Origin of the sequence: Flavonifractor sp. An92, from assembly GCF_002159175.1 — a bacterium.
Taxonomy (GTDB): Bacteria; Bacillota; Clostridia; order Oscillospirales; family Oscillospiraceae; genus Pseudoflavonifractor_A.
Map to the genome: position 1 here is coordinate 1 of NZ_NFGZ01000020.1, position 54,949 is coordinate 54,949.

The following is a 54,949-nucleotide window of genomic DNA, read 5'->3' on the forward strand; positions in this document are numbered from 1 at the left end:
CCCCCGGGGGGGGGGGGGCCGCCCCCTGATTTTTTCACGAGAGGATGAGTGCCATGTCCGCCAAACCATCCAAGTCCTCTGTGCCCGATGTCCCCACCCTCCGGGACGCACTGACGCCCCGCCGCCTGCTGGGTCTGGTGGTGGGTGCGGTGCTGCTGCTTTTGCTGGTGGCGGGGGCGATGCTCCTCCGCCCGGCGGAGCGGGAGCTCACCGCCGCCCAGAAGCGGCAGTTTGCCACGGCAAAGGTCACCGACGTGCTCTATGACGACGCCGTCAGCGCCGACTGGAGCGAGGGCCTGCGCCTGGGCACCCAGCTTCTGGAGGTGGAGGTCCTCAGCGGCCCCTGGAAGGGGTCGGTGCTGGAGACCTACAACTACCTCACCGCCTACGCCAATGTGGACTGCTCGGTGGGCACCCGGATCATCGTGCGCCTGGAGGAGGGGGACAACGGCGAACCCTACGTGGTGTCGGTGCCCAACTACGACCGTGGCACCATCCTCTTCGGGATGCTGGCGGTATTCGCCCTGATCCTGGTGGCCATCGGCGGAAAAAAGGGCCTGATGGCCCTGTTGGGACTAGTTTACACCCTGGCGGGCGTCTGGTTCCTCCTCATCCCCATGATCTTGAAGGGGCTCCCCTCCATCCCCTCCGCCATTGCCGTGGCGGCCCTCACCGCCGTGGCCTCGCTGCTGATGCTCACCGGCTTCTCCCGCAAAACCCTGTGCGCCGCCCTGGGCTGTGTGTGCGGCGTGGCGGCGGCGGGGCTCTTCGCCTGGGCAGTGGGGCAGATCACCCCCATCAGCGGCTTCAATATGAGCGAGGCAGAGGAGCTGGTGCTGCGGGCCTACGACTCTGACCTGGAGATCCGGGGCCTGCTGGTCAGCGGCATCCTCATCGCCGCCCTGGGCGCAGTGATGGACGTGGCCATGTCCATCTCCTCGGCCTGCTGGGAGCTGCGGGAGGTGGACCCCACTCTCTCCGCCGGGCGGCTCTTCCGCTCGGGGCTGAACATCGGCCGGGACGCCATGGGCACCATGGCCAACACCCTGATCCTGGCCTTTGCCGGTGCGTCGCTGAACATGCTCATCCTCTTCCAGGTCTACGGCTACCCCCTCATCCAGATCCTCAACAGCGACGGCATGGCGGTGGAGCTCATCCAGAGCGTGGCCGGTTCGGTGGGCATCCTGCTCACGGTGCCTCTGGTGGCCCTCTTCTGCGCCCGGCTGATGCCCCCGCGCCGGAGCTGACGGCCACTTGTTCCCGGGCTGCCGCGGGTGTATCATAGCCTTATCAAGCCCCTCGGGGCCTTACAAGAAGGAGGACGGCGCGATGAACTTCACTTTGGATTCCATACAGCAATTCATCCTTCAGGAGCTCTTATCCCCCGACAACACCCTGGAGGTCCTGGACGCCCCGGCCTTTGCCGCCGACCCCCTGGTGGGCTGCGCCGCCGGAGACGATCCCCTCTTTGCCCAGTTCCGCTCCGACATCACCCCGGAGTATCTCCTGCCCCAGGACTGGATGGCCAAGGCCGGAGTGGAGGCCGCGCCCGGCGAGCTCCGCGTGGTGAGCTGGGTCCTCCCCCAGACCGCCGAGACCAAGGCCGCCCAGCGGGAGCAGAGCCGTTACCCCGCCAAGCCCTGGTCGGCCAACCGAGCCTTCGGACAGGCCTTTCAGAACCGGATGGCGGGGCGGCTGGTGGAGTGGCTCAATCAGCAGGGCATCCCCGCCGTGTGCCCCGCCATCCATCCGGATTTCCGTCAGGTGACCTCTCCCCGGTTCGGTTTCGCCTCCAACTGGAGCGAGCGCCACACCGCCTACACCTGCGGCCTGGGCACCTTTGGCCTGTGCGACGGGCTCATCACTGCCCGGGGCAAGGCAGTGCGCCTGGGCTCGGTCATCGTGAAGGCCTCCCTGACCCCCACCCCCCGGCCCTATGACCACTACCGGGCCTACTGCCTCTATGACCAGGGTTGCCGGGCCTGCATCCAGCGCTGCCCCGCCGGGGCCATCACCGCCGAGGGCCACGACAAGCCCAAGTGCAGCGCCTACTGCAAGCAGATCTTTCAGGACAAGCGGGGCGAATTCGGTTTTGACGGGGTGTACGGCTGCGGCCTGTGCCAGAGCCGGGTGCCCTGCGCCGACGGTATCCCCCGCCGCGCCGCGGATGTCTCCGGAGGTGCCGTATGAGCCGCTCCCGCCTGATTGGGACCCTGCTGGGCCTGGCTGTGGTGCTGGCGGTGGCGGCTGCGGCTGTCTGGGCCGTGAGCCGGGCCGCCTCCACCCTCTTTCCCGTCGCATCCACCCCCGCCCCGTCTGCCCCCATCACGCTGGTAGAGCCCACGCCCGAGCCCACTGCGGATGACGCGGACCAGCTGCGGGCCCGGGCGGAGGAGATCCTGTCCGGCATGACTCTCCATGAAAAGGTGTGCCAGCTCTTCATCGTCTACCCCGAGGCCATCACCGGCGTGTCCCGGGTGACCGCCGCCGGGGAGACCACCCGGAAGGCCCTGGATGAGTACCCGGTGGGCGGCTTCCTCTACGACCGGAAGAACATGGTCAGCAAAGAGCAGCTCACCGACATGCTCACCACGGTCCAGACCTATTCCGAGATTCCCCTCATCCTCACCTGCGACGAGGAAGGCGGGCGGGTCAACCGCCTCATGTCCACCGTGGGCACCACCTGGGTGGGGCCCATGCTGGACTACAAGGACCAGGGAACTGACGTGGCCTTTGAAAACGCCCGCACCATCGCCGCTGACCTGGTGTCCTGCGGCTTCAACACCGATCTGGCCCCGGTGGCCGACGTGTGGTCCAACCCGGAAAACACCGTCATCGGCGACCGGGCGTACAGCGACGACTTCCAGCAGGCCGCCGAGCTGGTGGCCGCCGCGGTGGACGGCTTCCATGACGGCGGCGTGGCCACCGCGATCAAGCACTTCCCCGGCCACGGCGACACCTCCGCCGACTCCCACGAGGGGGCAGTGTATGTGGAACGCACTTTGGAAGAGCTGCGGCAGGAGGAGCTGGTCCCCTTCCAGGCCGGCATCGACGCGGGGACCGATATGGTGATGGTGGGTCACCTCATCGTTTCCGACGTGGACGACCAGCCCGCCCCCTTCTCCTATGCCATCGTGACGGAGCTGCTGCGGGAAGAGATGGGCTTTGACGGGGTGGTCATCACCGACGGGCTCCAGATGAAGGCCATGACCGACGCCTACTCCAGCGCCGAGATCGCCCTCAAGGCGGTAAAGGCGGGGGTAGACCTGCTCCTGTGCCCGGAGGATTTACACAGCGCCGTGGCCGCCCTAGAAGGGGCGGTGGAGGACGGGACCCTCCCGGCAGAGCGCCTGGACGAAAGTGTGCTGCGTATCCTGACCTTAAAGCTGGAGCGAGGCCTTTTTGACTGAGCTTTGTATTCTTCTTGCTGCCGCGATTTGCCCGGATTGTTATAAATTGCGGGTATGAGCCCCGTTTCAGCCCATTTTATCATCAGTTTTACGGAAGAATCTGGCTTGCAGGCCGTACCTATCCGCATTATAATGAGCATGTGGCCGGTGGAGAGACATCTGGCCGCACCCACATCAAATGCAGTCGGCCGGTCCATGCGGCCGTGAAGGAGGTTTCTCTCATGTTTTTTGGCAAGAAGAAGAACGTGGCTCCCGTGGAGCCCCAGCTGGTTGCCCCGATGACCGGCGAATATATCAACATCGCTCAGGTGCCCGATCCTGTGTTCTCCAAGAAGGTGCTGGGTGACGGTGTGGCCGTCATGCCCACCGAGGGTCTGGTGGTGGCTCCCATCAGCGGCAAGATCATCAGCATTGCCGACACCAAGCACGCCTTCGGCCTCCAGGCCGACGGCCTGGACATCCTCATCCACATCGGCCTGAACACCGTGGAGCTGGCCGGTGACGGCTTCGAGCCCCTGGTGAAGGTGGGCCAGACCGTGAGCGTGGGCGACCCCATCTGCCGGGTGGATCTGAACCTGATCCGCAGCCAGGGCTACGCTCTGTACACCCCCGTGGTCATCACCAACATCGACGCGGTAAAGGAGCTGACCACCCACACCGGCAGCGGCACTGCCGGCCAGACCGTGGTGCTGGAGTACACGAAGTAATCCTTCCACAAGCAACCAAAAAACCGGGCGCTGCATATGCAGCGCCCGGTTTTTTCGGGTTAGCCCAGCACTTTCTGGAAGGGGACCTGCTCCTCCAGCGCCTGAGTCAGGCGGGCCATTTCGGAGAGATCCCCCAGAAGAATGACGCCGCACAGGCGATTATTGAGGAAATAATACTTTTTGTATTGCTTTTTGCCGGCATCCTGGAACTCCACCGACTTGTAGAGCAGGTTGGGGTTCTTGCCGTTGTCGCCGGCGGAGAAGAGGGCGGTGTTCATGCCGTGGAAGGTGAGGGCGGCGGACACGCCGGCGTAGGTCACCTCGTCCCCGGCGGCACAGGCGCCGGCCACGCGGCCCTCCTCAGCGGCCTGGGGCCAGATGGCGTAGTTGACACCCTTGAACTGGGCGCAGTCGCCGCAGGCATACACGCCGGGCAGGTTGGTCTCCATCTTCTCGTTGACCACCACGGCCCGGTCCACCTCCAGGCCCATCTCCTTGGCCAGGGCCACGTTGGCGCGCACGCCGGCGGAGATGATGACCAGCTCGGCGGGGAACACGGTGCCGTCGGCCAGGCGCACGCCGGTGACGGCGTCCTCGCCCTCGATGGCGGCGATCTGGGCGGCGGTGTGGATGGCGATGCCCTGCTCCTCGCTGACGCGGCGGAGGAGGGCGGCGGCGTTCTCATCCAGCTGGCGGCCCATGAGGACGGGGGCGGCCTCCAGCACGGTGACCTCCAGTCCGCCCTTCTTCAGCTCCCAGGCAGCCTCCAGTCCCAGGACGCCGCCGCCGATGACCACGGCGTGCTTGGCCGTCTCCATGAGGGCCATCACCTTGTGGGCGTCGCTCAGGCGGCGGATGGCCACCACCTGCTCCTTGTCGCTGCCCGGGATGGGGGGCACGAAGCACTCGCTGCCCAGGGCGTAGATGAGGCGGGTGAAGTGGAGCTTGGTGCCGTCGTCCAGCACGGCCTCCTTGGCGGCCGCATCCACCGACACGACCTTGTGGCCCAGCACCTCGCAGATGTTCTGCTCCTGGTACCAGCTGGCGGGCTCGATGGCGATCTGCTCGGCGGTGAGGCCGGCCAGGATGGACTTGGTGAGCATGGGACGGTTGTAGGCGCTCACCGGCTCGTCAGAGACGATGGTAATGGCGCCGGTCTTATCCCGCTCGCGAATGGCCTTGGCGGCGTTGAAGCCCGCCGCGCCGTTACCCAGGATCAGGTAGAACTCCTTGCTGTCGTTGCGGTAGCCGGTGTCCTCCACCTCCACGGGGACGAAGTTCTCCTTGCCCACGCCGCACACGGGGCAGATCTCCAGGGAGGAGTCGAAGATCTCGCCGCACACCAGGCACTTGACCAGAGAGCGGGTGCCGGGGGCCTTGGGCTTCACCGGCTCCTTGTTCTGCACCAGGCAGCCGAACTGATAGCCCCACTCATAGGCCCCCACCAGGTCGGCCTCGCTGGGCTTGAAGCGGACCCGGTAGCCGTCCACCACCTTCATGCGCAGCTGCTTGAGGCGCTGGGTGATGTTGGGCACGCCCTCGCCGCTCCAGCCGTAGCTGCCGAAGGCGCCGGCGTGTTTGCCGCCGTGGGTACCGGCGAACATGGAGGTAGTCAGGTCCCAGATGGGCTTCAGGGCCTCGCCCACGATGGTGGGGGTGCCCAGCAGGATGCCGTCGGCAAAGAGGACCTCCTCATTGACCTTGGCCGGGTCGGCGGTGACCAGGTCGTAGGAGCGCACATCCACCTCGCCGCTGTCGGCCACGCCCTGGGCGATCTTCTCGGCCAGCATGCCGGTGTAGCCGTAGGCGCTCACATAGGGGATGATGACCGTCTTGCGGGGGTTGGGGTTGACGACGGTGGACCACTTCTCATAGGTGTCCAGCATCCAGGGGATGTCCTGATCCAGCACGGGGCCGTGGCCGGGGCAGATCATAGTGAGATCCAGGGCCCGCACCTTGGGCAGAGCCTTGAGCATGAAGGGCTTGAAGGGCCCAATGATGCAGTCGAAGTAGTAGCGCAGGGCCTTCTCATAGTCGGCCCGGTTCTCCACCTTGCTCAGCAGCACCCCCTCGTGGGCGTAGTGGGAGCCGAAGGAGTCACAGGTCACCAGGATCTGCTCCTCCTCAATAAAGGTGTACATAGTGTCGGGCCAGTGCAGGTTGGGCACCACCAGGAAGCGCAGGGTCTTGTCCCCGATGGTCATGCGCTGGCCGTCCTTGATGGGCATGCTGACAAAGTCCCGGTTGACGATCTCCTTCAGGAAACCGGCGGCACAGCCGGTGGAGAGTATCTTCATCCGTGGGCTCAGGTCCAGCAGCTTCTCGATGCTGCCGGCGTGGTCGGGCTCGGTGTGGCTGACCACCAGATAGTCGATGGCGGTGACGTCCACCAGCTCTTTGAGCTTGTCCAGGTAGTCGTCAAAAAACTTGGCCTTGGCCGTCTCGAACAGGACGGTCTTGTCCCCGGCCCGGAGCACATAGGAATTGTAGGTGGTGCCGAACTCGGTCTCCATGATGATATCAAAGACCCGCAGGTCGTAATCCTGGATGCCGGTCCAGTAGAATCCCTCACGCAATTTCAAGGTTTTCACGGTTGGCATTGCCTCCTTTTAAATCAAATGAAATCCACACATCCTTCCGCCCCCGGTGGGGCCGCGGGGACGTGATAGGTTATTATACCACGTCTCATGGGCCTGTGTCACGGTCTGCTGGAGCCGTCAAAAAACTTGGTCAATTTTTGTGCAATTATTCCTGCATTTGCAGTTGAAACTTTCATTTGCAAGTGCTATGATAGGCACCGTGACAGAGAACTTGCATTTTAACGCCGGCGCGGCGGTCCCGCTCCGAGCTTTATGGAGTTTATGGAGGTAAGCATCATGAGCGATCCCACGGTCCTGAACCAGAAGAGCGGCGAGTTCCGCTCGGAGCACGATTCCATCGGCGAGCGTGCCATTCCCAAGGACGCCTACTACGGCGTTCAGTCCCTGCGCGCGGCGGAAAACTTTCACATCACCGGCCTGACCATGCACCCGGAGATCATCAACTCCATCGCGGAGATCAAGAAGGCCTCCGCCATCACCAACCACGAGATCGGCCTGCTGGACAAGAAGGTGGCCGACGCCATCGTGAAGGCCTGTGACGAGATCGTGGAGGGCAAGCTCCACGACGCCTTCATCGTGGACCCCATCCAGGGCGGCGCCGGCACCAGCCTGAACATGAACGCCAACGAGGTCATTGCCAACCGCGCCATTGAGCTGCTGGGCGGCCAGAAGGGCGACTACTCCCTGGTGAACCCCAACGACCACGTCAACTGCGGCCAGTCCACCAACGACGTGTTCCCCTCCGCCGGCAAGATGGCCGTGCTGAAGCTCCTCATCAAGGCCCAGATCCAGCTGGAGCGCCTGTACAAGGAGCTGGTCAAGAAGGCCGAGGAGTTTGACGACGTGCTGAAGATGGGCCGCACCCAGCTGCAGGACGCGGTGCCCATCCGCCTGGGCCAGGAGTTCCGGGCCTATAGCGAGGCCATCCGCCGGGATGTGGCCCGCATCGAGCACGCTCAGGACGAGATGCGCTGCCTGAACATGGGCGGCACCGCCGTGGGCACCGGCATCAACGCCGACGAGATGTACCTCCACCGCATCGTGCCCAACCTGTCCAAGGTGTCCGGCCTGCGGCTGATCCAGGCCTTTGACCTCATCGACGCCACCCAGAACCTGGACGGCTTCGTGGCCGTGTCCGGCGCGGTCAAGACCTGCGCGGTGAACCTGTCCAAGATGTGCAACGACCTGCGCCTCATGTCCTCCGGTCCCCGCTGCGGCTTCGGCGAGATCAACCTGCCCGCCCGCCAGAATGGCTCCTCCATCATGCCCGGCAAGGTCAACCCCGTCATCCCCGAGGTGGTCAACCAGGTGGCCTTCAACATCATGGGCAACGACCTGACCGTCACCATGGCCGCCGAGGCCGGCCAGCTGGAGCTCAACGCCTTTGAGCCTATCATCTTCTGGAACCTGACCCACGCCGTGGAGTTCCTGACCTACGCCGTGAACACCCTCACCGACCACTGCATCGTGGGCATCACCGCCAACCGCGAGCGCTGCAAGTCCATGGTGGAGAACAGCGTGGGCATCATCACCGCCCTGTGCCCCCATGTGGGCTACGAGACCGCGGCCAAGGTGGCCAAGCGCGCCATTGCCACCGGCGAGAGCGTGCGCAGCCTGATCCTGTCCGAGGGTCTGCTGGACGAGGAGAGCCTGAACAAGATCCTCGATCCCTACTCCATGACCGAGCCCGGCATCTCCGCCAAGGAGCTGCTGAAGTAATTCCCCCCAAGATCAAAAAAACCCGGCCCCCGGAGCAGTGCTCCGGGGGCCGGGTTTTACTGTTGTTTAGTCCTGGCAGAGAACGCTCTTGCCGCGCTTGAGGTAGCGGCCGTCGCCCTTCTTGCCCACGAACTGGTTGTCCTTGACCACAACCTGGCCGTGGGAGAGGACCATGTCAATGGCGCCCTGGAGCTCCAGGCCCTCGTAGCAGGTGTAGTCCACCGCGCCGTGCATGTCGGCGTGGGTGAGCACGTGCTTGCGGTCGGGGTCCAGAATGACCACATCGGCGTCGGCGCCGGGCTGCAGGTTACCCTTGCGGGGGTAGAGGCCGTACATGCGGCTGGGCTCGGCGCACAGCAGGCGCACCAGGTCGCAGATGGACAGACGGCCCTTGGCCACGCCCTCGGAGTACATCACCGGCAGGCGCTCCTCCACACCGGGGGCGCCGTTGGGGCAGGCGGTGAAATCGCCCACGCCGAACTGCTTCTCCTTCTTGAAGTTGAACGGGCAGTGGTCGGTGGCCACGGTGTCGATGACGCCGTCCTGCAGGCCTTTCCACAGGGCCTCGCAGTCCTTCTCGGTGCGCAGCGGGGGGGACATAATGGCCTTCAGGCCCTCCTGGGGGTCCTTGTAGGCGTCCTCGGTGAGGACCAGGTACTGTGTGCAGGTCTCCACGCCCACGTTCTTCTGTCCGTGCTTCTTGGCGCGGCGGATCTCATCCAGGCCGGCGGCGGTGGACAGGTGAACGATATAGAGGGGGGCGTCTCCAGCCATGGCGGCGATCTGGAGCATACGGCCCACAGCCTCGGCCTCGCAGCGGGCGGGGCGGCTCTTGGCGTGGTAGATGGGGTCGGTGCAGCCCTGGGACTTGTAGTAAGCCCGCAGGTAGTTGACCACACCGTCGTTCTCACAGTGGATGGGGATGACGACGCCGTCCTTTTTGGCCTGCTGGAAGAGCTGGAACATGTCGGCGTCGGAGAGCTTGAAGTCGTAGGTCAGGTAGGCCTTGAAGCTGGTGATGCCCTCCTTCTCGGCGATCTCCCCCATCTCCTTCAGGATCTTCTCGTCCACATGCTGCAGCACGCCGTGGAAGCCGTAGTCGATGACGGCCTTGCCGTCGGCCAGGCGGTGATACTCCTCCACCTGATGCCACAGGCTGCACCCCTTGGGGCCGAAGGCCATGTGGTCCACAATGGTGGTGGTGCCGCCGCAGGCCGCGGCCACGGTGCCGGTGTAGAAGTCGTCTACCGCCCGGTGGGCGCCGGCCTGGAGATCCATATGGGTGTGTACATCCACCGCGCCGGGCAGGACATACTTGCCCGCGGCGTCGATGACCTCCGCGCCGTCGGCGCACAGATCGGCGCCCAGGGCCTTGATGACGCCGTCCTCGATGAGCAGGTCGCCGCGGAAGGTCTCAGACTCGGTGACGATGGTACCGTTTTTGATGATGGTGCGCATAGGGAACCTCCTTTTCCAATGTGTGGAACAGTCTGGTATTCAATTTGGTCTTAGCGGCCCTGGCGCTTGCACAGGGCGCTGTAGATCACGAAGGCAAAGATGCAGCCCAGCAGGTAGGAGCTATCGTAGATCCAGCTGAGCACGGGGATGAACTGGCAGACGAAGATGAACACGAACAGGGCGAACATGGTCACCAGAGCCAGCACGTTCCAGCCGCCCTGGTAGTAGTAGGCGCCGCCGTCCTGGTAGTAGAGGTCGGCCAGCTGCAGGCGGTTGCGGTACTGGCTCCACAGGGCAGCCAGGCACACGCCGGTGATGGGGCCGAGGAACACAGCCAGAGTGCCGTTGAGGGTGTAGACATAGCTCTCGGGGTTCTCAACCAGCTTCCAGGGCAGGAAGCAGATGGACAGCACGGTGGCCACGACCACGGCCTTCTTGTAGTTGAGGACCTTGCCGAACAGGGAGGAGAACACCACGGAGGCGGCGGCCAGGTTGCAGGCCACGTTGGTGGTCAGGGTAGCCAGGATGATGAACAGGGAGAACAGGATCACGACGAAGGGGCTGTCGAAGTGGGAGACCAGGATGCTGGGGTCCCAGAAAGCCTCGCCGAAGGCCAGCTCGGAGCCGGAGGTGCCGCAGATGCCCACAAAGACGATGAAGGCGGTCATGATGGGCGCGCCGATCAGCTGGCCCTTGACCTGGGCGCTCTCGCTGGTGGCGTGGCGGGTGTAGTCGGAGAAGTTGAGAGCGATGGTGGCGTCAAAGGCAATCATGGAGGTCAGGGAGGGGAAGAACTGAGACCAGAAGCTCTCGCCGTTGCCGCCGGCCACCTGGGTGGTGAAGAGGTTGCCCACGCCGCCCTTGGAGATGGCCAGCCAGAAGCCCCAGGCGATGACCACGCCGCTGAGGATGATGAGCACGGGAGCCGCAAAGTCCTCCAGGAAGCGGATGGCGCGGCTGCCGTGGTAGCCGATGTAGAAGTTGATAAGGACGAACAGGCCGAAGCTGATGAAGCTGTGGAAGGACAGGGCGGTGTAGCCGGGGATGATCACCGCGATGATGGCGTCCAGGGCGGTGCCGCCGATCCAGTTCTGGATACCGAACCACAGGCAGCCCATGAAGGCACGGATGATGGTGGGTATGGCTGTGCCCTTGGGTCCAAAGACCATCTTGGACAGCACGGGGAAGCTGGCGCCGTAGCGGGAGCCGAACTTACCCAGCAGGATGGAGGGGATGAGGACCAGGGTGTGGCCCAGCACGCAGATGAACAGGGCCTGATACCAGGTCAGACCGGCGGAGAGCAGAGCGCTGGCCATCATGTACACGGGGATGGACACCAGGATGCCGGTCCAGAGGGTGATGAAGTTCTTGGTGGACCACTCACGCCCGGACAGGGGGATGGGCGCGGTGTCCTCGGTGTAGATGTTCTTGTGCCGTTGGATTTCCTGAACGCCCTCCGGGGTCAATTCGACCACGAAGGAGTTCTCGCGCTGGAGTTGTGCCATAGGTATGCCTCTCTTTCAACCCAAAATAAAAATAATTATCGCTAATTATTTTTCTTACATTATACTCCTCATATCTCTTTCTTCAAGTGTATAAAATGCTGAAATCAGAAGGCAGTATTTGTGCGCTTCGGAGAAATTTGGCACCATTTTTCCCCAGCTCTGTCTATAAGATACCACAATGCACCGCGTAAAACAAGCGTTTCTATTTCGTGAGTACGAAATTTTGACCCACATTTTACGCTCTTTTGGTGGCATAGGTTCGCCGGGGCGGACTATACTGGTTCCAGTTCTGTACCGCGTCATTGGAAGGAGTGGTCCCCCATGTTGCCCTGTCAATCCGACTGTCCCTCCCACTTCCCCGGCTGCCACAAAACCTGTGCTCACTGGCGGGAATTCCAGGCCCGGCAGCGGGAACAGCGCCAGGCCAAAAAGGACTACCTCACCCATTATAATGAGGTGTGCTCCTGCATGACCCGGCAGCTGCGGGCCATCAGCGTCCCCTTCCGCTGCTACCGCTGAGCCCCGGACGAAACCGTGTGTGACTGTGTGTTTTTTCAGTTTTCTTCCTGATTTTGCAGCCGCCGCGCGTTCCCTCTTGCAGAACGCGTTCTACCTTCCTCTGCTCCTTTTTACCACCGCCTTGCCGCCTTTCCTCCCTGATTTTCGGGTATTTCGACCTTTTCCCGAAAAATACCGGTTTATTCCTGTCTCTCCCGGAGGGCCGTTTGAACGCCCTCCGGGGCTTTTCCATGCAAATTTACACTTGAAAAATGTCTCATAGTACGTTAGAATTATGCAATAAATTGAAGTTTCCCGGGCGCACTCCCCGTGGATTCTTTTTTTCATCCCGTGTTCGATACTTTAAACCGAAACCGTGTTAAAGTGCCCGACCGGGAGCGTTGGAGGTTTTTTTGTGAGCCAGCTTCTGGAAATCGAACATCTGAATATCCGCTTTGTCAATGGCGGAAAGGAAACAGAGGTGGTCTCGGACCTGTCCCTCAGCCTGGACCGGCGGGAGACGCTGGGCATCGTGGGTGAGTCGGGCAGCGGCAAGAGCGTCACCTCTCTTTCCATCATGCGTCTCCACCCCGACGAGACCACCCGCATCAAGGGTGCCATCCGCTTCGAGGACAAGGACCTGCTCGCCCTGAGTGAGCGGGAGATGCAGGACATCCGGGGCAACAAGATCGCCATGATCTTCCAGGAGCCCATGACCAGCCTGAACCCCATCCACACCGTGGGCAAGCAGATCGCCGAGAGCGTGCTGCTCCACAGCAAGGCCACCAAGAAGGAGGCCATGGCCCGGGCCCGGCAGCTGCTGGAGCTGTGCGGCATCCCCGACCCCGACCAGCGGATGAAGGAGTATCCCCACCAGCTCTCCGGCGGCATGCGCCAGCGGGTGATGATCGCCATCGCTCTGGCCTGCGACCCGGAGCTGCTCATCGCCGACGAGCCCACCACCGCCCTGGACGTGACCATCCAGGCCCAGATCCTGGAGCTCATGAAGGCCATCAAGAAGGACCGGGACATGAGCATCATCATGATCACCCACGACCTGGGGATCGTGTACGACTTCTGCGACCGGGTGGTGGTGATGTACACCGGCGAGGTGGTGGAGTCCGCCCCGGTGAAGGAGCTCTTCGCCGCGCCGCTCCATCCCTACACCGAGGGGCTCATCGGGGCTCTTCCCCGGCTGGGCCAGCCCACCGAGCGGCTCTCTGCCATTGAGGGCATGGTGCCCGACGCCGGCGACATGCCCCAGGGCTGCCACTTCCACCCCCGCTGTCCCTACGCCACCGAGCGCTGCCGGGCGGAGCATCCGCCCCTGACCACCCTGCCCGACGGGCGGCAGGTGAGATGTTTCCGCGGAAAGGGGGAGCAGTGATGGAGGACTCCAACGTGCTGGTACGCCTGGAGGGCGTGAAGCAGCATTTTACCATTAAAAAGGACCGCGGCCGCAAGGCCACCCTCTACGCCGTGGACGGCGTGGACCTGACCATCCACCGGGGCGAGACCCTGGGTCTGGTGGGCGAGTCGGGCTGCGGCAAGTCCACTCTGGGCAAGACCCTGCTGCGGCTCTACCCGCTCACCGCGGGCAAGATCACCTTTGACGGGCAGGACATCTCCCACCTGAAGGGCAAGGAGCTGCGGGACTTCCGCTGCAAGGCCCAGATGATCTTCCAGGACCCCTCCTCCTGCCTGAACCCCCGGCGGAAGATCCTGGACATCCTGATGGAGCCCTATGTGATCCACAAGCTGTATACCCCCGAGGAGCGGAAGCAGAAGGCTCTGGAGCTGTGCGACATGGTGGGCCTGTCCCACACCTATCTGGACCGCTATCCCCACGAGATGTCCGGCGGCCAGAAGCAGCGGGTGGGCGTCGCCCGGGCTCTGGCCCTCAACCCCAAGCTCATCGTCTGCGACGAGCCGGTGTCCGCTCTGGATGTGTCCATCCAGGCCCAGGTCATCAACCTGCTGGAGGACCTGCAGAAGCAGCTGGACCTGGCCTATCTCTTCATCTCCCACAACCTGAGCGTGGTGGAGCACTGCTGCCAGCGCATCGGGGTGATGTATCTGGGCAAGATCGTGGAGCTTGCCCCGGCGGAGGAGCTGTACCGCAGGGCCCTGCACCCCTACACCCAGGCCCTCATCTCGGCCATCCCCACCATCGGAGAGGAGGAGCGGCAGCGCACGGTGCTCACCGGCGACCTGCCCAGCCCCACCGCGCCGCCCCCCGGCTGTGCCTTCCACACCCGCTGCCCCTACGCCACGGAGGAGTGCCGCAAGACCTGTCCCGCCCTTCAGGAGGTGGAGCCGGGACACTTCGTGGCCTGCCACAACTGGGGCCATCTGACGAGGAGTTAAGGGCCCGCGCCCTTAGCCATTACCCACGCAACAGAAGGAGGAATTGAAATGAAACGCACGCTTTCCCTGCTCCTGACCGCGGCCATGCTCCTGGCGCTTCTGGCCGGCTGCGGCGGCGGCACCAAGGGCAACGTCCAGGGCAATGTCCAGGGCAACGCCGGCGACGGCGAGACCGCCAAGACCATCGTCATCGGCGGCCAGTCCGACCTCATCACCCTGGACCCCGGCCACATGTACGAGCCCTATGCCAACATGATCGCCTACGCCGCCTATGACATGCTCTACCGGGTCAAGAGCGGCACCCTGGGCACCCCCGAGCCCTCCGTGGCCACCGAGTACACCGTGGACGAGACCGGCACCGTCTACACCTTCAAGCTGCGGGAGGACGTGGTCTTTGCCAGCGGCAACCCCCTCACCGCCAAGGACGTGGTGTGGAGCGTCAACCGTGTCCTGAACATGAAGGAGTCCAACGCCTACACCAACATCAAGATCGTGGCGAAGGTGGAGGCCCCCGATGACTACACCGTGGTCTTTACCCTGACCCAGCCCGACGCCTCCTTCCTGGTGAAGCTGACCTCCAACGCCTACTGCATCCTGGACAGCGAGCTGGTCAAGCAGCACGGCGGCTCCGACGCCGGCGGCGACACCGCCCAGGAGTGGCTGGACACCACCTCTGCCGGCTCCGGCCCCTACATCATCGACAGCTGGACGCCCCAGGAGCAGCTCGTGCTGAAGAAAAACCCCAACTACTGGGGCGAGAGCAGCAACATCGACACCATCATCTTCCGTGAGATGACCAGCGTGGACGCCCAGATCACCGCCCTCCAGAACGGCGATGTGGACATCATCCTGGGCCTGAACAGCGAGACCGCCAAGCAGGTGGAGGGCATGGAGAACGTGACCTTCACCACCGGTGAGACCGCCATGATGACCTTCCTGGTCATGAGCCGGGACGCTTCCCTGTCCCCCGAGATGTCCAATCCCCTGGTGCAGAAGGCCGTGCGCCTGGCCCTGGACTATGAGGGCTATCTGACCCTGGGCGGCGAGGGCTGCCTGGTGCCCCTCAACTTTGTCCAGGACGGCTTCTCCGGCGGCATGGAGCGGGATCTCTCCACCCAGGGCCGCGACCTGGAGCAGGCCAAGGCCCTGATGGCCGAGGCCGGCTATCCCGATGGCTTCACCGTCACCCTCACCTGCGCCAACAACAACTCCGAGGGCCTGCAGTGGACCACCATCGCCCAGAAGGTGGCCCAGGACCTGGCCGAGATCGGCATCACCGTGAACATCGAGACGCTGGAGACCACCATGGTCTATGAGAAGATGCGCCAGGGTACCATGCCCTTCTACGTCATGTTCTGGAGCCCCGACTACTACGACATCAACAACCAGATCGACGCCTTCCTCCCCGGCACCGGCGACACCGGCACCGCCTACGGCAACCGGACCAAGTGGGAGCGCACCGCCGACAACGAGGAGCTGTGGACCCTGGGCGACCAGGTGAAGGTGGAGACCGACGAGACCAAGCGCGCCGAGCTCTCCCAGCAGCTCCAGGAGCTCTTTGAGGAGGATAACCCCTTCGCCTTCCTGCTCCAGCACCCCAAGACCTACGCCTACCGCACCGACCGTCTGGAGGACGTGACCTACAACGACCTCTGTAAGATCGAGCTGTGCGAGCTGGTGGCCAAGTAAGCATCCCAATCCCCTTGCCGGGGGCTGGTTCCAGCCCCCGGCAGGGAATATTCTCGTTTGATCGCGCAAAGAAAGCTCTGTCTCCGGCAGCGCTTTCTTTACGCGATCAGAGGAAAGGACGTGCCTGTTTTGCTGCGATACATCCTCCGACGCCTGGGCCTGATGGTGGTCTTGCTCTTCGGCGTCTCGGTCCTGGTATTCATGATCTCCCACTTCGTCCCCAGCTCCCCCGAAGCGGCCAACCTGAGCCAGTCCGCCCTGAACGATCCGGAGATCGTGGCGGCCTACCGGGCCAAGTGGGGCCTGGATAAGCCGGTGTGGGAACAGTACCTCATCTACATGAAGAACATCCTGGTCAACCACGACCTGGGCACCTCCATCCGCACCGGCCGCCCGGTGCTGGAGGAGCTGCAGCAGTACTTCCCCGCCACCCTGGAGCTGTCGGTGTTCGCCATGCTCATCGCCATCGTGTTCGGCGTGGCCTTCGGCATCATCTCGGCCATTTTCCAGAACAAGCCCATCGACCAGATCCTGCGGGCCATCTCGGTCAGTGGCGTGTCCCTGCCCAGCTTCTGGTTCTCGCTGCTCATCATGAACCTGTTCTGCAAGGTCTTTGCCATCTTCCCCAGCGGCAACCGGTATGACCCCCGGCTTTACGACCCCACCGGCGGCACCGGGCTCTACGTCCTGGACGCCATCTCCTGGGGGAACTTCTCCCTGCTGGGCGACGTGCTGGCCCACCTCTTCCTGCCGGCGCTGGTGCTGGGCTTCTTCACCATGGGCCTCATCACCCGTCAGACCCGCTCGAACCTGCTGGAGGTCATGTCCTCCGACTACATCCGCACCGCCCGCTCCAAGGGCATGAGTCAGCGCCGGGTGGTCATCCACCACGCCCTGGGCAACGCCCTGGTGCCGGTCATCACGGTCAGCGGCATGGGCTTCTGCAACCTCCTGGGCGGCATGGTCTTTGTGGAGAAGATCTTCTCCTGGCCGGGCATCGGACAGTACGCCTACCTGGCCGCCGTCAATCTGGATTTCCCCGCCATCTGCGGCGTGTCCCTGCTCATCGCCGTGGTCTACGTGGTGGTCAACCTGGTCATCGACATCCTCTATGGTGTCATTGACCCCCGCATCCGGTATCAGTAAGGGGGGAGGATGTCATGAAAACACTGAGAGATCTGCTGCGGCAGAAAAACTTCATGTTCAAGCTGGGCATCGTGATCTGCCTGGCCTGGATCGTGGTGGCCATCCTGGCCCCCGTGCTGGCCCCTCACGACCCCAATCTGGGCGACGTGACCCGCAAATTCCTCGCCCCCAGCGCCGAGCACTGGTTCGGTACCGACGAGCTGGGCCGTGACGTGTTCAGCCGCGTGCTCTACGGCAGCCGCGTGTCCATCACCTGCGGCCTCATCACGGTGCTCATCTCCTTCGCCGTGGGCGTGTTCTTCGGCGGTCTGGCCGGCTATGTGGGCGGCGTAGTGGACGACATCATGATGCGCTTTTCCGAGATGATCCAGTCCTTCCCGCCCCTGATCCTCGCCATGGTCATCGCGGCGGCCCTGGGCCCCAACATCTCCAACTCCGTGCTGGCTATGGCCATCATCTGGTGGCCCAACTACGCGCGCCTGACGCGGAGCATCGTCATCTCCATCAAGCAGAACGACTATGTCACCGCCAGCCGGGTGCTGGGCGCTACCCACACCCGCATCCTCGGCAAGGAGCTGCTGCCCAACAGCGTGGGCTCCATGGTGGTCATGTGTACCCTGGACCTGGGCAACGCCATCCTCATGTTCTCCGGCCTCTCCTTCCTGGGCCTGGGCATCCAGCCCCCCACGGCGGAGTGGGGCGCCATGGTGAGCGCCGGCGTGGAGAACTCCAACTACTGGTGGGTGTCCACCTTCCCGGGTCTGGCCATCTTCAGCGTGGCCATCGGGGCCAACTTCATCGGCGACGGCCTGCGGGACTACCTGGACCCCAAGATGCGCCGCAGCAATTCCTGAACCCCCGGCAGCAAGACGCGGCCGCCTCATCCGGGGCGGCCGCGTTTCAATTTGGAAAGGAGTGTTTTTCAATATGGATCAGACGCGGTTGGAGCGGGTGCGGGCCCTTATGAAGGCCCAGGGCCTCTCCCAGATCGTGGTGGCCGCCACGGCGTCGGTGTACTACCTCACCGGCTACTGGGTGGAGCCCCATGAGCGGATGCTGGCCCTCTACCTGGACACGGAGGGCCGGGCGGTGCTCTACGGCAACGAGCTCTTCGGCCTCACCTCCACGCCGGAGCTCCCCCTGGTGGTCCACACCGACAGCGACGACCCGGTGGCGCAGCTGGCCCAGGCGGTCCGGCCCGGCGAGCTGGGCGTGGACAAGTTCTGGTACAGCAAGTTCCTCATGGGCCTCATGGCCCACCGGCCCGATGTGAAGCCGGTCCCCGGCTCCGATCCGGTGGACCTGGCCCGCAAGAGCAAGGACGAGGCCGAGCGGCAGGCCATGCGCCACAGCTCGGCCATGAACGACCAGGTCATGGCCCAGGCCATCGCCGCCATTGCCGACGGCGTGCGGGAGAACGAGCTGGCCAGCCTCATCAACCGGGAGTATCTGGCCCGGGGAGCCGACTGCGAGGGCCCCCAGCTGGTGTGCTTCGGCCCCAACGGCGCCGACCCCCACCACGCCCCCGACGGCACGGTGCTCAAGCCCGGCGACAGCATCACCTTCGACATCTTCACCCCCATCTCCCGCTACTGGTGCGACATGACCCGCACCGTCTTTTACAAGACCGTCAGTGAGGAGCAGCGGACCGTCTATGAGCTGGTCCGCCGGGCCAATGAGGCCGCCGAGGCCTTCATCCGCCCGGGCGTGCTCCTCTCCGAGGTGGACAAGGTGGCCCGGGACATCATCACCGACGGCGGCTACGGACCCTATTTCACCCACCGGCTGGGCCACGGCTGCGGCCTGGAGTGCCACGAGCCCCCCGATGTGAGCAGCGCCTCCCACACCCCGCTGGAGCCGGGCATGGTGTTCTCGGTGGAGCCGGGCATCTACCTGCCGGGCAAATTCGGCGTGCGCATCGAGGACCTGGTGCTGGTCACCGAGACCGGCTGCGAGGTGCTCAACCACCACCCCAAGGACCTGCTGGTGGTGGGCTGATCCCGACAAAAACGAACTCCCTCCCCAGTTCGGGGAGGGAGTTTTTGCATGGGTTCAGAGGAGGGAGCCGAACCGCCCCAGGGGCAGCAGCACCGCCACCGCCCGGCCCAGGATGTACTGCTCGTCCACCGTGCCCAGCCGGGTGTCCCGGCTGTCGTCGGAGTTGTTGCGGTTGTCACCCATGACGAACACGCTGCCCTCCGGCACGGTCACCGAGGTGATGGTCTCATAGGTCCCGGCCGGGGGCTCCGCCATGGCCTCCTTGATGTAGGGCTCATCCAGGGGCACGCCGTCCACCGAGACGGTGCCCGCCTCGTAGTCGATCTCCACGTGCTGGCCTCCCACGGCGATGACCCGCTTGACGATGGCGCCGTCCACATGGCCAAATGGCTTGGTCAGCACCACGATGTCCCCCTGCTTGGGGGTGTAGGCGATGCTCTGGAGAAGGAGCAGGTCCCCGTCCTGGAGGGAGGGCTCCATGGAGGAGCCCTCCACCCCCACCACCCGGCCCACGAAGGTGAACAGCAGGATGAGGGTCACCAGCGCCAGGGTCATGGTCTGGAGCCAGAGGTACAGGTCCTGCTTCAGAGCGTCGGCGCTGGAGAGGGACTCCTCACGCTCCGGCATGGGCGGCCTCCTTTCCGTACAGGGAGACCCGGCGCACGCCGGGGACGTCCTTCAGGCAGGCGCCCTCCCGGCTGTGGCAGGTGAAGAGGAGGATCTGCCGCTCGCTGGCCAGCTCTCGCAGGACGTCCAGGGCCAGGGCCATGCGCTTGTCGTCGAAGTTGGCCAGGGCGTCGTCCAGCACCAGGGGCGCGGGGTCCTCCTCGGGGAGGGCCAGCTCGCACACCGCCAGGCGCACGGCCAGATAGAGCTGGTCCATGGCGCCCCGGGACAGGGTGAGGGCCCGGTGGGGCAGGACCTCGTCCTCCCGCCCGGCCATGGCGTCGAACTCCCGGGTGAGGGCCACGGTCTGGTAGGCCCCGCCGGTGAGCCGCTCCAGCAGCTCCCCGGCCTTCCGGTTCAGGGCGGGGGCAAAGCGGCCCTGGAGGGACTGGTTGGCGGTGGCCAGACTCTCCAGCGCCTGGGTGATGGCCTGGTACTCCGCCCGGCGGTTCTCCAGCTCTTCCCGGGCGCTCTCCCGCCGGGCCTGGGCCAGGGCGGGGTCGCCCAGGGTGTTCAGCTCGCCCCGGGCGGTGTTCAGCACCCCGGAGAGGCGCTGGATCTCCCCCTCCACGGCGCTGAGGCGGGCTCCGGTGTAGGCGGCGTCATACCGGGGCTCCAGGTCCTCCGGCACGGCTCCGTCCCCCTGGGGGGCGGGCAGGCGCTGGGCCAGCTTCTCCAGGTCCTGGCGGCGCTGGGCGGCCTGCTCCAGCTTCTCCTGGAGGAAGAGGGCCTTGGAGATGGCGGCAGAGAGGGTGAAGGCGTCCTTCACCCCGGGGGCGAAGGACTGGACCAGGGTCATGATGCGGCTGCGCAGCACGTCCCGCTCCTGCATCCGGTCCAGCTGCTCCTGCTCGGCGGCCTCGCAGTCCCGGGAGGCCTGGCGGCAGCGCTCCCAGCCCTCGCGATAGGTCCGGGCCCGCTCCAGGATGTCGGAGGTGTCCTCGGCATCATACTGCTCCAGCAGCTCCGCCCGGCGGTCCAGGACCTCGTCAGCGGCGCGCCGGGCCTTCATGCCCAGCACCAGCAGGGCCACGCCGCCGGCCAGCAGCACCGCCGCCGCCGCAAAGAGCAGCGGGGTCACCAGGGCGGCCACCGCACCGGCCGCCGCGCCCAGCAGCAGCGCGATGCCGATCGTCAGCTTGACGCCTGCGGCGGGGGGCTCCTCGTCCGCCTCCTTGGCGTCCTCGGTGGCCTGCTCCCAGGCCTGGTCCGGCGTCATACCGCGGAACAGCTCGTCCCGGCAGGCCTTCCGGGCGTCGTCCACCACCTGGATGGCCTCCTCATAGCGGGCCTTGGCCTGCTTCACGCTCTGCTCCACGGTGCGCAGGGCGGAGAGCTCCTCCTGGGTGCGGCGGAGCACCTCCCGGTCGGGGGTGGGGCCGTCCTTGGTCAGCTCCTGCCGGAGCTTCTCCTCCTCCGCCCGGGCCTCGGCCAGCTCGCTCTGGGCCTGGTCCCAGGCGGTGCGGCGCTCCGCCTCCACCCGGGCCTTGAGGACCGCCTTCTCCCGCAGCAGCAGGGCCTGCTCCTCCCGGAGCTCGGCCAGGGTCTGGCTGGACTCCTGGGCCGCCCGGTGGGCCCGGCTCTGCCGCTCCAGCTGGAGGTCCAGCCCGGTCAGCTCCTCCTCCAGACGGGGGATGAGGCCGGTCTTGTTGTGCTTGCGGCGGTTGAGCCAGTCCTTGAGCTGCCGCTCCACCTGGGAGTAGGACACGTCTTCCTCGCCGGAGGAGATGAGGGCGGCGATACGCTTTTCCAGAGCCGGGGCGCTGTCCACCGCCGTGGCCCCCTGGCCCACGAAGGCGGAGCGCTCGAACACCTCCCGGGACACGCCCAGGAGCATCTCCCCCACGTTGTCGGCGGTGAAGCCGGGCAGCACCTCGCCGCTGGCGGTGTCCAACACCTCGCAGCGGCCGAAGGGGGTGTTTTTCAGCTGACCCCGGCGGATGGTCAGGGAGCGGCCGCGCCACTCCACCTCCATCTCGCCCTCCATCACCGCGCCGCTCCAGGGCTGGTAGCGGTTCTTCTCGGCGATGAAGCCCTGCTTGTCCCGCTCCTTGGTGGGGATGCCGTAGAGCATGGCCCGCAGAAAGGCCGACCAGGTGGATTTGCCCCCCTCGTTGGGGGCCTCGATGAGATTGAGCCCCTCCCCCAGCTCCAGGGTCTCGTTCTGGAGCCGGCCGAAGGTGGCTTTCATACGTTTTACGATCATAGCGGGTCCTCCCGATGTTCCAGGGCCGCCAGGGCAAAGCGGGCGGCCAGTTCCAGGGAGGCCCGGTCCTCGTCGGAGGGGGCCTCCTCCATGCGCCGTTTCAGGTCCCGCAGGACCAGCCCGGTGAGGGTGTCCTCCTCGGCGCGCTTCCACAGGTCCCGGCGCAGGCGGGTGTGGTCCCGCACCGAGACGCTGTAATACCAGGGCGCGGCCAGGGCGCTGAGGGCCTTCAGATCGGGCTCAGAGCTCCGCTCTCCGGTGAGGATAATCCGACACAGGTCCTTGCTCTTCTCGGTCGGCAGCGCGGTGCGGAGGGCCTCCTCCGGCTCTTTGCCGGTGACGTCCACCTCCTGGATGAGGTAGCGGCGGGTACACAGGGAGGCGAAGGCCAGCTCGGCCCCGCCGGAGCCCACCACGCCGCACAGCACACCCTTCTCCCCCGTCTCGTCAAAGCCCCGTCCCTCGGGGCAGCCGGGATAGGCCCAGCTGGTCTTGCCCAGGCGCTGGACGCCGGAGCAGGTGTGGACGTGGCCCAGGGCCACATAGTCCAGTCGGCTCTCCTCCAGGTCCTCCCGGGTGATGGGGGCATAGCGGCTGTCCGGGTTCACATCGCCATGGAGGACCATGATGTGGATCTTGCCGTCGTCAGGGGCCTGGAACCCCTTCAGCGGCCGGTCCTCCCGGTAGGGGCCAGTGAAGGCGGTGCCGTAGACGGTGCAATTGAGCTCCGGCAGGTCCACGTGCTCGATGGCGGGCTCGGTGAAAATATGGATGTGCTCCGGCCACTTGCGGGCGTAGGCCGAGTGGGTGGTCCAGAAGTCGTGGTTGCCCGGGGCGATGAACACCTGGGCCTGGATGGAGCTCAGGGCCTCCACCAGGGCGTCCAGGGTCTCGCCATAGATCTCGCCCCCGTCGAAGAGGTCGCCGGACAGGAGCACCAGGTCGGCCTGGGCCCGGTTGGACAGCAGCGCCAGGCGGCGCAGCAGCTCCCGCTGCTCCCCCCGGCGCTGGGCGGCCTTCTCCGGCGGGAGGGCCGAAAACGGGGCGTCCAGGTGGAAATCCGCCCCGTGGATCACGCGCAGCGATTGTTTCATTCCTTACATTCCTCCAATTCCTCCAGAGGGGGCATCCGGCGGTGCTCCACCGGGCCCCACTCCGGCAGGGGCAGGCGCTGCATGGCCCCAAAGACCCGGCTTTTCAGGTTGGGGTAGCGCTTGCCCAGCTCGTAGATCAGCTCCTTGACCTCCTGGCGCTTGGTGGAGCCGTCGGCGGGGCAGGGGTTAAAGACCACCGGCAGGTGCTCCCGCTCGGCCACGTGGCGGATGTGTCCCTCATTACAATAGAGGAGGGGGCGGATCTGGGTGATGCCGGTGCGGTCCAGCCAGGTCACCGGCTGGAAGCAGGAGATGCGCCCCTCGTAGAAGAGGGAGAGGAAGAAGGTCTCCACTGCGTCGTCGAAGTGGTGGCCCAGGGCGATCTTGTTGATGCCCAGGTCGGCCAGGGCGTTGTGGAGGGCCCCCCGGCGCATCTTGGCGCACATGGAGCAGGGGTTTTTCTCCTTCCGCAGGTCGAAGATGACGTGGTGGATCTCCGAGTGAATGAGGGTGAAGGGCACGCCGATCTCCTCACAGTAGCGCGCCACGCCGGAGAAGTCCATCCCCTCCCGGCCGTCGGCCGCGCCCATATCCAGGGTGACGGCCTCCACGGTAAAGGGCTTGGGGTAAAACTCCCGCAGGCGGGCCAGGGCGGCCAGCAGCACCAGGGAATCCTTCCCCCCCGACACCCCCACGGCGATCCGGTCTCCGGACTGGATCATATCGTAATCCTCCACACAGCGGCGGACATAGGACAGTATCTGGTTCATTCCATTCCTCCCAAGGGCCGTACGGGAACACTTTTTCCCGAAAACAATTTAAAAATTGAACATGAGCTTTCGCGAGTATTCAGGAGTATGAGCGCGATTGAGAGAGATTTTCTATTTCTAAATAAAATTGTTCAAAAATCGCCTTGACACCGGGCAAACCCTGTAATATAATGCATCATGCTCCGCTCGTAGGTTCTATTCTACACGCGGGGCATGTGTTCTGTAAAGCCATATTTCACATAGACTTAGAGCAAATTGGAGGTTTCACCATGTCCACTTTTATGGCCAACAAGGGAAACATCGTCCGCAAGTGGTACGTCCTCGACGCGGCCGGTAAGCCCCTGGGTAAGACCGCTGCCGCCGCCGCCACCCTGCTGCGGGGCAAGCACAAGCCCGAGTACACCCCCCACGCTGACTGCGGTGATTTCGTGGTCATCATCAACGCCGAGCAGGCCATCCTGACCGGCAAGAAGCTGGAGCAGAAGTTCTACCGCACCCACTCCGGCTATCCCGGCGGCCTGAAGGAGACCAAGTACCGCCTGCTGATGCAGGACAAGCCCGAGCTGGCCATGAAGCTGGCCATCCGCGGCATGATGCCCCGCAACATCGTGACCAAGGACAGCCTGACCCGCCTGCACATCTACCGCGGCGCGGAGCACCAGCAGACCGCTCAGAAGCCCGAGCCCTGGGCTTTCAACTAAGCAGGAGGTAAACGAACATGTATAAGAGCAAGAAGCCTTACCTGTATGGCACCGGCCGCCGCAAGTCCTCCGTGGCCCGCGTGCATCTGTTCCCCAACGGCACCGGCTCCATCACCATCAACGGCCGTGACATCGACGATTACTTCGGCCTGGAGACCCTGAAGCTGCTGGTCCGTCAGCCCCTCGCCACCACCGACACCCTGGGCAAGGTGGACATCGTGGCCACCGTCACCGGCGGCGGCGTGACCGGCCAGGCCGGCGCCATCCGTCACGGCGTGTCCCGCGCCCTGCTGGAGATGAACCCCGAGTTCCGCGCCGCTCTGAAGTCCGCTGGCTTCCTGACCCGCGATCCTCGTATGAAGGAGCGTAAGAAGTACGGCCTGAAGGCTGCCCGCCGCGCTCCCCAGTTCAGCAAGCGCTGATTCGTATTTCCAACTGGTTGTACGATACTCAAACGCCCCGAAAAACTGCGGTTTTTCGGGGCGTTTTTCTGTGCTGCGGCTTTCACAGGCCTCTTGTATTTCAGGAGAAAAGATGCTAAGATACTGGGACAAAGGCTGGTGCGGTCGCAAAGCCGTATCGGACCATCATACGGAATTACTCTGCCACCGGGTAGAAAGATGATCACAGCATCTTGTTTTTACGGCGTTAGGTCCTAGAAGTCGTAAAAATGAGGTGCTGTCTTTTTGGAGGGAAGCAAGTGAAAAAACAGCTGGCAAGGTACATCGCACCGAATATTTTAGCCATGGCGGGAACCTCCTGCTATGTATTGGCCGACACATTTTTTATCTCGATCGCAGAGGGCGCGAACGGGATCACCGCCCTGAACCTGGTCCTGCCCGTGTATGGCTTGATCTACGCGCTCGGTTCCATGATCGGAGTTGGTTCCGCCACTCGATACTCCCTGAGCAAAGCCACCGGGCGGGAGACCGCAAACGAGTTCTTCTCCAATTCGATCTGGTGGACGCTCCTGTGCAGCAGCATTTTCGTGCTGATCGGGATCTGCTTCCCCGGTGAGTTCCTCACGCTTCTGGGGGCCGACGGAGAGATTTTAACGGTCGGATTTTCGTACATCCGAATCGTGCTCTGTTTTGCCCCGTTCTTTATGCTGAATTACACCTGTACCGCCTTTGTCCGCAACGATAACGCCCCCAAGCTGGCCATGCTGGCCACCTTGCTCAGCGGCCTGTTCAATATCCTGTTCGACTACCTTCTGATGTTCCCGCTGGGGATGGGGATGGTTGGTGCGGCTTTGGCGACCGGATTCTCTCCCATCGTCAGCATGAGCATCTGCATGATCCACTTCCGCTCGAAACGCAGCACCCTCGTGTTTGTCAAAAAGCTTCCCTCCCTGAAAAAGCTGCTCGCTTCCTGCAATCTGGGGGTGGCGGCCTTTGTGGGTGAGCTGTCCAGCGGCATTACGACTCTGGTCTTTAACTTCATTCTCCTCAGCATCTCCGGGAATATCGCGGTGGCTGCCTACGGGGTCATTGCGAATATTGCCTTGGTGGGAACCTCCTTGCTCAACGGCGTCTCTCTGGGGCTTCAGCCGGTGGCCAGCTCTATGCACGGGCGGGCCAACACGGGAGACGAAAAGAGCGTATATCAGTACGCGCTCCGAATCGGCGAAGGGATTGCGGTGGCCTCGGTCATCCTCGTGATGCTGTTTGGCGATGGGCTCGTCGCAATCTTCAACAGCGAGAACTCCACCGAGCTGGCCTCCTATGCGGAAATCGGCATCCGGGTCTATTTTGTCGGTTTTCTGCTGGCGGCGGTCAACATCATCAAGTCCGGGTTTTACAGCGCGGTGGGGAAAGGGAGCGAGGCTTCGGTCATCGCCCTGTCCCGCGGGGTCGTCACCATCTCCATCCTGGCGTTTGTGCTGGCAAAGTTCTTCGGCGTGATGGGGGTATGGATGGCGTTTCCCACCTCCGAACTGGTCACCTGGTTGATTTCCCTTGTCATCAGCCGGGTTGTAAAAGCCAGAACTTGTGTCGAGGTGACCAGCGTTTAACTGCTCCTCCAGATGAGCACAGAGGGTCCGGCAGGTCCTTCCCAAATTTGTTGGGAATTGAATCCTTGACAGAATTCGGGAGGCTCTTATATAATTCGTATAAGAAGTATCAATCTTCCAGCAGAATGCCCCGCTGCCCCGAAAAAAGAAGAAAAGGAGCGATTTCTGATGAGACGGCGCATGTTCTCCATCCTGCTGACCCTGGCCCTTACGCTCACCCTCACTCCTGCGGCCTCTGCAAAAGGCTTTGGCAATTTCCAGCGTGGCAACCCCTATAAATCCGGCCAATTTACCGATGTGGCCTCCGGCGCCTGGTACGCGCAAAGCGTACAGACGGCCTACGAAATGGGTCTCTTCCAGGGGACCGGCCCCAACACCTTCCACCCCAACGGAAACATCAGCATTGCCGAGACCATCGCCCTGGCCTGCCGGCTCCACAGCATATACTACACCGGCAGCGCAGACCTGGGCGTCAGCAATCCCTGGTATCAGGTCTACGTGGACTATGCCATTGACAACGGCATCATCTCCTCCGGCCAGTACCACAGCTACAACGCAGCCGCTACCCGCGCCCAGTTCGCCTCCATTCTGGCCAACTCTCTGGATCGGGAGGCCCTGAGCGCCATCAACTCCGTGTCAAAGGGTTTCATTCCCGACGTACCTGCCACGGCCGACTATGCCGATGCCGTCTACCTCCTCTATAATGCCGGTGTCCTCGCCGGTCGGGATGCCCAGGGCAGCTTCGCGCCCCAGGCCCATATCCAGCGCTGTGAGGCGGCCACCATCGCCGGGCGCATGGCCGACCCCAGCCTCCGCACCACCTTTACCCTCGGCGGCAGTTCCTCCGGCCGGGTGCTGCTGGCCCAGCCGCTGGCCGAGGACCCGCTGGACTATACCGTCACGGCGGACAGTGTCCTGATGCAGGATCTGGTGGAGTTCTGTGACGGCGGCCTCACCTATGACAGCATCAGCCAGAGCGGCGTGTACCAGGTCCGGAAGTTCAAAGGCTCCCCGGAGGACAAGGCCATTGTGGACGAATATGTGGCCGTTTTCACCGGCGGCGGGTACAACCTCAAGCTGGTGGAAGAATACGAAGAGAACTATTCCTCCACCTTCTTCAGCTGGGGCCTGGACTACACCGGCACTGGAAACGTCACCGCCAAGACTGATGTGGTCTACACCGATACTCAAGCCACCATCTGCATCTACGGCACCATCAAACGCAGCAAGCTGGAAGTGACCGTCTGGGTCCCCCAGCGTATGGAGCTGGTGGATCTGGGCCTGCGGTACGGCAGCGCCTCCGCCTCCACGGGGATCGCCGGTCCCTCTGCCATGGCGGGCCTCTACCGGAACGCGGACGGCAGCTTTGAGACCTCCGACGGGCGGCTGAAAACGCAGCTGGGCCGGGCTACGGTCCTGCGGGACGGTGTGTCCTGTTCGGCGGCGGCCACCTTCCAGACCAACGAGAGCCTGAGCCGGGACGAGCTCTGGGTGGACAGCTTCTACCGCAATGAAGCCCTCTTCTTCTGCTCCCCCATGGACGTGCTGATGACCGGCGACGTGTACACCCAAAAGGACCTGACTCAGGAGGCCTCCTGGGTCAACAGCAAGGAATTCACCTCCCTCAGCCAGTTCGCTGATTACCGCTGGACGCTCTTCTTCGGCCTGGGACATGACGGTGACTTCATCACCCCCCTGCTGGGTGAGCGCAACGAATTCCAGGACCTGACCGTCCGGGTCATGTACTACAAGCCCGGTGTGGAGGCCGTCTACTATGTCTACGCCGGCCTGGACTCCGCCCCCCGCACCGTGGAGGCCCTCATTGCCGTGGACCTGGACGTGGAGCTCATGGAGACCGCGGACGGCACCTACAGCCTCTCGGCCGGCGGAAGCGCCGCCATCACCTGTCCCACCGAATTCGGCACCAACTATGACACCTTCTCCTGGGAGATCCTCAGCGGCTCTAGTGTGGTCAGCCTGTCCGGCGCCACCTCCCGGACCTGTACCGTCCAGGCGCTCCGGACCGGCACCGCCCGGGTCCGGGTGACCTACCACTACGGCGTGGACGAGCCGGATGTGCTCACAGGGATTCCGCGGAACGCGGACAAGACCAAGACCTATGAGTACCTGATCCAGGTCTAGTAACCGCAGCCGATGGCAGAAAAAGCCGCGTCCGGCGCTCCCCGAGGGGAGCGCCGGACGCGGCTTTGTTTGGAGGTTTGGTGTTGGTAAACTCAGATGGCGTCGGGGTCCAGATGTCCGCCGAAGGCCTCCACGGCCCTGGCGTCGGCCTCCCGCTTCTCCTCGATGGCTTCCTTGAGGAGCATATCCTTCACCTTCATCAGGCGGATGGTGGAGGAGCGCTCGTTCTCGTCCAGCTTCATGGAGATATACTTGATGGCCTCTTCCATCTGGGGGATTTTGACGTACTCCAGGGCGTTGACGCGGCGGCGGGTCTTTTCAATCTCCTCGGCCAGCAGCTGGGAGGTCTTTTCGATCTCAGCCAGGCGCAGCATATCCTGGAACACGCCGGACAGGGCGTCCACGGCGTCGTCCAGCTCGCCGGAGGTGGTGGCGAAGCCGTAGGGATAGATCTCGCCGGTCTCCTCGCTCTTGGTCTTGAAGTGGTAGATAGGCACGTTGACCGACATGATGTTCTGGAAGGTCATATCCAGCTCCACGGACTGCTTGGGATACAGCAGGGACTGCTCCAGCATCTCCGAGGACATGACGGCGCTGGCCACGGTGAACGAACCATGGGCCCGCATCAGGGCCTCCTCCACCTTCTGCCGCAGAGCGCGGTTCTCCCGGACCACGTCCATGAACTGCTTCATCAGCTCATCCCGCTTGTCCTTGAGGAGCTTGTGGCCCCGGATGGAGGTGCGCAGGCGGGTCTTGAGCCTGGTCAGCTCCTGCCGGGTGGGGTTCACGTTGATTGCCGGCATATCTTACCCCTCCTTTTTCGGGAGGTATTTCTCGATATACTCCGGCTTGATGCGCTTGAGCTCGGCCTTGGGCAGCAGGCTCAGCAGCTCCCAGCCCAGATCCAGGGTCTCGATAATGGAGCGGTTCTCGTCGCTGCCCTGGGAGACATAGCGCTTTTCAAACTCATCGGCGAATTTGGCGTACTGCAGATCGGTGGGAGACAGAGCGGCCTCGCCCAGGATGGACATGAGCTCCTTGTTCTCCTTACCGGTGGAGTAAGCGGCGAAGAGCTGGTTCATGGTGCCGGCGTGATCCTCCCGGGTCTTGCCGGGGCCAACGCCCTTATCCTTCAGACGGGACAGGGAGGGCAGCACGTCCACGGGGGGATTGATGCCCTTGCGGTACAGCTCGCGGGACAGGATGATCTGACCCTCGGTGATATAGCCGGTCAGGTCGGGGATGGGGTGGGTCTTGTCATCCTCGGGCATGGTGAGGATGGGGATCATGGTGATGGAACCGGGCTTGCCCAGCTGACGGCCGGCGCGCTCGTACATGGTGGCCAGGTCGGTGTACAGGTAGCCGGGGTAGCCGCGGCGGCCGGGGACTTCCTTCTTGGCCGCGGACACCTCACGGAGGGCCTCGGCGTAGTTGGTGATGTCGGTCAGGATGACCAGCACGTGCATGCCCTTCTCGAAGGCCAGGTACTCGGCGGCGGTCAGCGCCATACGGGGGGTGGCGATACGCTCGACGGCGGGGTCGTTGGCCAGGTTGGTGAACAGCACGGTACGGTCGATGGCGCCGGTGCGGCGGAACTCCTGCACGAAGAAGTCGGACTCTTCGAAGGTGATACCGATGGCGGCGAACACGACGGCGAAGTTGGCGGCGTCGTCACCCAGCACCTTGGCCTGACGGGCGATCTGGGCAGCCAGAGCGGCGTGCGGCAGACCGGAGCCGGAGAAGATGGGCAGCTTCTGACCACGGACCAGGGTGTTCAGGCCGTCGATGGTGGAGATACCGGTCTGAATGAACTCGTTGGGGTAGTCGCGGGCGGCCGGGTTCATGGGCAGGCCGTTGATGTCCCGGTGCTCCTCGGCCAGGATCTCGGGGCCGCCGTCGATGGGACGGCCCATGCCGTTAAAGACGCGGCCCAGCATATCGCCGGACACGGCCAGCTCCAGGGGGTGACCCAGGAAGCGGATCTTGGAGTCCTTCAGGTTGATGCCGGCGGAGGCCTCGAAGAGCTGGACCACGGCGTTGTCGCCGTTGACCTCCAGCACCTTACAGCGCCGGGTGGTGCCGTCGGGCAGTTCGATCTCGGCCAGCTCGTCGTAAGTGACGTCCTGGACCTTGCGGACCACCATCAGAGGACCGTTGATCTCCTGAATGGTACGGTATTCACGAATCATTCCTCAGCACCTCCCTTGGCCACGATCTCCTCGATCTGCTCCTCCATCTCCCGCGCCATGTCGGCGTAGACGGCCTTGAACTGATCGTCGGGCACGCTCTTGGCGCGGCCCATCTTCTCCCGGAACGGGATGGCGAAGAGATCGGCCACCGGCGCGCCCTTCTCGATGGCGGCACGGCAGAGCTTGTCATAGTCCAGGATCATCTGGATCATCTTGTCCTGGCGCTCATAGCTGGAGTACCAGTCCACTTCCATAAAGCCGTTCTGCTGCAGGAAGTCCTCGCGGAGCATCTTGGCAGTCTCGAGGGTCAGCTGGTCGCCGGCGGACAGGGAGTCCTTACCGACCAGCTGCACGATCTCGTTGAGGCTGGCCTCCTCCTGGAGGATGGACATGGACTTATCGCGGTTGACCATGAACTGGGTGCCCAGGTTCTCATCGTACCAGGGCTTCAGGGAGTCCAGGTACAGGGAGTAGGAGTTCAGCCAGTTGATGGCGGGGAAGTGACGCTTGTAGGCCAGAGAGGCGTCCAGGGCCCAGAACACCTTGACGATACGCATGGTGGCCTGGGAGACGGGCTCGGACAGGTCGCCGCCCGGAGGGGAAACGGCGCCCACGGCGGTCAGAGAGCCGCGGCGGTCCTCATCGGAGCCGATGCACTCCACCATGCCGGCGCGCTCGTAGAACTGCGCCAGGCGGGAGGACAGGTAAGCGGGGTAACCTTCTTCGCCGGGCATCTCTTCCAGACGGCCGGACATCTCACGCAGAGCCTCGGCCCAGCGGGAGGTGGAGTCGGCGATGACGGCCACGTCGTAGCCCATGTCGCGGAAGTACTCGGCGATGGTGATACCGGTGTAGATGGAGGCCTCACGGGCGGCCACGGGCATATCGGAGGTGTTGGCGATCAGGACGGTCCGCTTCATCAGGGACTCGCCGGTACGGGGGTCCACCAGTTCGGGGAACTCCCGCAGAACGTCGGTCATCTCGTTGCCGCGCTCGCCGCAGCCGATGTAGATGACGATATCCACGTCGGACCACTTGGCCAGCTGGTGCTGCATGACGGTCTTACCGGAGCCGAAGGGGCCGGGGATGGCGGCGGTACCGCCCTTGGCCACGGGGAACATGGCGTCGACGATACGCTGACCGGACAGCAGCGGCTTGCGGGGGGGATACTTGTGCTTGTAGGGGCGGCCCACACGGACGGGCCACTTCTGCACCATGGTGAGCTCATGCTTCTCACCGTTGTCGTCCACCAGGACAGCCACGGTGTCCAGCACAGTGAAGGTGCCGGACTTGATGGACTCGATGGTGCCGCTCATCTTGGGGGGGATCATGATCTTGTGGAGCACGACGCTGGTCTCCTGGACGGTGCCGATGACGTCGCCGCCGATGACCTTGTCGCCCTTCTTGGCAACGGCCTTGAATTCCCACTTCTTCTCCCGGTCCAGGGCGGGGACTTCCACGCCGCGGGGCAGGTTGTTGCCCCCGGTCTTCTTCATGATCTCCTCCAGCGGGCGCTGGATACCGTCGTAGATGTTCTCAATGATGCCGGGGCCCAGCTCCACGGAGAGGGGGGCGCCGGTGGTCTCGACCACAGCGCCGGGGCCCAGGCCGGAGGTCTCCTCGTAGACCTGGATGGAGGCGGAGTCGCCATTCATGGTGAGGATCTCACCGATGAGGCGCTGCTCGCCCACGCGGACCACGTCGGCCATGTTGGCGTCAGCCAGGCCCGTGGCCACAACCAGCGGTCCGGAGACTTTGACGATTTTACCGCTCAACTTGACTCAACCTTCTTTCAGGTTTGAATTTGGAATGGGAGCGGGATGCGCGGCCGCCGATGCCGGCGGCCCTGCATGCCGCGACGCGCCGATGCCGGCGCTTACAGAATGTCCGCGCCCACGGCGCGCTCCACGGCGCTCTTCACATTGGCCATGCCGATGCCCAGGGAGCCGTCCTTGCCGGGGATGAGGATGATGGCAGGGGTGAGCTCGTCCTTGTAACGGTCCACCTCGGCCTGCATATTGGCGGCGTACTGCTCCGTGAGGTAGATCACGGCGTAATTCTCCTTCGCCAGCTCGTGGAGCACCCGCTTGGCCTCGTCCACGGTCTCGGCGGGGAACACATCCAGGCCCAGGGCCTTGAAGCCCAGGACGCTGTCCTTGTCGCCCAGGACCGCGATCTTGTAACTAGACATAAGCTTCACGCAGCCTTTCCCGGATGGTATCCGCGTCCAGGCCGGCCATGCGGCCGGTGAGGATGATACGCACGGCGGTGAACTCGTTCTCCTTGGCGGCCAGGTAGCCGATGACCGGCGCCTCGCCGAAGGCCACGTATTTGGCCCCCGCCAGGTAGTGGTTCACACCGTCGTCGCACAGCTTCTCAAAGCGGGTCAGCCCGCCGCCGTTGAGGGCGGCGGCTCCGGCCGCGGCGGCCTCCTTCAGGTCAGAGGCGGCGTACAGCTCCTCCATGGAGCCGCCGGAGGCGGCCAGCACCCGGGAGGTGTGGATGTTGCCGCCCTCGAAGAGGACGGAGCGCAGGAACTCCGGTCCCTTGCCCATGCGGAGCACCCGCACCAGGCTGCGCAGGTTGGCCGCGTCGATGCTGATGCGCACATACCCCTCCAGGAAGCTGCTGCCGGTGGCCTTGGCCAGCTCGAACATCTCGGCGAAATAGGCCCGGTCGAGGATGAAGTCGGCCAGCTGGGGATCGCCGGTGGTGCTGAGCACGTCCCGGGCGTCGCTCACCGCCTTGCGCAGGATGTAGCTCACACCCCGCAGCTCGGCATTGCGCAGCCCGTCGGCCAGGACGTCCGCCTTGACCCGTCCGGCGTCCACCAGGAGCCGGTCGGCGCTGACGCCCATGGCGTCGGCCTTGAGGAGCACTTTCACATTGTGGTAGTCGTATTTGATCTTAAATACGTCGATGAGACGGGGGTCGGGAGCCACGGAAGAGAGATCCTCCATGGTCTTGTGCCGCTGCTGGGCGATGACCTGGTCCAGCTCCTCCTGGCTCACCCGCGCCATCTCGGCGTATCCGCATTCCTGCAGCACCTTGGCCGCGTCCTCGACGGTGCGGGCCTCCAGCATGCGCTCCATGCGCTCGCGGGAGAGGAGGCTGCACTCGAGGCACTTGACCCGGGTGGACAGGAACAGATAGTCGGTTTCTTTGATCTTCGCCAAATCCGATTCCTCCTTTAAATTGGGAGGCGGACTGCCCGGTCCGCTCAGCCGAACAGCACCTTGGCCACCTCGCGCTCCAGCGTGCCCCGCTGCAGGCGCACCAGCGTCTCGAAGGTACAGTTGACCTCCACGTCGCCGTCGGCCAGGATGAGTCCGCCCTTGATGTTCCGGGTCTGCTCGGACAGGGTCAGATGGCCGTCCTTCAGGCGCTCATTGGCCTGGGTGACCACCTGCTTGCCGTAGCGGGTGCGGTCCTTCTTGGAGAGGATGACCGCCTCCCGCCCGTTGGAAGAGGCCTTGACGGCCAGATTGGCCAGCAGGGAGACGTACTCCCCCTCCGGCAGGTTGCACAGCTCCTCCAGCGCCTGGTCAAAGGCCCGGTCCAGCATCTCCTGCTTGGCGGCCAGCTCCATTTTGCGGGCCTCCAGCTGGGCCACGCTGGCCAGGCGCTGCTCCCGCTCGTCGGCGTTGCGACGGCCCCGGTCCACGATCTCCCGGGCCTCCCGCTCGGCCTGCGCCTGACAGCTCTGCGTGATCTCGGCCGCCTGGGCCTGGGCGGCGCTCAGGATCTCGTCGATCTCCCGCTGCGCATCGTCCTCCATGCGCTGGGTAATCCGTTCAATTCCGTTCATGGCCGTTCACTCCTCAGGCGGTGAAGAAGAAGATCATCAGGAAGGAAGCCAGCAGGCACAGGATGGCGTAGAACTCCACCATCAGGGCCATCAAGATGCCCTTGGAAGCCTGGTCGGGGCGCTTGGCGACGATGCCGATGCCGGCGGCGGCGCAGCGGCCCTGGGCGACGGCGGTGACATAGCCGCCGATGGCCATGGGCAGGCAGGCGCCGAACACGGCGATACCGGCGCCGGTATCCAGGGTGGGCACGCCGCTGAGCAGGCCCATGTTGAACACGGCCCAGAACCAGATGACCAGGCCGTACAGGCCCTGGGTACCGGGCAGCAGCTGCAGGATCAGGGTCTTGGCGAACTTGCTGGGATCCTCGGAGACCACACCGGCGGCGGCCTCACCGGCGATGCCCACGCCCCGGCCGGATCCGGCACAGGACATACCCACCGCCAGACACGCGCCGATAAAGGCGATGCCGGTACCAATCAGGTTTTGCAGTTCCATAACTTATTCCTCCTCGATGATATCCACATATTTGGTGTTGTAGGTCAGGGGCTGGAAGGCCTGGCCGCCCTCCTCGTAGAATTTTCCAAAGAACTCCAGGTACTGGAGACGGGCCGCGTGGACGTAGGTGCCGATGATGTTGACGCCCACGTTGAACACATGGCCGATGATGAACACGAGAATAAAGAGGATCATACCCCCGGCGGTGAGCCCGCCCAGGGTGCCCAGGGTGTTCATCACGCTGGCGATGACCGAGGTGGCCAGCATCAGCGCCATCAGGCGGGAGTAGGACAGCACGTCGGACAGCCAGCTGGTCACGTCGTACAGGCTGGCCACGCCGCCCAGGAGCTTGCCGAAAAAGCCCCGCTTGGTGTGGCCCTGGGTGGCGATGAGGAGCAGGCAGCCCACGCCGATCCACCAGCCCGGCTGTCCCGCGGCCACCAGGCCGATGGAGCCGAAGAAGAGCCACCAGGGCACCACGTCCAGCAGGCCGTCCAGGGGCTTGCCGTCCCGGAAGCCCATATAGATGTGGATGCACTGACCGAAGACCAGCTGCACCACGCCGATGACGATGGCCAGCACCAGAGTGGTCATGGGGTCCTCAATGGGGTTGACGATCAGGCCGTTGCTGAACTTCTGCACCCAGACGGGCAGCCCCTCCAGGGGAATCCCCAGCATCTGCTCGGCGAACTTGGGCACCAGGTCGCCAAAAAAGCCGCCGGTGAAAATGCCGCAGATAAAGGTGGAAATGCCCATATACTGGCCCAGACGGAACATGTAGCCCATGGTCCCCTTGGGGTGGTATTTTTTCCAGATGGCGAAGCTGACCGCCCAGATGATGATCCCGTACGCCACGTCGGCGAACATGAAGCCGAAGAAGAACAGGAAAAATCCGAAGATCAGCGGGTTGGGGTCGATGCCCCGGTAGGCGGGCATGGAGTACATCTCGGTAACCATGTTGATGGGCTCCATGAACTTGGGGTTCTTCAGCAGGACGGGGGGCTCCTCATCCTCCTGGGGCTCCGCGGTCTCCCAGGCGCAGGCGAAAGCCTCCAGGGCCTTCTCCACGGCGGACAGGCCGGGCTCGGCCACCCACCCCTCCAGGAAAATGACGGTGCCGTTGGTCAGGAGCTTCTCCCGGGCCTCCGCCTTGCACAGCTCCTGCTCCAGGCGGTCGGTGCACACCTGCAGCTCCTGCCGGCGGGGGGCAAAGGCGGCGATCTCCGCGGCCAGGCGCTCCTTGTCGGCGGCGCTCTGCCGGAGCTCGGCGTCGATGCGGTCGATATTCTCCGCGGCGGTGCCGGTGAACTCCTTGAAGTTGGCGGCCGAGAAGCCGTAGCGCTTGAGCACTTCGGCTGCGGCCTCGCTCTCAGTCTTGTGGCAGCAGAAGAGGAGGTAGCGCAGCTCCTTGTCGCTGCCGACCTCCATCAGCTCGGAGTTGGGCGCGATGCCGGAGAGCTCTCCGGTCAGCTCGGACAGCGTTACCGCCGCCGGGCAGGCGCCCAGGGTGATCTTGACGTGCTGGGTGGATCTGGTATCCAGCGGCAGATCCAGGCTCTTCCAGGGCAGCAGGGCCACCCGCTGGGTGTTGAGCCGGTTCTCCTGGGAGGTGAGCTGGGCGATGCGCTGGGTGCGTCGGTTGATCTCCTCGGCACACTCCAGGGAAGCTTCCAGCTTCCGGTCGTCCATGAAGTCCTTCTCCCGCATGTCGTGGCGCAGGATGAACAGTCCGCCCTTGGCCGGCGCATACTTGCGCAGTGCCTCCAGCGCCGCCGAGACGGCGTTGGAGCGGCTCTTCACGTCGCTGAGGACGGAACTCTCCCTCCGCAGCAGCGCGGTCCATTCGGGGTCCGCCAGCTTGTCACTGGGTTCGGTGACCTCCACGCACCCCACATGGAGCAGCTGCTGGAGCAGAGCGTCCCGCTCTTCTTCCAGACCGATCACCCGCAGCCGCTTCATTTTGACGATGGACATCAGACATTCACAACCCTTCTGACAATGAGTGCCGACGCCTCTGCCATACGGCCCCCGGCCGCTTTCCGCAGCGCGTCGCAGGAGCGCTTCGTCTCCTCCACGACGGTTTCCGCCTGTTTTGAAGCCTTTTCTTCCGCTTCCTTCATAAACTGGGCCGCTTTCGCCTCAGCCTCTCCGCGGGCCGCCGCCAGGGCCGCCTCGCCGGCGCGCCGGGCGTCCGAAACCGTCTTTTTGGCCTGGGCCTGGGCTTCCGCCTTACGCCGCTGCGTCATTTCTTCCGCTTCTGTCACCTGCTTGATACCCTCAAGAGACATTTTTTCACCGCCTTTCGCTCTGTGTTCGGAACAGGAAAGTTTCCCGATTCTATTGAAATGATACTCGAATCATAGATGAATTGCAAGTTCAAAATTTCGCATCCTGTGTATTCTGCCGTTCCCTTTTTTGCAAGTTTCTATCCTGTTTTATGCAAAAATTTGTTAAAAAAAAGACTAAACCGCCGGTTTTAAACCCTTTGAAGCAGTATTTCCTCCGCCGGCTCTCAAATGGGGAATTTTGAGCCGTCAAAATTTTGGTGATTTTGTATACCGGTTAGTTCACATGTCGTAAAGATGTGTTACCCCGGGGTTTTTGCCCGGGAAGTTTCGATTTCCTCCCTTCATTTTGGCACGATCCAGCCGGCTCTATCCGGCCTATGTATACCTTTTTTCGATAAAACAAGGTCATTATATAGCATTTTCACCTATATCACCCCGCTCCGGTCAAAAAAGGGGGCGCGGGGCAAATTGTCCCGCGCCCCCGGCGCTCGGTGTATTCCGTTCTAATCTCCGAATCGTCAGTTCAGAATGGCCCAGCTCTCGGTCGCCGCTCCGGCCTGGGTCACGATGGGAATCAGGCACTCGCCGATCATCCCCGCGCCGCTCAGCGAGGCTTTGGCCTCCTGGGGCGTCGTTTCCGTCAGAGGCGCCCAGACCCGGTCGGCGTTGGTCGTCAGGGCGTTGAAGCTCTGACCGCTGTCGCCGTCCCCGCCGTGGAACAGCTGCTCGTCGGTCACCACCGACAGCATGACATCGGGGTACTGCGCCTCCAGCGCCGCCTTCACGTCGGCGTAAAAGGCGGACACCACGGTTTTGAGCTGGCTGGGATCGTAGGCCTCCCCCACCTTGATGGTATTGAGGTAGCCGCTGGTGGGATAGCCGCTGTTGTCCAGCAGGATCTCGTCAAAGCCCAACCCGGCCAGCTCCAGACAGAGGTCGATGATATACTGCTGGGCCTTGGTGCTGGTGGCGCTCAGCCAGCGGATGTCGTCGGCGTCCCGGAAGTTGTAGTTTTTGTTGGTCTTGACCCCCAGGGACGGCTCATTGTAGGGCACGGTGTTGTCCCGGAAGCAGGACACCCGGGCCACGGTGTAGAGCTCCCCGCTGTTGAGGGCCAGGATGGACTGGTTGATGGTCTTGTCCGTAGCGGAGGCCCCGGTCTTGGTGGCCAGCTCCACGGAGGAGACATAACCCAGAGTGCCGTCGTCGGCCTTCATGTCAAAGACGGCGGCGTTCCCGCCCGCGGCCTCCACCTGGCTCTGAGCGGTGCCGTCCGTGAGGGCGCTGCGGGGCAGCTCCACGGCGCGGAGCACCTCTTCGATCTCCGGCGTGGGGCTGGGCGTGGGCTCCGGGTCCTTGGAGACCACCACCAGGGGCTCCGTCTCCTCCGGCTCCGGCGTGGGGCTGGTCCGGGCGAAGGGCAGGTCCAGATGGAAGCTGCCGTCGCTGCCGTAGACGCCGAAGCGCTCCAGCAGCACATAGCACCCCGCCACCAAAATCAGCACCACCACCAGAATGGCGATGATGACCTTTAACACCGTCCGGGAGCGGGAACGCCCCCGGTAGGCTCCGTATCCATATCCTCGATTGCGCATGAAACGTCATTTCCCCCTATTGCTGCCCTTCGTCCTCTTTGGCGACGAGGGCCGCCTCCAGCTTGCGCAGGGCTTCCGCCACCTGCGCCTTGTCCTCTGGAGTCATGGTGTCCAGAAGAGAGTTGAAATAGCCGCTCACATTGGTCTCAGCCTTCTTGCGCAGGTCATGATATTTCTCCGTGGCCGAGACGTAGATCACCCGGCGGTCATGCTCCGACCGCTCCCGCCTGGCCAGCCCCAGCTTTTCCAGCCGGTCCACGATGCCGGACACGGTGCTGTTGGCACTCCCGGTCCGCTCGGCCAGAACGCTGATGGGGATGGGTCCCTCCTCGCCCAGCACGTTGAGCACCAGGGCCTGAGGGAATGTCAGATTCAGCCGCCCGAAGTGGGCCCGGAACTGCTGGGACATATGCTGGGTCACCCGCAGGTAAGACATCAGGACGCTTGGTACCTTATCCATTCTCTTCTCCCCCCTCGATTCTCTATCATGCTATCCGCCCGGTGGGTTCGGCTCTGCTTACCAAGAGGATAGCGCCTGATCTGGTCTTTGTCAATGCGATGCTGTGTTCTCACCCCATGACCGGCGTGGTCATCCGCTCCAGCATGACCGCCAGCTCCGCACGGGTGGTGGTGGCCTTGGGGGAGAGCTTCCCCTTGCTGCCGGTGATCAGCCCCGCTCCCACGGCGTGCTCCATGGCGGTGCGGGCCCATTTGGAGATGGAGCCCTGGTCGCTGTACAGCTCCAGCACGCCGTTGGCCAGGTCATGGCCGGCGTAGCGGGCATATTGATAGAGGAAGACCGCCATCTGCTCCCGGGTCACGGCGCTGCCAGGCTGGAAGGCGCCCTTGCCGTTGCCGGAGGCGATGCCGTTCTCCTGGGCCCAGGCCACGGCCTGGGTGTACCAGGTGCCCTCCGGCACATCGGAGAAGCTGTCCGTACCTTTGGGGGCCGGGGAACCGGCCAGCCGCCACAGGGTCGTCACTGCCATGGCCCGGGTCACCGACCCGGTGGGGCTGAAGGTGGTGGCGCTGGTGCCGCTCATCAGGCCGGCGTCCACCACATTCTGGACCGACTCCTCATACCAGGAGCCCGCTTTCACATCGGTAAAACTCGCCGCGCCGGCAGGCAGGGCCAGCCCTGCGCACAGCAGCAGAGCGCACAGCACCCGGGCCGGGGCGCGCCGCTTGCGGTCAAATCTCATGGTTACTTCCACCTCTTCTGATTATATCCTGCATATACATGCCTCTGGTCTATTTGTGCGTCTATTTTATCATATGTTATACACCTCTTTCTTTAAAAAATTATGAACAGTACCGGACAGTTTTTTACTTTTGGGCAGTTTAAGGCCCCGATGGCGCTCTGTTATGGAAAATGCCGGTTGACTTCCCGGAACGGGTATGATATAGTAGCGGTGCGTTGAAAAGGGAGTAGTTCCGGGCCTTCCGGTCCGGGGATGCCGCCAACAATCACGGTTCGCTTGCGGCGGACCTGGCGGCATACGCCGAGCCCTGTTTTCGGTAACAAGACTTTTCAGCGGTTGCCACCTATGCAGCCGCTGGAGGGTCTTTTTTATTTTGATCCTCCGGCTGCCAAGCCCAAATCCCCTCAAAAATGTGGAAAAGGATGTGCAGATTCATGTCAGAGCCCTACTTCAACCGCACGCCGGACCAGGCGCTGGAAGCCCAGCATGCCTCCCGGTCCGGCCTGTCCCCCCAGGAGGCCGCCAAGCGGACGGAGACCTACGGCCCCAACAAGCTCAGCGAAGGCAAGAAGAAATCGGTGGCCATGGTGTTCGCCGAGCAGTTCAAGGACCTGCTGGTGGTGATCCTGGTCATCGCCGCCCTCATCTCCGCCGTGTCGGAGAATGTGGAGAGCACCATCGTCATCTTCGCGGTGCTGATCCTCAACGCCGTGCTGGGCACGGTGCAGTACTTGAAGGCAGAAAAATCCCTGGAAAGTCTGAAAGCCATGTCCTCCCCCACCGCCAAGGTGCTGCGGGGCGGCGTCCGGGTGGAGATCCCCTCGGCCGAGGTGGTCCCCGGCGACATCGTGCTGCTGGACGCCGGCGACATGGTGGTGGCCGACGGCCGTATCCTGGAGAACTTCTCCCTGAAAGTGAATGAGAGCTCCCTCACTGGCGAGAGTGAGGGCGTGGAAAAGACCGCCGGCACCATCAACAGCGACCAGGTGGCCCTGGGCGACCAGAAGAACATGGTCTTTTCCGGCTCCCTGGTGACCTATGGCCGGGCCACGGTGCTGGTCACTGCCACCGGCATGGACACCGAGCTGGGCAAGATCGCCGCGCTGATGAACCAGACCCAGCAGCGCAAGACCCCCCTGCAGAAGAGCCTGGACGACTTCTCCGGCAAGCTGGCCATGGTCATCATGGCCATCTGCGCTGTGGTGTTCGTCCTCTCCATCTTCCGCAGCCACATGACCATTCTGGACTCCCTGATGTTCGCCGTGGCCCTGGCCGTGGCCGCCATTCCCGAGGCCCTCTCCTCCATCGTCACCATCGTGCTGGCCATGGGCACCCAGAAGATGGCCAAGCAGAACGCCATCATGAAGGACCTGAAAGCCGTGGAGAGCCTGGGCGCCGTGTCGGTCATCTGCTCGGATAAAACCGGCACCCTGACCCAGAACCGCATGACCGTGCAGAAGATCTACGCCGACGGCAAGCTCCTGGATGGCGTGGACCTGGAGCTGGCCAACGATCCCCAGCGGCTGCTCCTCAAGATCGGCATTCTGGCCAGCGACGCCACCTTTGACCCCAGCACCGGCGCCTCCATCGGCGACCCCACCGAGGTTGCCCTGGTCCAGCTGGGCAAGCACTTCGACGTGGAAGAGGGGCTGTACCGCCAGTACCACCCCCGCCTGCGGGAGCTGGCCTTTGACTCCGACCGCAAGCTCATGAGCACCCTCCACATGCTGGACGGCGTGCCCACCCTGCTGACCAAGGGCGCCATCGACACCCTGCTGGCCCGCTCCACCCGCCTGCTCACCTCCGAAGGCACCGTTGAGATGACCGACGCGCGCCGGAAGGAGATCATGGCGGTCAACGAGCAGCTCTCCAACGAGGGTCTGCGGGTCCTGGCCTTTGCCCAGCGCACCCTGGACAGCGTCCGGGACCTGACCCTGGACGACGAGCAGGACTACACCTTCGTGGGCCTGGTGTCCATGATCGACCCGCCCCGCCCCGAGTCCATCCAGGCCGTGGCCGACGCCAAGAGCGGCGGCATCCGCACCATCATGATCACCGGCGACCACAAGGTGACCGCCTCCGCCATCGCCCGTCAGATCGGCATTTTCCGGGAGGGCGACATGGCCCTGTCCGGCGTGGAGCTGGACGCCATGAGCGATGACCAGCTGGACGAGATCCTGCCCAAGGTTTCCGTCTACGCCCGCGTGTCCCCCGAGCACAAGATCCGCATCGTCAACGCCTGGCAGCGCCGGGGCAACATCGTGTCCATGACCGGCGACGGCGTCAACGACGCCCCCGCCCTCAAGAAGGCCGACATCGGCGTGGCCATGGGCATCACCGGCACCGAGGTGTCCAAGGACGCCGCCTCCATGATCCTGGCGGACGACAACTTCGCCACCATCGTCCGGGCGGTGGTCAACGGCCGCAACGTGTACGCCAACATCAAGAACGCCATCCAGTTCCTGCTCTCCGGCAATATGGCCGCCATCCTCTGCGTGGTGTACGCCTCTCTGGCCGGACTGAGCGTGCCCTTTGCGCCGGTCCACCTGCTGTTCATCAACCTGCTCACCGACTCCCTGCCCGCCATCGCCATCGGCATGGAGCCCGCCCGCAAGGGCCTTCTGAAGCAGAAGCCCCGCGACCCCAAGGCCCCCATTCTGGACCGGTCCCTGCTGGGCCGCATCTTCGGTCAGGGCCTCCTGATCGCCATCCCCGTCATGGCCGCCTTCTACCTGGGCCTGAGCTACGGCGGCGCGGCGGCCGCCTCCACCATGGCCTTTGCCACCCTGACCCTGGCCCGTCTCTTCCACGGCTTCAACTGCCGGGGCCATGAGTCGGTGTTCCACCTGGGCTTCCAGTCCAACCCCTTCTCCCTGGCCGCCTTCGGCGGCGGCGTGCTGCTGCTGGCCGCGGTGCTCTTCGTGCCCGGGCTCAACACCCTCTTTGAGGCGGTGGCCCTGGACGGCGTCCACATCGCCCAGATCGTGGGCCTGGCGGTCATCCCCACCCTGCTGATCCAGATCTTCAAGCTGATCCGCGACGCCCGGGAGAAATAAATCGCTACCCCATCCCAAAGGAGGAACCTTCCCTTGATCAAACTCATCGCCAGTGATATCGACGGCACCCTGATGCCCTACGGGCGGACCGAGCTGGATCCCCGGCTCTTCCCCCTCATCCATCGCCTGCGGGAGCAGGGCGTGCTCTTCTGCCCCGCCTCCGGGCGGCAGTTCCACAGCCTGCGCCGCCTCTTCGCCCCCATCGCCAACGAAATCGCCTTCCTGTGTGAAAACGGCGCCATCCTCTACGGCGCGGGCACCGAGGAGGACGCCCCCGTCCTCTCCAAGACCGTCATGGAACAGGAGAAGGCCCTGGCGCTGTGCCACGACATCCTGGCGCTCCCCGAGGGGGCCCACATCGTCATCTCGGGGGCCAACACCAGCTACCTCATGACCGCCGACGCCCCCTTCCGGGAGCAGCTGGTGGCCGTCACCGGCAATGCCACCGCCCTGGTGGACCGGCCGGAGGACGTGCCGGAGGAGATCCTGAAGGTCTCCCTCTACCGCCACAGCGGCGCCGAGCCCGACGCCGACCTTCTGGGCCCCCGCTGGGCGGAGCAGTTCCGCATGACCCTGGCCGGCCCCGGCTGGCTGGACTTCATGTCCGCCGACAAGGGCGACGGCATCCGGGGCATCTGCGCCGCCCTGGGCCTCACCCCCGACGAGGTGGTGGCCTTCGGTGATCACTACAACGATGTGCCCATGCTGGAGGCCGTCGGCATCCCCTACATGATGGAGGGGAGCGACGACTACCTCAAGGGCCGCTTCCCCCGCCACTGCTCCAACGTGGAGGACACCCTGGAGGAGATCCTGGCCGGGCTGGAGAAGAAGGCATGATCTCCCTGGTGCGGGTGGCCCTGGCGGGCAGCGGGGAGATGGGCATGACCCATTTCCGGACTTATCAGCGCCTCTCTGACGTGCAGGTGGTGGGGGCGCTGGCCGCCTCCTCCCAGGGACGGGCCCGGTGGGAGGGGCTGGGCGTGCCGGTCTTTGGCTCGCTGGAGGAGCTGGTGGAGAGCGCCGCCCCCGATGTGGTGGACCTCTGCACCCCCACCGACCTCCACCCCGCCCAGGCCATCCGCGCTCTGGAGCTGGGCTGCCACGTCATCGTGGAGAAGCCCTGTGCCCTCACCGCGGATCTGGCCCGGTCCATGTTCGCCGCCGCCCGGCGGCAGAACCGGCAGCTGCTGGTGGCCCAGGTGGCCCAGTTCTCCGAGGACGGTTTCCTGCTGCGCCAGCTTCTGGAGGAGCTCCCCTATGGTCCCGCCCTGGACGCCTTTTTCCAGCGCCTGGGGCCCCGGCCCGGCTGGTCCCGGGAGGGGTGGTTTTTCCACAAGGAGCGCAGCGGCCTGGTGCCCTTTGACCTGCACATCCACGATCTGGACCTGGCGGTGAGCCTCTTCGGCCCCGCCGTGCCCCGGTCCTTTACCTCCGCCGGGGATGACTCCCTCTCCCTGTGCCGGATGGAGTACCGCTGCGGCGAGGTGTCCGTGGGGGCGGAGGCCGGGTGGCTCCACACCGCGCTCCCCTTCTCCGCCCGGTGGCGGGTATGCTTCCGGGACGCCCTGGTGGTCTTTGACGGGACAAAGGCCACCGCATACCCCAGCTTCGCCCCGCCCCACGCGCTGCACGGCTTCCCCGTCCCGGACCCCTTCGCCGCGGAGCTGGGGCACTTCCTCTCCTGCATCCGGCTGAATCAGCCCTCCTCCCTCGTGCCGGAGGAGCGGGTGATCTCCGTGCTGGAGAGCCTGGAGGCCCTGACCGCCCTCTCCCCCCGTTAAAACAGAACAACGCCCGGACCCGCGTACCGCGGGTCCGGGCGTATTCCTTCCTACGGCCCGGCCAGGGCCCAGTTGAGCAGCAGTAGCAATCCGAAACCAGGGACCCCCAGCACGCCCAGCACCAGGGCGTTGGCCAGGTTCACCCCCAGGTGGATGCCCAGCGCTCCTCCCGTCTGGCTCAGCAGGGCCAGCACCCCCAGGCCCGCGCCGGTGCGCAGCCCCAGGCGGAAGAGCCTTCCCACCGTGCGGCGCAGCGCCAGCAGGGCGATGAGGAGGATGAGCCCCGCCATCACCAGAGAGAGATGTTCCACCAGCCACTCCATCCAGCGGCCTCCTTCCCTTCGCCTCCGCTCCCGGCGGGGGTGAGCAGGCGCGGCCACGCGGGCCGGTAGGCCGCCCCCTCCCGCCGGGGCGGGACCTCACCGCTCTCCAGGGCCTTCACCTGCCGCAGCAGATAGCCGTAGCGGGCCTGGAGGGCGTTGATCTCATAGACGTAGGACTCGATGAGCTCCGGGTCCGCCGCGCCGTTGAAGCCGGCATACGCCCGTGCAATGGCGCTGCGGGTCCGCTCCAGTCCCTCCAGCAGGGTCTGCCGCTCCTCATTGTGTCGCTCCCGTTTTGCCATAGCCGCTCCTTTCCCGTGTCTCTGGTGTGAGTGTATGTGCAGTTTGGCCGGTTATGCCCGTTTTTATACCAGTTTTTCCCTGGTATCTCCCCCGGCGGCGGAGCCATACTAGCATCGGGCACAACGGGAGGGCAACGTCCTCTCAGACCATCTCCTTTTCCGACGGGGCGCACCCGCTCCGAAGGGGACAGGAGGGGTGTGGCCCTGGAAGGCCGCCGGAGCCCACGCTCCGGCGGCCTTCGTGGTATCCGGCTTTTCTTGACACCTCTCCGGGGTTTGGGGTATGATTATTCTGTAAAGGTATGTATCGCAAAGGAATTGGAGTGAGGAACGACCCATGGCAAAAAGCACCCCAAGAGGCTACGGCAACGAATCCATTTCCGCCCTGAAGGGCGCCGACCGGGTACGCAAGCGGCCCGGTGTTATTTTCGGCTCCGACGGGCTGGACGGCTGTGAACACGCCGTTTTTGAGATCCTGTCCAACGCCATCGACGAGGCCCGGGAGGGCCACGGCTCCCTCATCACCGTCACCCGCTACGCCGACCACTCCATCGAGGTGGAGGACTTCGGCCGGGGCTGCCCGGTGGACTGGAACGAACGGGAGCAGAAGTACAACTGGGAGCTGGTATTCTGCGAGCTCTACGCCGGCGGCAAGTACGGCAACGGCGAGGGGGACAACTACGAGTACTCCCTGGGCCTCAACGGCCTGGGCTCCTGCGCCACCCAGTACGCCAGTGCCTATTTCGACGCCGTCATCCACCGGGACGGCTTCCGCTACACCCTCCACTTTGAGAAGGGCGAGAACATCGGCGGGCTGACCAAAGAGCCCACCGACCGGAAAAAGACCGGCTCCTGCTTCCGGTGGCTCCCCGACCTGGAGGTGTTTACCGACATCAACATCCCGGTGGAGTACTACCTGGACGTCCTGAAGCGCCAGGCCGTGGTGAACGCGGGGGTGACCTTCCGCTTCCGCAACCAGATCGGCGTCAACCGCTTTGAGACCACCGACTTCAAGTACGAAAACGGCATCATCGACTATGTGAAGGAGCTGGTGGGGGAGACCTCCCTCACCCAGCCGGTGTTCTGGCAGACCGAGCGCAAGGGCCGGGACCGGGAAGACAAGCCGGAGTATAAGGTGAAGCTCAGCGTCTCCTTCTGCTTCTCCAACACGGTGCAGGTGGTGGAGCACTACCACAACTCCTCCTGGCTGGAGCACGGCGGCTCCCCGGAGAAGGCGGTAAAGAGCGCCTTCGTCTCGGGTATCGACGCCTACCTGCGCCAGCAGGGCAAGTACCAGAAGAACGAGAGCAAGATCACCTGGGCCGACATCGAGGATTGCCTGGTGCTGGTGAGCAACAACTTCTCCACCCAGACCTCCTACGAAAACCAGACCAAGAAGGCCATCAACAACAAGTTCGTCCAGGACGCCATGGCGGAGTTCCTGAAGGCCCAGCTGGAGGTCTACTTCATCGAGAACCCCTTCGATGCCGAGAAGATCGCCGAGCAGGTGCTGGTGAACAAGCGCGCCCGGGAGAACGCCGAGAAGGCCCGTCTGAACATCAAGAAGAAGCTCTCCGGCAGCGTGGACATCGCCAACCGGGTGCAGAAGTTCGTGGACTGCCGCACCAAGGACACCGAGCGGCGGGAGCTGTACATCGTGGAGGGCGACTCCGCCCTGGGCGCGGTGAAGCAGAGCCGCGACGCGGAGTTCCAGGGCATCATGCCGGTGCGCGGCAAGATCCTGAACTGCCTGAAGGCCGACTACGCCAAGATCTTCAAGAGCGAGATCATCATGGACCTTCTGAAGGTGCTGGGCTGCGGCTGTGAGGTGCAGGACAAGCACGCCAAGGACACCGCCGCCTTCGACCTGATGAACCTCCGGTGGAACAAGATCATCATCTGTACCGATGCCGACGTGGACGGCTTCCAGATCCGGACGCTGATCCTCACCATGCTCTACCGCCTGACCCCCACCCTCATCCAGCGGGGATACGTCTATATCGCCGAGTCCCCCCTCTACGAGATCACCTATAAGGAAAAGACCTGGTTTGCCTACTCCGACAAGGAGAAGCAGGACATTGTGCAGGAGCTCGCCGGCAAGAAGTGCGACATCCAGCGCTCCAAAGGTCTGGGCGAGAACGAGCCGGACATGATGTGGCTGACCACCATGAACCCGGAGACCCGCCGCCTCATCAAGGTCATGCCGGAGGACGTGGAGCGCACTGCCGCCGTCTTTGACCTGCTGCTGGGGGACAACCTCCAGGGCCGCAAGGACCACATCGCCGACAACGGCTATAAATATCTGGAGCTGGCGGACATCTCGTAAAGCCCCGCTCGTCTGAACAATCCTCGGAAAAGGATGGAATCCCATGGCTAAGAAAAAAGCCCCGGAGACCGGGGCAAAACGTGTCAACAACCCCAATGTAATGGGCCTGCGGCCCGAGGTGCTGGAGCAGCCCATCACCGAGACCCTGGAGCTCAACTACATGCCCTACGCCATGAGCGTCATCGTCTCCCGGGCCATCCCGGAGATCGACGGCTTCAAGCCCTCCCACCGCAAGCTCCTCTACACCATGTACCAGATGAAGCTGCTGGGCGGCGCACGGACCAAGAGCGCCAACGTGGTGGGCCAGACCATGAAGCTGAACCCCCACGGCGACGCCGCCATCTACGACACCATGGTGCGTCTCTCCCGGGGCTACGGGGCCCTCCTACACCCCCTGGTGGACTCCAAGGGCAACTTCGGCAAGGTCTACTCCCGGGACATGGCCTGGGCGGCCAGCCGGTACACCGAGGTCCGCCTGGACCCCATCTGCGCCGAACTTTTTAAGGACATCGACCAGGACGCGGTGGACTTCGTAGACAACTACGACGGCAAGATGAAGGAGCCCGCCCTCCTGCCCACCACCTTCCCCAACGTGCTGGTGAGCGCCAACCAGGGCATCGCCGTCGGCATGGCCTCCAACCTGTGCGGCTTCAACCTGGGCGAGGTGTGCGACGCCACCATCGCCTATCTGAAAAACCCCAAGACCGACCTGCTGTCGATCCTGAAAGCCCCCGACTTTCCCACCGGTGGCCAGCTCCTCTACGATGAGAGCGCGCTGCGGCAGATCTACCAGACCGGCCGCGGCTCCGTCCAGGTGCGGGCCAAGTGGCGCTACCTCAAGAGTGAAAATCTCATCGAGATCGTGGAGATCCCCTACTCCACCACGCTGGAGGCCATCATGGACAAGGTCTCCGAGCTCATCAAGACCGGCAAGATCAAGGAAATCGCCGACATGCGGGATGAGACCGACCTGAACGGCCTCAAGATCACCATCGACCTCAAGCGCGGCACCGATCCGGACAAGCTCATGGCCCGGCTCTTCAAGTCCACCCCCCTCCAGGACGCCTACTCCTGCAACTTCAACATCCTCATCCAGGGCATGCCCCGGGTGATGGGCGTGGGCGAGATCCTGGAGGAGTGGACCGCCTGGCGGCTGGATGGCGTGCGCCGGCGCAGCTACTTCGCCATGAAGAAGAAGGAGGAGAAGTACCACCTCCTGCAGGGCCTGAAGAAGATCCTGCTGGACATCGACCGGGCCATCCGCATCATCCGGGAGACCGAGGAGGACGCCGAGGTGGTGCCCAACCTGATGATCGGCTTCGGCATCGACCAGGCTCAGGCCGAGTTCGTGGCCGACATCAAGCTGCGCAACATCAACAAGGAGTACATCCTCCGCCGCACCCAGGAGACCGACACCCTGGCCGAGGAGATCGCCGACCTGAAGGACCTGGTGGACAGCCCCCAGCGGCTCAAAAAGGTCATCATTTCCGAGCTCCAGGCGGTGAAGAAGAAGTACGCCGTGCCCCGCCGCACCGAGATCCTCTACGACTTTGTGGAGCCCTCCGCCGTGGTGGTGGAGGACGAGGTCCCCGACTATCCGGTCCACGTGTTCCTGTCCCGGGAGGGCTATTTCAAAAAGATCACCCCCCAGTCCCTCCGCATGGCCAGCGAGCAGAAGTATAAGGAGGGAGACGGCCCCTACCTCCAGTGGGAGGGAAGCAACCGGGACGAGCTGCTGGTCTTTACCGACAAGCAGCAGTGCTACAAGACCCGCCTCTCCGACTTCGGCGACACCAAGGCCAGCGTCCTGGGCGAGTTCCTCCCCACCCGACTGGGCATGGACAGCGGCGAGAATGTGGTGTGGGCCTGCATCACCAGTGACTACTCCGGCCATGTGTTCTTCTTCTTTGAGAACGGCAAGGTGGCCCGGGTGGAGCTGGCGGCCTACAAGACCCAGACCCGCCGCAAGCGCCTGACCGGCGCGTACAGCGACAAATCCCCTCTGGCGGCAGCTCTGCTGCTGCAGGAGGACGAGGAGCTGGCTCTCTTCTCCAGCGAGGGGCGCTGCCTCATCTTCCACACCGCCTCCCTGACGCCCAAGACCACCCGCACCACCCTGGGCGTCCAGGTCATGACCCTCAAGCCCAAATACCACCTGGAAAAGGTCTCTCCTCTGGCCGGCACCACCATCGTCAATGTCGCCCGTTACCGGGCCAAGAGCCTGCCCGCGGCGGGCATGCTGCTGCGGGAGGAGGACCGGGGCGAGGAACAGCTGTCGTTGCTCTAAGCACTCTGTGAGGTAATCTATGAAAAACACCGCAAAACGTCTCCTGATTTCCTATTTCTGGATCACAGTGGGCTCACTGGTCTACGCCCTGGGCTTTGACTGGTGCTATGCCCCCAACGCCATCGGCTTCGGCGGCATCACGGGCCTGGCCCAGATCATCAACGCCGTTCTCCCCTGGGCCCCCATCGGCACGGTGGTCATCGTGCTGAACATCCCCCTCTTCTTCCTGGGTTGGCGGCTGCTGGGCGGACATCTGCTCCTCTCCTCCCTGTACGCTATGTTCATCTCCTCGGTGTTCGTGGACGTCATCGCAGCCCTGGTCCCCTTCCAGCCCATGGACCCCATGCTGGCCACCATCTTCGGCGGCATCCTGGTGGGCCTGTCGCTGGGCATCATCCTGCTCCAGGGTGCCACCACCGGCGGCACCGACCTGCTGGCCCGGCTGCTGAAGCTGCGCTTTGCGTGGCTCCCCATGGGCAAGCTCCTCATGGTGGTGGATCTGGCGGTCATCGTGGCAGTGGCCGCGGCCTTCCGCAATCTTTCCAGCGCCCTGTACGGCGTGGTGTCCCTCTATATCTTCACCGCGGTGATGGACATGGTCCTCTACGGCCTGGACAGCGCCAAGGTGGCCTATATCATCTCCTCCAAGCCCGATGAGATCTCCAAGGTCATCCTGGACGAGCTGGACCGGGGCATCACCATCCTCCACGGCGAGGGCGGCTGGTCCGGCGATCCCAAGAAGGTGCTCCTGTGCGCCTTCAAGCAGAAGCAGATCGTCCCCCTGCGCCGGATGGTCAAGGAGATCGACCCGGAGGCCTTCCTCATCGTCTGCGACGCCCACGAGGTGCTGGGCGACGGATTCCGCTCCTATCAGCAAAACGATCTGTAACGGTTTTATATTATTTTACAGGAGGTAATCGTTATGGCCAACATCGAAGCCCTGCGGAAGAACCTGGAGGCCAATGGCTTCCACACCACCTACTTCGCCACCGCCCAAGAGGCCGCCGACTATCTGGACGGCAAGCTGGACGGGCGTACCATCGGCATGGGCGGCTCCATGACCGTGCAGCAGCTGGGTCTGATGGAGCGGCTGTCGGCCCACAATACCTTCTACTCCCACTGGAATGGCGCTACTCATGAGCAGTCTGCCGGGGCCGAGGTGTACCTCTCCTCGGTCAACGGCGTGGCTGAGACCGGCGAGCTCATCAACATCGACGGCACCGGCAACCGGGTGGCCTCCACCATCTTCGGACACAAAGAGCTCTACCTCATCGTGGGCGTGAACAAGATCGCCCCGGACTATGACGCCGCCCTCTGGCGGGCCCGGAACATCGCCTCCCCCAAGAACGCCCAGCGCCTGGACCGCAAGACTCCCTGCGCCGAGAAGGGCGACCGCTGCTACAACTGCAACAGCCCCGAGCGCATCTGCCGGGCGCTCACCGTGCTCTGGAAGAAGCCCAACGGCATCGGCTACGCCGAGGTGGTCCTGGTGGGCGAGGAGCTGGGGCTCTAAGGACATAGGAGGGACTATGATACGGATCTGCGCGGCGGCGGTGCTGCTGGCGGTTCTGGCAGGGCTGAGCGGCTGCTCCGCCATGCTGGAGCGCTCCTATGAGGTGGTCACCGACCACCCGGAGTACCCGGTCACCGCCGACGACTCCGGGGTGCTCAAGGCGGAGACCTACCAGGACCTGGTGAACGACATCCTCTACTTCGTCAACCAGGGGGCGGAGAGCGGCGTGATCCGCCTGATCGACTACACCCGGGACGTGGAGAGCGATCTGAACAACGCCTGCCTGGAGGTGGCACTGGACGCCCCCATCGGCGCCTACGCGGTGGACTTCATCAAATACGACTACACACCAGTGGTGAAATACTATGAGGCCAGCATCACCATCTCCTACTGCCGCACCCAGGAGCAGATCCGTTCCATCCAGAATGTGACGGGTACCAGCGCCATCCGGGCGGAGCTGCAGGAGGCCCTGCTCCAGTTTTCGTCGGAGTCGGTGCTCCACATCGCCTATTTCAACGAGGATGAGGACTACATCGCCTCGCTCATTCAGCAGGCCTATTACGACACCCCCGCCGCCGCCTTCGGCATGCCGGAGTACACCATCTCCCTCTACCCGGAGACGGGGACGGAGCGCATCGTGGAGATCCTGCTGACCTACCCCGATCAGCCGGAGACCCTCCGCCGCAAAAGCACCCAGCTCCAGCAGCAGGCCGAGCAGCTCACCGCCTCCTATGTGGGGCAGTCGGTCACAGAGGCGGCGCAGTCGCTGAAGACGCTGCTGTGGCAGCGGGTGGAGGTCCTCCCCACCGGCACGCCCGGCGCATCCACCGCCTACTCCGCCCTGATGGAGAACCGGGCCGACAGCGAGGGCCTGGCCATGGCCTTCCAGCTCCTGTGCCAGCAGCTCAAGCTGGACTGTTCTCTGGTCCAAGGCTCCCTGGACGGTCAACCTCACTACTGGAACGTAGTGACGCTGGAAGATGGCGTGTATCGCCATCTGGACCCCAGCCACTCAGAGGGCCTTTTCTTTACCGACACCGAACTGGCCGCCCTGGGCTACACCTGGGACCGGGAGCAAATCCCTTAAAACGCAGCAAAAAGACGCCCCGTCTTTCGACGGGGCGTCTTTTTTGCTTTTCTCGGTCAGGCTCAGCTCTTGACTTCGTAGCTGTCGGAGGAAGAGATGAACATGACGTCGCCGGGGTTGACCGACTCGTTGGAGTTCGTCCAGGCGCGCTCCAGAGTGGCCCAGTCGCGGATGGGCAGCAGTTCGGTCCAGATCTCGTACTGGTTGCCGTTCTCATCCAGCTCCTCAGAGGGGTCGAAGTTGTGGGAGTTGGTGGCCTCCTGGATATCCTCATAGTACCAAGTGGAGGTATCCATATTATCCGGCCAGGTGGTCATGCCGTCCAGCAGGTGGTCCGCCTCGGGGCGGCGATCCAGCACACGGTTGATGATGGAGATCGCCTCAGCGCGGGTGATGTTGTTATCCGGGCGGAAGGTACCGTCAGGATAGCCGCTGATGATGCCCTCGTTGGCGGCCTGGTTGATGGCCTCCTGAGCCCAGTGGCCGTCGATGTCGCTGAACATGTCGGGGCCCTCGTAGCCGCTGCCGAAGAAGCGAACCGCCATGGCAGCGAACTCAGCACGGGTGATGGAGGCGTTGGGGTCAAAGATCCCGGCGCCGCGGCCGTAAATGATGCCGGCGTTGGTCAGGGTCGAAACGGCCTTGTTGAACCAGGCATCGGAAGGCACATCGGTGTAGGGGTTGGTGGTGGCCCAGTAGTAGTTCCGGGATTCCTCCTTCAGCAGGCGGAAGAAGATGGTGGCCACCTCGGCGCGGTTGATCTCGGCCTCGGGGTGGACCAGACCGTCGTCACGGCCCACGATGTAGGCAAAGTGGTCGCCCTTCTCCAGCTCCGGCAGGTCGCCCAAAGGCGTGGAGGGCTCGGGGATATCCGTTCCACCGCCGCCACCGGGATCGGTGCCGCCGCCGCCACCGGAGTGGTAGCCCGCCGTAAAGACCCATTCAATGGTGTCATCGATGCCCTGGATGGCGTTGCCGGCCTCAATGGGAATGTCCAGCACCACAGTCAGGTTCAGTTCATCGTCCCGGTCCAGGCTGCCCAGCGATACGCCGTTGGCCAGATCGCCGGTAGCCAGAAGGTTTTCCTCTTTGACGTCACCCTTGTAGACATTCAGAGTAACGCCTTCATCCAGCAGTTCCTGGCGCACATTTTCGGCCTTCAGGGTCAGGTCGATCCAGGCGCTGGAGCTCATGCCGCTGGTGTTGACTTTGATCGGCTGGGTGATGTTGTCACCGGGCATCAAGCCGCCTTCCTCCGCGGCCATAGCCTGGAACAGGTTGGGATAACCCACTTCCTCTGTGGTATTGTTGTTGCTGACATTGCGGAATTCGAACTTCCGGGTGTCCTCGTTAAAGGTCACGGTGGGGATGGGATCGGCAGCCAAGGTGGTGACCGCCAGAAGTCCGCCCAGCAGGGCCACCGTCACACCGCCCGCCACCAGGGCGTACAGTTTCCGATTTTTCATAGCAGGTCACCTCCTTTAGTTACTAGTCTTGATGACAAGCGCACCCTTATCTCCGACCCTTTCAACCGAACCGTCGTTATCAATTCCCCACATCGTGGTCACAGCAGTTTCGGGCGCGGCCTGGATGGAGTCGGCCAGCACCTGGACATCCAGGTTGTACTCCGCGGCCTTCTCGCTACCCGGAAGAACTGTAATGGTACACAGGCTGGTTTCAGTTTTGCCCCCCTTCGGAGCCACGGGCTTCGTGTAGTAGTAGTACCCGTCGCTGCCCAGGACCCAACCTTCACCCAAATTCTCGCTCATCTCGTAGTCTTGGCCTTCCATAGGCGTACCGGCTACGATGTCTCCGCCGGGCTGCTCACCGTCGTTATACTGACCAGCCACTGCTCCGTTCCGCCAGCTAAAGACCAGCGCCACGCGGACATAGGCCTCCACGCTGCCGTTGTTGGTAACTTTAATTTCACTCTTGGTTCCAGCATCCGGATCAAAGCTCTCCTCCACATCCGGGTCCACATTACCCATGGTGAAGGTGTTGGTCAC

Annotated in this window: 47 protein-coding genes; 24 read left to right on the forward strand and 23 right to left on the reverse strand. The window is 63.8% G+C overall.

The window, feature by feature from the left end; genetic code table 11:
- Positions 1-53 precede the first annotated feature (53 nt).
- The 4 genes from B5G43_RS12255 (at position 54) to B5G43_RS12270 (ending at position 4,117) form a co-directional block, all read left to right on the forward strand.
- The gene (locus B5G43_RS12255; protein WP_087261804.1) at positions 54-1,247 is read left to right on the forward strand and encodes a YibE/F family protein; all 1,194 of its coding nucleotides are present in this window, start codon (positions 54-56) and stop codon (positions 1,245-1,247) included.
- 82 nt (positions 1,248-1,329) lie between these two features.
- A complete protein-coding gene (locus B5G43_RS12260) occupies positions 1,330-2,190 on the forward strand; it encodes a hypothetical protein (protein ID WP_087261806.1) in 861 nt (286 codons plus the stop codon).
- Entirely contained in the window at positions 2,187-3,410 is a 1,224-nt protein-coding gene (locus tag B5G43_RS12265) for a glycoside hydrolase family 3 protein (protein WP_087261808.1), read from the forward strand. The genes B5G43_RS12260 and B5G43_RS12265 overlap by 4 nt, the downstream gene beginning before the upstream one ends.
- Before the next feature lie 221 nt (positions 3,411-3,631).
- Positions 3,632-4,117 carry a PTS glucose transporter subunit IIA gene (locus tag B5G43_RS12270; protein WP_087261810.1) on the forward strand — a complete coding sequence of 162 codons (486 nt, stop codon included), beginning with the start codon at positions 3,632-3,634 and terminating at the stop codon, positions 4,115-4,117.
- 59 nt (positions 4,118-4,176) lie between these two features.
- Here B5G43_RS12270 and B5G43_RS12275 read toward each other — a convergent pair whose 3' ends face one another.
- Positions 4,177-6,708: an FAD-dependent oxidoreductase gene (locus B5G43_RS12275; RefSeq protein WP_087261812.1), complete on the reverse strand. Its 2,532-nt coding sequence runs from the start codon at positions 6,706-6,708 to the stop codon at positions 4,177-4,179.
- Positions 6,709-6,993: 285 nt separating this feature from the next.
- On the opposite strand from B5G43_RS12275, the gene B5G43_RS12280 reads away from it, so the two are divergent.
- Positions 6,994-8,436: an aspartate ammonia-lyase gene (locus B5G43_RS12280; protein ID WP_087261814.1), complete on the forward strand. Its 1,443-nt coding sequence runs from the start codon at positions 6,994-6,996 to the stop codon at positions 8,434-8,436.
- Positions 8,437-8,502: 66 nt separating this feature from the next.
- Here B5G43_RS12280 and hydA read toward each other — a convergent pair whose 3' ends face one another.
- Both hydA and B5G43_RS12290 read right to left on the reverse strand, forming a co-directional pair.
- A complete protein-coding gene (gene hydA / locus B5G43_RS12285; protein ID WP_087261816.1) occupies positions 8,503-9,894 on the reverse strand; it encodes a dihydropyrimidinase in 1,392 nt (463 codons plus the stop codon).
- 50 nt (positions 9,895-9,944) lie between these two features.
- On the reverse strand, positions 9,945-11,399 hold the full coding sequence (locus B5G43_RS12290; protein ID WP_087261818.1) for an NCS1 family nucleobase:cation symporter-1: 1,455 nt from the start codon (positions 11,397-11,399) through the stop codon (positions 9,945-9,947).
- A gap of 321 nt (positions 11,400-11,720) precedes the next feature.
- Here B5G43_RS12290 and B5G43_RS12295 point away from each other — a divergent pair, with 321 nt between their 5' ends.
- The 7 genes from B5G43_RS12295 (at position 11,721) to B5G43_RS12325 (ending at position 19,097) form a co-directional block, all read left to right on the forward strand.
- Entirely contained in the window at positions 11,721-11,918 is a 198-nt protein-coding gene (locus tag B5G43_RS12295) for a hypothetical protein (RefSeq protein ID WP_087261820.1), read from the forward strand.
- A gap of 394 nt (positions 11,919-12,312) precedes the next feature.
- Positions 12,313-13,284 (forward strand): ABC transporter ATP-binding protein, encoded by a 972-nt coding sequence (locus B5G43_RS12300; RefSeq protein ID WP_087261821.1) that lies wholly within the window; start codon positions 12,313-12,315, stop codon positions 13,282-13,284.
- Complete coding sequence (locus tag B5G43_RS12305) at positions 13,284-14,264, forward strand: oligopeptide/dipeptide ABC transporter ATP-binding protein (RefSeq protein WP_087261823.1); 981 nt, start codon at positions 13,284-13,286, stop codon at positions 14,262-14,264. Before B5G43_RS12300 ends, B5G43_RS12305 begins: the two co-directional genes overlap by 1 nt.
- Before the next feature lie 48 nt (positions 14,265-14,312).
- Positions 14,313-15,953: an ABC transporter substrate-binding protein gene (locus B5G43_RS12310; protein WP_087261825.1), complete on the forward strand. Its 1,641-nt coding sequence runs from the start codon at positions 14,313-14,315 to the stop codon at positions 15,951-15,953.
- Between the two features lie 120 nt (positions 15,954-16,073).
- Positions 16,074-17,099 carry an ABC transporter permease subunit gene (locus B5G43_RS12315; RefSeq protein WP_087261827.1) on the forward strand — a complete coding sequence of 342 codons (1,026 nt, stop codon included), beginning with the start codon at positions 16,074-16,076 and terminating at the stop codon, positions 17,097-17,099.
- A gap of 14 nt (positions 17,100-17,113) precedes the next feature.
- Entirely contained in the window at positions 17,114-17,953 is an 840-nt protein-coding gene (locus B5G43_RS12320; protein ID WP_204244509.1) for an ABC transporter permease, read from the forward strand.
- 73 nt (positions 17,954-18,026) lie between these two features.
- The gene (locus B5G43_RS12325; RefSeq protein ID WP_087261829.1) at positions 18,027-19,097 is read left to right on the forward strand and encodes a Xaa-Pro peptidase family protein; all 1,071 of its coding nucleotides are present in this window, start codon (positions 18,027-18,029) and stop codon (positions 19,095-19,097) included.
- A 54-nt stretch (positions 19,098-19,151) separates the two neighbouring features.
- Here B5G43_RS12325 and lepB read toward each other — a convergent pair whose 3' ends face one another.
- Genes lepB through B5G43_RS12345 form a run of 4 tightly spaced genes read right to left on the reverse strand, consistent with a single transcriptional unit; the run spans position 19,152 to position 23,833 of the window.
- Positions 19,152-19,724: a signal peptidase I gene (gene lepB / locus B5G43_RS12330; RefSeq protein WP_087261831.1), complete on the reverse strand. Its 573-nt coding sequence runs from the start codon at positions 19,722-19,724 to the stop codon at positions 19,152-19,154.
- On the reverse strand, positions 19,711-21,969 hold the full coding sequence (locus B5G43_RS18030) for an AAA family ATPase (RefSeq protein ID WP_087261833.1): 2,259 nt from the start codon (positions 21,967-21,969) through the stop codon (positions 19,711-19,713). The genes lepB and B5G43_RS18030 overlap by 14 nt, the downstream gene beginning before the upstream one ends.
- Positions 21,966-23,063, reverse strand: a complete 1,098-nt coding sequence (locus B5G43_RS12340) for a DNA repair exonuclease (protein WP_087261835.1) — start codon at positions 23,061-23,063, stop codon at positions 21,966-21,968. The genes B5G43_RS18030 and B5G43_RS12340 overlap by 4 nt, the downstream gene beginning before the upstream one ends.
- A complete protein-coding gene (locus B5G43_RS12345; RefSeq protein ID WP_087261836.1) occupies positions 23,060-23,833 on the reverse strand; it encodes an ATP-binding protein in 774 nt (257 codons plus the stop codon). Before B5G43_RS12345 ends, B5G43_RS12340 begins: the two co-directional genes overlap by 4 nt.
- Before the next feature lie 269 nt (positions 23,834-24,102).
- Here B5G43_RS12345 and rplM point away from each other — a divergent pair, with 269 nt between their 5' ends.
- The 4 genes from rplM (at position 24,103) to B5G43_RS12365 (ending at position 28,690) form a co-directional block, all read left to right on the forward strand.
- A complete protein-coding gene (rplM, locus tag B5G43_RS12350) occupies positions 24,103-24,534 on the forward strand; it encodes a 50S ribosomal protein L13 (RefSeq protein ID WP_087261838.1) in 432 nt (143 codons plus the stop codon).
- A gap of 17 nt (positions 24,535-24,551) precedes the next feature.
- Positions 24,552-24,956: a 30S ribosomal protein S9 gene (gene rpsI / locus B5G43_RS12355; protein WP_087261840.1), complete on the forward strand. Its 405-nt coding sequence runs from the start codon at positions 24,552-24,554 to the stop codon at positions 24,954-24,956.
- Positions 24,957-25,234: 278 nt separating this feature from the next.
- Entirely contained in the window at positions 25,235-26,548 is a 1,314-nt protein-coding gene (locus tag B5G43_RS12360; protein ID WP_242960564.1) for an MATE family efflux transporter, read from the forward strand.
- A gap of 168 nt (positions 26,549-26,716) precedes the next feature.
- Positions 26,717-28,690 carry an S-layer homology domain-containing protein gene (locus B5G43_RS12365; protein ID WP_087261844.1) on the forward strand — a complete coding sequence of 658 codons (1,974 nt, stop codon included), beginning with the start codon at positions 26,717-26,719 and terminating at the stop codon, positions 28,688-28,690.
- A 92-nt stretch (positions 28,691-28,782) separates the two neighbouring features.
- Here B5G43_RS12365 and B5G43_RS12370 read toward each other — a convergent pair whose 3' ends face one another.
- The 12 genes from B5G43_RS12370 to B5G43_RS12425 all read right to left on the reverse strand — a co-directional run bounded on the left by B5G43_RS12370 (position 28,783) and on the right by B5G43_RS12425 (position 40,268).
- Complete coding sequence (locus B5G43_RS12370; protein ID WP_087261846.1) at positions 28,783-29,493, reverse strand: V-type ATP synthase subunit D; 711 nt, start codon at positions 29,491-29,493, stop codon at positions 28,783-28,785.
- A gap of 3 nt (positions 29,494-29,496) precedes the next feature.
- On the reverse strand, positions 29,497-30,879 hold the full coding sequence (locus B5G43_RS12375; protein WP_087261848.1) for a V-type ATP synthase subunit B: 1,383 nt from the start codon (positions 30,877-30,879) through the stop codon (positions 29,497-29,499).
- On the reverse strand, positions 30,876-32,654 hold the full coding sequence (locus tag B5G43_RS12380) for a V-type ATP synthase subunit A (RefSeq protein ID WP_087261850.1): 1,779 nt from the start codon (positions 32,652-32,654) through the stop codon (positions 30,876-30,878). Before B5G43_RS12380 ends, B5G43_RS12375 begins: the two co-directional genes overlap by 4 nt.
- 101 nt (positions 32,655-32,755) lie before the next feature.
- Positions 32,756-33,070: a V-type ATP synthase subunit F gene (locus B5G43_RS12385; RefSeq protein WP_087261852.1), complete on the reverse strand. Its 315-nt coding sequence runs from the start codon at positions 33,068-33,070 to the stop codon at positions 32,756-32,758.
- Positions 33,063-34,055, reverse strand: coding sequence for a V-type ATPase subunit (locus B5G43_RS12390; RefSeq protein WP_087261854.1), 993 nt, complete (start codon positions 34,053-34,055; stop codon positions 33,063-33,065). The genes B5G43_RS12385 and B5G43_RS12390 overlap by 8 nt, the downstream gene beginning before the upstream one ends.
- A 44-nt stretch (positions 34,056-34,099) precedes the next feature.
- Complete coding sequence (locus B5G43_RS12395) at positions 34,100-34,687, reverse strand: V-type ATP synthase subunit E family protein (RefSeq protein ID WP_087261855.1); 588 nt, start codon at positions 34,685-34,687, stop codon at positions 34,100-34,102.
- A 13-nt stretch (positions 34,688-34,700) separates the two neighbouring features.
- The gene (locus B5G43_RS12400) at positions 34,701-35,183 is read right to left on the reverse strand and encodes a V-type ATP synthase subunit K (RefSeq protein WP_087261857.1); all 483 of its coding nucleotides are present in this window, start codon (positions 35,181-35,183) and stop codon (positions 34,701-34,703) included.
- A gap of 3 nt (positions 35,184-35,186) precedes the next feature.
- Positions 35,187-37,157 carry a V-type ATP synthase subunit I gene (locus B5G43_RS12405; protein ID WP_087261859.1) on the reverse strand — a complete coding sequence of 657 codons (1,971 nt, stop codon included), beginning with the start codon at positions 37,155-37,157 and terminating at the stop codon, positions 35,187-35,189.
- Positions 37,157-37,471 carry a hypothetical protein gene (locus B5G43_RS12410; protein ID WP_087261860.1) on the reverse strand — a complete coding sequence of 105 codons (315 nt, stop codon included), beginning with the start codon at positions 37,469-37,471 and terminating at the stop codon, positions 37,157-37,159. The genes B5G43_RS12405 and B5G43_RS12410 overlap by 1 nt, the downstream gene beginning before the upstream one ends.
- A 518-nt stretch (positions 37,472-37,989) precedes the next feature.
- A complete protein-coding gene (locus B5G43_RS12415) occupies positions 37,990-39,066 on the reverse strand; it encodes a putative glycoside hydrolase (protein ID WP_087261862.1) in 1,077 nt (358 codons plus the stop codon).
- Positions 39,067-39,082: 16 nt separating this feature from the next.
- Entirely contained in the window at positions 39,083-39,526 is a 444-nt protein-coding gene (locus B5G43_RS12420; protein ID WP_087261864.1) for a MarR family transcriptional regulator, read from the reverse strand.
- Between the two features lie 109 nt (positions 39,527-39,635).
- Entirely contained in the window at positions 39,636-40,268 is a 633-nt protein-coding gene (locus tag B5G43_RS12425) for an S-layer homology domain-containing protein (protein WP_087261866.1), read from the reverse strand.
- A gap of 434 nt (positions 40,269-40,702) precedes the next feature.
- Here B5G43_RS12425 and B5G43_RS12430 point away from each other — a divergent pair, with 434 nt between their 5' ends.
- The 3 genes from B5G43_RS12430 to B5G43_RS12440 are packed head-to-tail and all read left to right on the forward strand — an operon-like array spanning position 40,703 to position 45,105.
- Complete coding sequence (locus B5G43_RS12430) at positions 40,703-43,324, forward strand: cation-translocating P-type ATPase (protein ID WP_087261868.1); 2,622 nt, start codon at positions 40,703-40,705, stop codon at positions 43,322-43,324.
- Positions 43,325-43,357: 33 nt separating this feature from the next.
- Complete coding sequence (locus B5G43_RS12435) at positions 43,358-44,161, forward strand: HAD family hydrolase (RefSeq protein WP_087261870.1); 804 nt, start codon at positions 43,358-43,360, stop codon at positions 44,159-44,161.
- Positions 44,158-45,105 carry a Gfo/Idh/MocA family oxidoreductase gene (locus B5G43_RS12440; protein ID WP_087261872.1) on the forward strand — a complete coding sequence of 316 codons (948 nt, stop codon included), beginning with the start codon at positions 44,158-44,160 and terminating at the stop codon, positions 45,103-45,105. The genes B5G43_RS12435 and B5G43_RS12440 overlap by 4 nt, the downstream gene beginning before the upstream one ends.
- Positions 45,106-45,155: 50 nt before the next feature.
- On the opposite strand, the gene B5G43_RS12445 is transcribed toward B5G43_RS12440, so the two are convergent.
- Both B5G43_RS12445 and B5G43_RS12450 read right to left on the reverse strand, forming a co-directional pair.
- Positions 45,156-45,428 (reverse strand): pro-sigmaK processing inhibitor BofA family protein, encoded by a 273-nt coding sequence (locus B5G43_RS12445; protein WP_087261874.1) that lies wholly within the window; start codon positions 45,426-45,428, stop codon positions 45,156-45,158.
- On the reverse strand, positions 45,395-45,730 hold the full coding sequence (locus B5G43_RS12450) for a YaaL family protein (RefSeq protein WP_087261876.1): 336 nt from the start codon (positions 45,728-45,730) through the stop codon (positions 45,395-45,397). Before B5G43_RS12450 ends, B5G43_RS12445 begins: the two co-directional genes overlap by 34 nt.
- Positions 45,731-46,067: 337 nt before the next feature.
- Between B5G43_RS12450 and B5G43_RS12455 the strand changes: the two genes are divergently transcribed.
- Genes B5G43_RS12455 through B5G43_RS12475 form a run of 5 tightly spaced genes read left to right on the forward strand, consistent with a single transcriptional unit; the run spans position 46,068 to position 52,943 of the window.
- A complete protein-coding gene (locus B5G43_RS12455) occupies positions 46,068-48,056 on the forward strand; it encodes a toprim domain-containing protein (RefSeq protein ID WP_087261878.1) in 1,989 nt (662 codons plus the stop codon).
- 43 nt (positions 48,057-48,099) lie between these two features.
- Positions 48,100-50,343, forward strand: a complete 2,244-nt coding sequence (locus B5G43_RS12460; RefSeq protein WP_087261880.1) for a DNA topoisomerase (ATP-hydrolyzing) subunit A — start codon at positions 48,100-48,102, stop codon at positions 50,341-50,343.
- 19 nt (positions 50,344-50,362) lie between these two features.
- Positions 50,363-51,232 (forward strand): YitT family protein, encoded by an 870-nt coding sequence (locus B5G43_RS12465; RefSeq protein ID WP_087261882.1) that lies wholly within the window; start codon positions 50,363-50,365, stop codon positions 51,230-51,232.
- A gap of 33 nt (positions 51,233-51,265) precedes the next feature.
- The gene (locus tag B5G43_RS12470) at positions 51,266-51,856 is read left to right on the forward strand and encodes a lactate utilization protein (protein WP_087261884.1); all 591 of its coding nucleotides are present in this window, start codon (positions 51,266-51,268) and stop codon (positions 51,854-51,856) included.
- Between the two features lie 16 nt (positions 51,857-51,872).
- On the forward strand, positions 51,873-52,943 hold the full coding sequence (locus tag B5G43_RS12475; protein WP_087261886.1) for a hypothetical protein: 1,071 nt from the start codon (positions 51,873-51,875) through the stop codon (positions 52,941-52,943).
- 62 nt (positions 52,944-53,005) lie between these two features.
- On the opposite strand, the gene B5G43_RS12480 is transcribed toward B5G43_RS12475, so the two are convergent.
- Both B5G43_RS12480 and B5G43_RS17375 read right to left on the reverse strand, forming a co-directional pair.
- Entirely contained in the window at positions 53,006-54,409 is a 1,404-nt protein-coding gene (locus B5G43_RS12480) for an S-layer homology domain-containing protein (protein WP_087261887.1), read from the reverse strand.
- 15 nt (positions 54,410-54,424) lie between these two features.
- Positions 54,425-54,949 (reverse strand): hypothetical protein (locus B5G43_RS17375; RefSeq protein WP_206405028.1); only part of this gene is annotated, 525 nt, incomplete at its 5' end.

Excerpts from the sequence above, each read along its gene's own strand:
- B5G43_RS12255 (WP_087261804.1), top strand. The coding sequence starts at position 54 with ATGTCCGCCAAACCATCCAAGTCCTCTGTGCCCGATGTCCCCACCCTC.
- rplM (WP_087261838.1), top strand. The coding sequence starts at position 24,103 with ATGTCCACTTTTATGGCCAACAAGGGAAACATCGTCCGCAAGTGGTAC.
- lepB (WP_087261831.1), bottom strand. The coding sequence starts at position 19,724 with ATGCCGGAGCGTGAGGAGTCCCTCTCCAGCGCCGACGCTCTGAAGCAG.
- B5G43_RS12270 (WP_087261810.1), top strand. The coding sequence starts at position 3,632 with ATGTTTTTTGGCAAGAAGAAGAACGTGGCTCCCGTGGAGCCCCAGCTG.
- B5G43_RS12430 (WP_087261868.1), top strand. The coding sequence starts at position 40,703 with ATGTCAGAGCCCTACTTCAACCGCACGCCGGACCAGGCGCTGGAAGCC.
- B5G43_RS12290 (WP_087261818.1), bottom strand. The coding sequence starts at position 11,399 with ATGGCACAACTCCAGCGCGAGAACTCCTTCGTGGTCGAATTGACCCCG.
- B5G43_RS12410 (WP_087261860.1), bottom strand. The coding sequence starts at position 37,471 with ATGTCTCTTGAGGGTATCAAGCAGGTGACAGAAGCGGAAGAAATGACG.
- B5G43_RS12305 (WP_087261823.1), top strand. The coding sequence starts at position 13,284 with ATGGAGGACTCCAACGTGCTGGTACGCCTGGAGGGCGTGAAGCAGCAT.
- B5G43_RS12365 (WP_087261844.1), top strand. The coding sequence starts at position 26,717 with ATGAGACGGCGCATGTTCTCCATCCTGCTGACCCTGGCCCTTACGCTC.
- B5G43_RS12415 (WP_087261862.1), bottom strand. The coding sequence starts at position 39,066 with ATGCGCAATCGAGGATATGGATACGGAGCCTACCGGGGGCGTTCCCGC.
- B5G43_RS12375 (WP_087261848.1), bottom strand. The coding sequence starts at position 30,879 with ATGATTCGTGAATACCGTACCATTCAGGAGATCAACGGTCCTCTGATG.
- B5G43_RS12405 (WP_087261859.1), bottom strand. The coding sequence starts at position 37,157 with ATGTCCATCGTCAAAATGAAGCGGCTGCGGGTGATCGGTCTGGAAGAA.
- B5G43_RS12420 (WP_087261864.1), bottom strand. The coding sequence starts at position 39,526 with ATGGATAAGGTACCAAGCGTCCTGATGTCTTACCTGCGGGTGACCCAG.
- B5G43_RS12395 (WP_087261855.1), bottom strand. The coding sequence starts at position 34,687 with ATGAACGGAATTGAACGGATTACCCAGCGCATGGAGGACGATGCGCAG.
- B5G43_RS12460 (WP_087261880.1), top strand. The coding sequence starts at position 48,100 with ATGGCTAAGAAAAAAGCCCCGGAGACCGGGGCAAAACGTGTCAACAAC.
- B5G43_RS12445 (WP_087261874.1), bottom strand. The coding sequence starts at position 45,428 with ATGGAGTGGCTGGTGGAACATCTCTCTCTGGTGATGGCGGGGCTCATC.
- B5G43_RS12480 (WP_087261887.1), bottom strand. The coding sequence starts at position 54,409 with ATGAAAAATCGGAAACTGTACGCCCTGGTGGCGGGCGGTGTGACGGTG.
- B5G43_RS12455 (WP_087261878.1), top strand. The coding sequence starts at position 46,068 with ATGGCAAAAAGCACCCCAAGAGGCTACGGCAACGAATCCATTTCCGCC.
- B5G43_RS12310 (WP_087261825.1), top strand. The coding sequence starts at position 14,313 with ATGAAACGCACGCTTTCCCTGCTCCTGACCGCGGCCATGCTCCTGGCG.
- B5G43_RS12440 (WP_087261872.1), top strand. The coding sequence starts at position 44,158 with ATGATCTCCCTGGTGCGGGTGGCCCTGGCGGGCAGCGGGGAGATGGGC.
- B5G43_RS12320 (WP_204244509.1), top strand. The coding sequence starts at position 17,114 with ATGAAAACACTGAGAGATCTGCTGCGGCAGAAAAACTTCATGTTCAAG.
- B5G43_RS12280 (WP_087261814.1), top strand. The coding sequence starts at position 6,994 with ATGAGCGATCCCACGGTCCTGAACCAGAAGAGCGGCGAGTTCCGCTCG.
- B5G43_RS12345 (WP_087261836.1), bottom strand. The coding sequence starts at position 23,833 with ATGAACCAGATACTGTCCTATGTCCGCCGCTGTGTGGAGGATTACGAT.
- B5G43_RS12260 (WP_087261806.1), top strand. The coding sequence starts at position 1,330 with ATGAACTTCACTTTGGATTCCATACAGCAATTCATCCTTCAGGAGCTC.
- B5G43_RS18030 (WP_087261833.1), bottom strand. The coding sequence starts at position 21,969 with ATGATCGTAAAACGTATGAAAGCCACCTTCGGCCGGCTCCAGAACGAG.
- B5G43_RS12385 (WP_087261852.1), bottom strand. The coding sequence starts at position 33,070 with ATGTCTAGTTACAAGATCGCGGTCCTGGGCGACAAGGACAGCGTCCTG.
- B5G43_RS12265 (WP_087261808.1), top strand. The coding sequence starts at position 2,187 with ATGAGCCGCTCCCGCCTGATTGGGACCCTGCTGGGCCTGGCTGTGGTG.
- B5G43_RS12470 (WP_087261884.1), top strand. The coding sequence starts at position 51,266 with ATGGCCAACATCGAAGCCCTGCGGAAGAACCTGGAGGCCAATGGCTTC.
- rpsI (WP_087261840.1), top strand. The coding sequence starts at position 24,552 with ATGTATAAGAGCAAGAAGCCTTACCTGTATGGCACCGGCCGCCGCAAG.
- B5G43_RS12325 (WP_087261829.1), top strand. The coding sequence starts at position 18,027 with ATGGATCAGACGCGGTTGGAGCGGGTGCGGGCCCTTATGAAGGCCCAG.
- B5G43_RS12340 (WP_087261835.1), bottom strand. The coding sequence starts at position 23,063 with ATGAAACAATCGCTGCGCGTGATCCACGGGGCGGATTTCCACCTGGAC.
- B5G43_RS12450 (WP_087261876.1), bottom strand. The coding sequence starts at position 45,730 with ATGGCAAAACGGGAGCGACACAATGAGGAGCGGCAGACCCTGCTGGAG.
- hydA (WP_087261816.1), bottom strand. The coding sequence starts at position 9,894 with ATGCGCACCATCATCAAAAACGGTACCATCGTCACCGAGTCTGAGACC.
- B5G43_RS12425 (WP_087261866.1), bottom strand. The coding sequence starts at position 40,268 with ATGAGATTTGACCGCAAGCGGCGCGCCCCGGCCCGGGTGCTGTGCGCT.
- B5G43_RS12295 (WP_087261820.1), top strand. The coding sequence starts at position 11,721 with ATGTTGCCCTGTCAATCCGACTGTCCCTCCCACTTCCCCGGCTGCCAC.
- B5G43_RS12370 (WP_087261846.1), bottom strand. The coding sequence starts at position 29,493 with ATGCCGGCAATCAACGTGAACCCCACCCGGCAGGAGCTGACCAGGCTC.
- B5G43_RS12400 (WP_087261857.1), bottom strand. The coding sequence starts at position 35,183 with ATGGAACTGCAAAACCTGATTGGTACCGGCATCGCCTTTATCGGCGCG.
- B5G43_RS12475 (WP_087261886.1), top strand. The coding sequence starts at position 51,873 with ATGATACGGATCTGCGCGGCGGCGGTGCTGCTGGCGGTTCTGGCAGGG.
- B5G43_RS12465 (WP_087261882.1), top strand. The coding sequence starts at position 50,363 with ATGAAAAACACCGCAAAACGTCTCCTGATTTCCTATTTCTGGATCACA.